Origin of the sequence: Amycolatopsis sp. NPDC024027, from assembly GCF_040638975.1 — a bacterium.
Taxonomy (GTDB): domain Bacteria; phylum Actinomycetota; class Actinomycetes; order Mycobacteriales; family Pseudonocardiaceae; genus Amycolatopsis.
Genome location: NZ_JBEZYY010000020.1, coordinates 112972 through 167601 on the forward strand (window position 1 = coordinate 112972; position 54630 = coordinate 167601).

Sequence of the window (54630 nt, forward strand, 5' to 3'; positions counted from 1 at the left end):
CTTCGGCACGGGCGGCCTTGAGGTCGGTGTTGTCCCGGTCCGCGCGGCGGCGCTGCCGGGCGGCCTCCATGAGTCGGCTTGCGGAAAGCGCAAGCCGACCTCACCCGCCTCGTGTCGTTTGGGGGTGCAACCCCCAAACGCTGCCCGGGGGCGAGCCTCCGGACCCCCGGCGTGGTCATTTGACGTCGACCAGCTCGGCTTCGGCTCGGGTTGAGCGTCGTACGCGCAACTTTCCGTGGGCGGCGAGAATCCCCAGTACGACGAGCAGCGCGCCGGCCGGCTGGTTCCAGCTCACCGGTTCCCCCAGCACGAGCACCCCGAGCAGGACGCCGACCACCGGCGTCAGGTACGTCACCGCCGAGGCGTTGGCCGCGCCCCAGGCGGCGATGATCCGGGTGTTCCAGACATACGCGAGGCCCGTGCCGAAGACGCCGAGCGCCACCACGCTCGCCACCACCGGCAGGCTCAGGTGCACCGGCGTCGCCGCGACCACCGGGGTCAGCAGGCCCAGGATCACCGTCGCCGACGCCGTCTGCCCGAACGCGACGACCACCGGGTCCGTCCCACGAGGTGAGAGGAACCGGCGCAGGTAGACGAAACACGCGCCGTAACACGCCGTCGCGCCGAGGCAGGCGAGCTGGGCCGTCAGCTCGTGCGACACGTCGATCCCGTGCCACACCCCGACGATGGTGAGCACCCCGGCGAATCCGAGCAGCAGGCCGAGCACCCGCGGCGGGGTGAACCGCTCCTCCGGCAGCGCCGCGGCCGCCAGCAGCATCGTGACCAGCGGCGTCGTCGCGTTGAAGATGCTGGCCAAACCGGAGGAAATGTACTGCTCCGCCCACGAGAAGAGCAGGAACGGCACCACGCACAGCAGCACCGACACGGCCACCAGGTGACCCCACAGCACGGGATCGCGGGGGAGTGGCCGCCGGCGCACCACCAGGACGGCCGCCAGCGCCAATGCCCCCAGCGCGACCCGGGCCAGCGCGACCTGGCCGGGGGAGAGGCCGCCGAGACCGACCTTGATGAACAGGAAACTCGCACCCCACACGAGGGCCAGCAGCGCGAACCGCACCGTGACCCCGAACTCCACCCGTCGCATGGCCGCAGTCAAACCGGCGAACCGGTCCCGAAGCCAGTGGTTTTCCGACGCCGTGTTGTGTATAACGACCTATACCATGGGGCAGGAATGGCAGGCAGCGGTCGAGTACGTCGCGGCCCGGGTCGCGGGACCGCCGCTGCCGGAGGGCTTGGACGTCACGATCCACTTCCACCCGGACCGGCTGGTGGGGACGGTGCCGCTGCTGCGGCACTGGCTGACCGACGGGGTCTACCGCTCGCAGTTCGAGACCGGCACGAGCAACGGCGGCCTGACCGCGCACCCCGGCGGGGACCGGTGGCACTGGGAGCACCGGATGTTCGGCGGCGTCTACGACGGGCTGCCGTCGTCGCTCCGGCCGAAGTACGGCTCGCTCGACCACCGCCGCCGCCGGGCCGGTGGCTCGGTGCGGTTCGGTTCGGCGCACTTCCGGCTCAAGCGGGAAGTGCTGGCGCGCACGACGTTCTGCTACCCGGACAGCTTCCGCGAACCGGCGCACTTCGGCACGCGCACGCACATGCCGCTGATCCCGCTCGTCGAGGCGGCCGCCCCCGACGAGCTCGACGACTACATCGAAGCCCACGTCCACGGCCCGCTGCGGCTGGCGGACGACGTCGCGGCCCTGGTGCTGGACCCGTCCTTCCGGGGCACCGACGTCGAAGCGGCGGCCGCGGGCTTCCGGTTCCCGACGTACTGGCACCACGGGTTCCGGCTCCCGGTGGCGGAGCTCGCCGAGCACGCGGACTACCGCGGCGAGGAGGCCGTGCGGGCCGGCGAAGACATCGCCGAGGACGGGTGGCTGGACGCCCGCGTCATCGGCGACGCCGTCCGCGCCGGCCGGCACGATCCCCAGGTGCTCAAGCGCGTGTGGCACTGCACCGCGCGGTTCGGCCTACGCGGGTAGCAGTGCCTCGGCCAGCCGCCGCCAGTGCGGCATGGCCGAGGTCCCCGGCTCGACCCCGATGACCTGGACGCCGACGTGGTCGGCACCCGCGTCGAGGTGCCCGCCCAGCTTCGCGGTGATCGTCTCGAGGTCGCCCCAGAACACGAGGTCGTCGACGAGGCGATCGCTGCCGCGGCCGTCGTCGATGTCCTCTTCGGTGTAGCCGAGCCGCCGGAACTTGGCGACGTTGTACTCCGAGGTGAGGTACAGGCGCAGGTGGGCGCGGGCGACCTCCCGTGCCTTGGCCGGGTCGGTTTCGAAGAGCACGGCGTGCTCGACGCCGAGGAACGCCTCGTCGCCGAGGATCTCCCGCGCCTGGGCCGTGTGTTCCGGGGTCACGTGGTAGGTGTGCGCGCCCGCCGACCGGTCGCGGGCCAGCTCCAGCATCTTCGGGCCGTACGCCGCGAGGATCCGGCGCATCGGGGCGCGCGGTGCGGGGTTGACGTCCTTGCCGGCGTCCAGCGCGTCGAGGTAGTCGTTCATCGCCCGAAGCGGCTTCACGCCGGGCTTTCCGGCGCCGAAGCCGAGGCCCAGCAGGTGGCGGTCCGGGTAGGCGTCCGCCAGCAGCAGGGCCGCGCCGCGGGTCCACTGCGGCTCGCGGGACCAGATCTGCGCGATGCCGTTGACGACGGTGAGGCGTTCGGTGGCCGACAGCAGGAACCCGGCGTGCGTCAGCGCTTCCCGGCCCTCGCTCTCCGGGATCCAGACCGCCGGCCAGCCGAGTTCTTCCAGTTCCCGCACCGAATCCCGGATCAGGCCGGCCGGCTGGTCTTCGAAGTCGAACGTCCAGATCCCGTAGCGGCCGAGCCGCATGTTCTCGATCATACCCATAAATCGAAGTATCGCAGATTTACGATATGAATGGCCGGTGGGGTGGTGAACCCGGTGGATGGTGAGATCAGAGGGAGCGGCCGAGGATGGCGACGAGCTCGGCGATCCGCGCCTCGTCCCGCTTGTAGTGCGTCCACTTGCCGACCCGCGTCGCCCGCACCAGCCCGGCACGCTGCAGTGAAGCCATGTACGCCGACACCGTCGACTGCGCGAGCCCCAGCTTCTCCTGGATGTGGCTCACGCACACCCCGACCTCGACCGGGTCGGCGATCGCCCGGTCCACCGGGAAATGCCGCTCAGGGTCCCGCAGCCACCGCAGCACCCGCAGCCGCACCGGGTTCGCGAGCGCCTTGAAGACGTCGAGCAACTGCTCGACCTCGGCCTCGGATCCGGTGCGCGTCGTCATGGTGTCGCTGCGAGTATATCGGCGTATAACGACCTATACTCGCCGGCGTGACCGAAGAACCCCGGCCCCACGCGCCCATCACCGAAGCCGCCGTCCTGGCCTGGCTGGAGACGACGGCCGCCGCCGTCGAGGCGGGAGAGGTGAGCGCCCAGGAACTCATCGACATGCTCGGCGAGCTGCGCCGCGCGTCCGCGGCCTGCGCCGACGCCTCGGACTGGCTGCTGCTCGCGGCCCGTGAAGGCGGCGCCAGCCTGCGGCAGATCGCCCCCGTCTTCGGCAAGGGCTACGTCCGGGCCCCGGCCGCGCGCCTGGAGAAGCTCCACCGCCAAGCCCAGACCTCGGGGCAGTGGCTGGCCATCCTGCGGCACAAGCAGACCGCGTGAGCGCGCGCGTGGACCGCGTCGCCCTCGGCCTGGCGGCGCTCGGCCGTCCCGCGTACATCAACCTGGGGCGGGACGGGGCGCTGCCGCCGGTGCGGGACGTCGCTTCGATGCGCGCGGCGACCTTCGCGGTGCTGGACGACGCCTACGCCGCGGGCGTCCGGCACGTCGACGTCGCCCGCTCCTACGGGCGCTCCGAGGAGTTCCTCGCCGGCTGGCTCGCCGAGCGCGGGCACACCGGGGTCGAGATCTCCAGCAAGTGGGGCTACGCCTACGTCGGGGAATGGCGGCTCGACGCCGGCGTGCACGAGGTGAAGGAGCACTCGGCGGCGCGGTTCGCCACGCAGTGGGCGGAAACCCTGGCGCTGCTGGGGGATCGGGTCGGGCTGTACCAGGTGCATTCGCTCACCGTGGACAGTCCGCTCTTCACCGACGAGCCGCTGCTCGAAGCACTCGCGGAGCTGTCCGCGAACGGTGTCGCCGTCGGCTTTTCGACCTCCGGGCCGGCCCAGGCGGACGCGATCGAGCGGGCGTTCGCGCTGGAGGTGGCCGGGCGTCCGGTGTTCTCCGCGGTGCAGTCGACGTGGAACGTCCTGGAACCGTCCGCGGGGCCGGCGCTGGCCGCGGCGCACGCGGCCGGGAACCGGGTGCTGATCAAGGAAACCCTGGCCAACGGCCGGCTGGCGGTCGAAGCCCCGGCCGCGGTCCGGGAGATCGCCGCCGCGCACGGGACCGGGCCGGACGCGGTCGCGGTGGCCGCGGTGCTGGCGAACGACTGGGCGGCCCGGGCGGTCATCGGCCCGGCGAGCCCGGCTCAGCTCGCGGCGAACCTGCGGGCGACGGCGCTGGACCTGACCGCCGCGGAACGGGAATCACTGACCGCGCTCGCCGAGGAGCCCGGGGCGTACTGGCGACACCGGTCCTCGTTGGAGTGGGACTGAGCGGCTGCATTACCCTTCGCAGGCACGCCACGGACAACAGGAGGCCGGAGCAGGTGCGTCATCGGCAGGCGATCGCGTTGGCCGCGGTCGCGTTGGTGGGTCTCACGGGCTGCGACGGGCCCGATCCGAACAACCTCGAGACGTACTACGACGATCCGGTCCCGACGTCCTCGGCGGCACCGAAGACGTCGGATGTCCCGGTGAGCCCGGCGAAGGCGACCCCGGCGCAGCCTGATCTCGGTGGCCTCGCGCAGCGGGCGCTGCTTTCCGATGCGGACGTCGCCGAAGAAGGCGTGCAGCCGGGCTCGGGTGAGGCTTCGGGCTGCCTGGCGGACGGGCCGTCGGCGGCCGCCCGGACCGCGACCTGGCGCTATCCCAGCGGGTCGGTGCTGAGCCACCGCGTCGTGGCGTTCCCGGACCGATCGGCCGCCCGGGCCGTCGCGGAAAACGAGTGCGCGGGCAAGACGGTGAGCGTCCCCGTCCAGGCCGGGGTCGAGCGGCAGCAGGCCTGGTGCGACGGCAAGACCTGCACGGTGCTGCTGGCCAAGGGAATGCTCGTGTCCGAGCTGACGGTCTCGGCGAGCACGGAGACCCGGGCGGTGGACGCGGCGAAGCGCCTGCTGCCCGCGATGACCGCGAAGCTCGCCGCTCAGCCGTAGCGGCGGAACCATTCCTGGACGCCTTCGCGGCCGTCGGGGATGAAGGGCAGCTCCGGGGCCGGGTCGTCGACCCAGGCCCGCAGTTCCGCCAGGGTGATCCAGCGGCCTTCGACGATCTCCTCGGCCTGGTGGCGGATCGGGCCGTCCCAGCGGACTTCGAAGGCGAAGTTGTGGCAGCGGTTGCGGCCGTCGTCGTAGACCTTGGTGAACAGGGGCACGGGTTCCACTCCCTGGACACCGAGTTCCTCGGCGAGTTCGCGGCGGGCGCACTCGGCCGGGGTTTCGCCGGCGGCCACCACGCCGCCGGCCCAGCAGTCCCAGGTGGAGGGGAAGACGTCCTTCCCCGGGGTGCGGAGGTGCACGTAGACCGCGTTTCCGTCACCCGAACGGACCAGGACCACGCCGGCGGCGTGCCACAGGCCCTCGCGGCGGAGGCGGGTGCGGACGGTGCTGCCGACCACCCTGCCGGCCTGGTCATAGAGGGCAACGAGTTCGTCACTGCCTGGCATGGGTGCATCGTTCCACTAGGACGACCCCGTAGGGTGGTGACATGCGGCGGATCATGGGAACCGAAGTCGAGTACGGCATCTCCGTGCCGGGCGACGCGACGGCGAACCCGGTACTCACCTCCACCCAGGTCGTGCTGGCCTACGCGGCCGCGGCCGACATCCCGCGCGCCCGGCGGGCGCGGTGGGACTACGAGGTGGAGAGCCCGCTGCGGGACGCGCGCGGGTTCGACCTGACCGGCCCGGGCGGCCCGGGGCACGACCCGGACGTCGAGGACCTGGGGGCGGCGAACGTCATCCTCACCAACGGGGCGCGGCTGTACGTCGACCACGCGCACCCGGAGTATTCGGCGCCCGAGGTGACGAACGCGCGCGACGCGGTCATCTGGGACAAGGCCGGCGAGCGGGTGATGGAAGAGGCGGCGATGAAGGCCGCCTCCGTGCCCGGTCAGCCGCAGCTGCAGCTGTACAAGAACAACGTCGACGGCAAGGGCGCGAGCTACGGCACGCACGAGAACTACCTGTGCGCGCGGTCGACGCCGTTCACCGCGATCATCGCCGGGCTGACCCCGTTCTTCGTGTCGCGGCAGGTGGTGACCGGCTCGGGCCGGCTCGGGATCGGCCAGCAGAGTGAAGAGGCCGGGTTCCAGCTCTCCCAGCGCGCGGACTACATCGAGGTCGAGGTCGGCCTGGAGACCACGCTCAAGCGCGGGATCATCAACACCCGCGACGAGCCGCACGCGGACGCGGACAAGTACCGGCGGCTGCACGTCATCATCGGCGACGCGAACATGTCGGAGTACTCGACGTACCTCAAGGTCGGGACGACGGCGCTGGTGCTGGACCTGATCGAGTCGGGCATCCGGTTCGACGACCTGAAGCTCGACGAGCCGGTCAAGGCGGTGCACCAGATCAGCCACGACCCGACGCTGAAGACGCAGGTCGCGCTGGCCAACGGCAAGAAGTACACCGGGCTGGACCTGCAGTTCGCCTACCACGAGATCGCCTCGCAGAACCTGGAGCGCACCGGCGCCGACCAGTCCTCGAAGGAGGTCCTGCGGGTCTGGGGCGAGATCCTGGACGCCCTGGCGCGCGACCCGCAGGAGTGCGCGGACCGGCTGGACTGGCCGGCGAAGCTGCGGCTGCTGGAGGGCTACCGCCAGCGGGACAACCTGGCCTGGGGCGCGCCGCGGCTGCGGCTGGTCGACCTGCAGTATTCGGACGTGCGGCTGGCGAAGGGCCTGTACAACCGGCTCGTCACCCGCGGCTCGATGAAGCGGCTGGTCTCGGAGGAGGAGGTGCTGGCCGCGGTGACCACGCCTCCGTCGGACACGCGGGCCTACTTCCGCGGCCGGGCGCTGGAGAAGTACGCGACGTCGATCGCGGCGGCTTCGTGGGATTCGGTCATCTTCGACGTGGGCAAGGAGTCGCTGGTGCGGATCCCCACCCTGGAGCCGCTGCGGGGGACGAAGGCGCACGTCGGCAAGTTGCTGGACAACGCGGCGACGGCGGAGGAGCTCGTGGAGGCGCTCACCGGTTCGGACTAGGCGGGACGCACCAGCGATCGCGGCGTGACCCCGAATGTCGGGGCCGCTGGGTAGGCTAGGAAACATCAGCCACACCGGGAGGCGAGATGGCCCAGGAAAAGATCGAAAAGCACGGCGGTGGTGACTCCGACGAGGAGTTCGACGACACCGGCGCGGCGGGTCAGGAGCGGCGCGAGAAGCTCGGCGAGGACGTGGACACCATCCTCGACGAGATCGACGACGTGCTCGAAGAGAACGCCGAGGACTTCGTCCGGGCCTACGTGCAGAAGGGCGGCGAATAGCCGCTCGGGCGCACTGCGCCCTTGCCGACCGTTCAGCCGGCCGGCCGGGGTTCCGCGTGGCCTCCTGCGCGCGCGGGGCTCCGGCCCGCACAGATGGGATTTTTGAGCACGTATGGACAACACCAGGGGCATCTCGGGTCCCGCGCTGCCTGCGGCGTACTTCTCCTCGGCGACGTCGTCGTTTTCGGACTTCCTGCGCGTGCAGGCGCCCGAGCTGCTGCCCGAGCGGCGCGTGGCGCCGGGCGTGGCCGAGCTGGGCATCCCGCACGGGACGACGATCGTCGCGTGCACGTTCGCGGGCGGTGTGCTGATCGCGGGTGACCGGCGGGCGACGTCGGGCAACCTGATCGCGAGCCGCGACATCGAAAAGGTGCACGTCACCGACGAGTATTCGGCGGTCGGCATCGCGGGCACGGCGGGGCTGGCCGTGGAGATGGTGCGGCTGTACGCGGTCGAGCTGGCGCACTACGAAAAGATCGAGGGCGTTTCGCTGTCGCTGGACGGCAAGACGAACAAGCTGGCCGGGATGGTCAAGGCGAACCTCGAGATGGCGATGGCCGGGCTGGCGGCGATCCCGCTGTTCGTGGGGTACGACCTGGAGGCCGAGGACGCCAAGCACGCCGGGCGGATCGTGTCGTACGACGCCGCGGGCGGGCGCTACGAGGAGAACGGCGGGTACGCCGGGATCGGCTCGGGTTCGCTGTTCGCGAAATCCGCGCTGAAGAAGCTGCACGACCCGGACGCCGACGTCGAAGGCGCGATCCGCGTCGCGGTGGAGGCCCTGTACGACGCGGCGGACGACGACACCGCATCGGGCGGCCCGGACCTGGTCCGGCGGATCTTCCCGAGCGTCGTGACGATCACCGCGGAGCGCGGCGCCGTGCAGCTGCCCGAGTCCGAGACCGCGGCGGTCGCGGAGGCCGTGGTGGCGGGGCGGATCGAGCGCCAGCAGCGCCGGCTCGCCTGACTCCGGAGCTGAACCAGTGAACGTTGGAACACCGAAAGACCTGGAGCGCACACCGTGACGATGCCGTTGTATGCCTCTCCCGAGCAGCTGATGCGGGAGCGTTCCGAGCTGGCGCGCAAGGGCATCGCGCGCGGCCGGAGCGTGGTGGTGCTGAAGTATTCGGGTGGCGTGCTGTTCGTGGCGGAGAACCCGTCGGCGACGCTGCACAAGGTCTCCGAGATCTACGACCGCATCGGGTTCGCCGCGGTCGGGCGCTACAGCGAGTTCGAGAACCTGCGCGTGGCGGGCATCCGGCACGCGGACCTGAAGGGCTACCAGTACGACCGCCGTGACGTGAGCGCGCGAGCGCTGGCGAACGCGTACGCGGCGACGCTGGGCAGCATCTTCACCGAGCAGCTCAAGCCGTTCGAGGTCGAGGTCTGCGTGGCGGAGGTCGCGGCGAGCGCGGCGGAGGACCAGCTGTACCGGCTGACCTACGACGGCTCGATCTTCGACGAGCCGCAGTACATCGTGATGGGCGGCCAGAACGAGAAGATCGCGGCCAAGCTGAAGGAGACGTTCGAGGACGGCCTGGACCTGCAGGCGGCCCTGGGCGTGGCGGTGGCGGCCCTGCGGACGCCGACCCAGCCGGCCCCATCGACGTCATCGGCGGGCTCGTCGGCTTCATCGGCAAACGCATCGGCGAACGGCAACGGCGAGGCGGACCCGATCAAGCTGGAGGTGGCGGTCCTGGACCGCGACCGCCCCCGCCGCTCGTTCCGCCGCCTGACGGGCGCGGCACTGGACACCCTCCTGCCGGTCCCGGACCCGAAGGGCGAGGAGCCGGAGGCCAAGCCCGAAGGCGAGTGAGTTCGAAACGCAGACGAAAGAAGCGGGGCGTGGCCAGGCGGCCACGCCCCGCTTCGTTTCGGCGGCGAGGGCCATGCCCCAGCCGAGGAACAGCGCGAAAAGCTCACGGCCAACACCGCCCTCGGCCACACCCCCCCTGCCGACCGATACGCAGCCGCCTCAGCGGCCGTTAGGCCGTGTCAAGGCACGCTTTCCCGCCTTGACACGGTCTGACGGCCGTTGAACAATTCGGCGTTCGGGTCGGCGGGAAGAATCCGGCAGGGCTAACTCCGGCAGGGCTGACCCCAGCAGGGCTAACCCCGGCAGAGCAACCCCCGGCAGAAGGCTCCCCGGCAACCGCCCTCAGGACGTAGCCGGAGAAGTCCGAAAATTCTGATCGGCAAACGCGAGCAGATAAGGCAACGTAGCCCGAGCGGTATGCCAGGTGTGGTTGAACCCCCGCTCAGCATGCACAACCGCGTCCTGCCCCCGACCATGCAGAGCATCAGCGATCCGCCGAGCCGTCGAGACGTCGGTCGGCGCACCGGTGCCGACCGCGAGCATCACCGAAATCGGCGCCGGGAACTTCATCGTCGGCAGGTACCGGCGGGGCGTGTTGGCCGCGATGGCCGCCCGGTTGCCGTCGAGGATGCCGACCGAGTCGTTGAGGTCGTCGTAGGGCAGGGCGATCACCAGGGTGGCGAACTCGTCGACGTGGTGGAGGCCGATGTTGAGCGCGCCGAAGCCGCCGCCGGACATGCCGCCCAGCGCCCGGTGGGTGCGGTCGGCGAGCGTGCGGTAGCGCTGGTCGACCGCCGGGACCACGGTGCCGGCCAGGTAGCTCTCCAGCTGCGGGCCGCCGGGCACGTTCAGGCACTCCCAGTCGGTGCTGGGGTTGCCGGCGGTCAGGTCGACGCTGACCACGATCATCGGCGCGATGACGTTGGCCTGCTGGAGGGCCAGGAGCGAGCCGGGGGCGTCGCCGGAGGTGAGCCAGTCGCGGGGGCCGCCGAAGGGGTAGCCGTGGATCAGGTAGACGACCGGGTAGCGGCGGGCGGGGTCGCTGTCGTACCCGGGCGGGAGGATGACGTAGTTGCTGCCCGACGGGATCCCGTGGGCGGGGTCGGGGAGGTTGACGACGTCGATCCGCTGCCCGGCGGCCGCCGCGCCCGCGCCGGGGTGCGGCGCGGGCGACGACGAATCCGACGAGGAATCCGGAGACGAGCCCGACGACGGCTCGGGGGCCTCCTTGCCGTCGTCGAGCAGGCGGCCGGCGAGGTTGACGACGCCGGGGCCGCGCTGGAGGAGCCGGGCCAGGTCGTCGGAGGTGCGGACGTACCCGACGTAGCTGTTGACGGCGGTGACCGACGCCAGCAGCAGGAGCACGCCGAAGGCGGTGAACCCCCAGCGCCGGACGCGGCGGCGGTACCACAGCGCGACCACGACGGCGAGGACGGCGACGGCGGCCGAGGCCAAGCCGAGCCAGATGAGCGGTGACTCGAGCGGGCCCAGGTCGCGGGCGCGGGCGGTGACGTCACCCGGCAGCACCGGGTCGCTCGCGGCCCGGTGCACGACGCTCGCCAGGCCCTGCCCGTCCATCGATTCCCCGCCCGTCCCCTGGCCGCGGGCAGGAGGGCCCGCAACTCGATCACGAAGCTAGCGGGGACTCCCTGTGGGTTCGTTGAGAGAAGGTAAAGCAACCTCACAGCCGGTAGAGCGTCAGCGCACTGGGCCGCGACCGGAAGCGGAACCGGTTGCCGAGCGGGCCGACCTCGCCGTCGGTGGCGACGCGGCGGTTGCCGTCGAGCAGTTCGACGTCCAGTTCGGGCAGGTCCAGCTCCTGGTAGACGTGGCTGGCGGCGAGGCTGCGGGTGATCATCGCGAGCAGGAACCGGGCCCGCGAGTAGGGCAGGTCGGCGCGCAGGTAGCGGATGTCCAGCAGGCCGGTGTCGAGCGCCGGGCGCCGGCTCGGGGCGAACCCTTTCGGCGCGTACGTGCCGTTGCCGACGAACAGCAGCCAGACCTGCGTCCGCTTGCCGTTGAGCCGGACGGTCAGCGGCTTGGCGTGCCGCAGCGTCCTGGCCAGCGCGATCGCCGCCGAAGGCCACTTCGGGTGCTTTTCCTGCAGCTTCTCCCGCAGCCGCACCATCTCCGGGTAGCCGCCGAGACTGGCGGTGTTGACGAACCAGCGGTGGTCCGGCTCGCCGGCGCCGTCGATCTCGACTTCGCCCAGGTCGACACGAACCGCGTTGCCGACCTCGGTCGCCGCGTCGGCGTCGGGCATGGAGCTGACGCCGACGTCGCGGGCGAAGTGGTTGAGCGTCCCCGCCGGGACCAGCGCGAGCGGCAGGTCGCGTTCGGCGGCGACCGAGGCCACCGCCGCGACGGTGCCGTCCCCGCCCGCGACGGCCAGCGCGCGGACCGTGCCGCGGGCGTCGATCTCGGCTTCGAGCTGGGCGCGCAGGCCCCGCTCGGGGTCCGGGTAGAGGAGCGTGGCCTTGGGCCAGGCGAACTTGACGTCCTCGGTCGGGTCCTGGCCCGCCACGCCGGAGTTCGGGTTGACGACGGCGAGCATGTCCTCGCCGTCGACCATCTCGGGCGCGTCGGCGTGGTGGGCCGTGCGGCCCGGGACGTCGTCGTGCAGCGGCCACCAGTGCCGGGTGGCCAGTCCCACGCCGACACCGATGCCCAGGCCGACACCGACGTCGGAAGGCCAGTGCACGCCGGTGTGGACCCGTGAGTAGGCCACGGCCAGCGCCAGCGGCGCCACCACGAGCCCGGCCCGCGGCGACTCCATCGCCACCGCCGTCGCGAACGCGGCCGCGGACGCGGAGTGGCCGGAGGGGAAGGAGGAGGACGTGGGCCGTTTCCGCAGGCGGCGGCGCATCGGCGTCTCTTCTTCGGCCGGGCGCCGGCGGGGGAAGAGCGGCTTGCCGATCAGGTTGGCCGCGGCGCTGGCCCCGGCGATCGCCACGACCCCGCGCAGCGCGCCCCGGCGGGTCGCCCCCTGGCGGGTGGCCAGCATTGCGGCGACCCCCCACCACAGGCGCGATTTGTTCGCCGATCTCGACAGCGTCATGAGCGCGTCGTCGACCTTCGAGGCGGGGAGCGCGGCACTGCGACGCATCAGGGCGCGGTCGGTCCGGCCGACCCGCCGGAAGGCCCGGATGAGCTGGTGTGACAAGGAGTCCGCCTTCCGCACGTCGTCAAGAGCTGTGCTCCAATCGTGCCTGATTCGGGGAGATTTCACCGTCTGTGGCGTACTGGGGGCGTGTCGACGCCCGAACGGCGCACCGTCGACGGGGGTGCAGCGCCTACTCTGGTGGAATGCAGCGGCGGATCTTTGGCATCGAGACCGAGTTCGGGGTCACGTGCACCTTCCACGGACAGCGCAGGCTCTCGCCCGACGAGGTGGCGCGCTACCTGTTCAGGCGGGTCGTGTCGTGGGGACGCTCCTCCAACGTGTTCCTGTCGAACGGCTCGCGGCTCTACCTCGACGTCGGCTCGCACCCCGAGTACGCGACGGCCGAATGTGACGATCTGGTCCAGCTCGTCACGCACGACAAGGCCGGGGAGCGGATCCTCGAGGACCTGCTGGTCGACGCCGAACGGCGGCTCGCCGACGAAGGCATCGGCGGCGACATCTTCCTGTTCAAGAACAACACCGACTCGGCGGGCAACTCCTACGGTTGTCACGAGAACTACCTGGTGACCCGGGCGGGGGAGTTCTCCCGGATCGCGGACGTGCTGCTCCCGTTCCTGGTGACCCGCCAGCTCATCTGCGGCGCCGGCAAGGTGCTGCAGACCCCGCGGGGCGCGGTCTACTGCCTGTCCCAGCGTGCGGAGCACATCTGGGAGGGCGTTTCCAGCGCCACGACCCGCTCGCGGCCGATCATCAACACCCGTGACGAGCCGCACGCCGACGCCGAGCGCTACCGGCGCCTGCACGTCATCGTGGGCGACTCGAACATGGCCGAGCCGACGACCATGCTCAAGGTCGGCTCGGCGAACCTGGTGCTCGAGATGATCGAGGCCGGCGTCCAGTTCCGCGACTTCACCCTGGACAACCCCATCCGGGCCATCCGCGAGATCAGCCACGACCTCACCGGCCGCCGCCAGGTGCGGCTGGCCGGCGGGCGCGAGGCCTCGGCGCTGGACATCCAGCGCGAGTACTACGCCCGCGCGGTCCAGCACATCAAGGACAACGGCACGACCGCGGCGAACGAGCGCGTCATCGAGCTGTGGGGCCGGGCGCTGGACGCGGTCGAGCAGCAGGACTTCGGCAAGATCGACACCGAGATCGACTGGGCGATCAAGCACCGGCTGGTCGAGCGCTACCGGCACAAGCACGACCTGGACCTGTCCAGCCCGCGCATCGCCCAGCTCGACCTCGCCTACCACGACATCCGCCGGGGCCGGGGCATCTTCGACCTGCTCCAGCGCAAGGGCCTGGTCCGCCGGGTCACCGACGACGGCGAGATCGAAGCCGCCAAGGACACCCCGCCCCAGACGACCCGCGCGAAGCTGCGCGGCGACTTCATCGCCGCCGCCCAGGCCGCGGGCCGCGACTTCACCGTCGACTGGGTGCACCTGAAGCTGAACGACCAGGCCCAGCGCACGGTCCTGTGCAAGGACCCGTTCCGTTCGGTCGACGAGCGGGTGGAACGCCTGATCAGCTCCCTCTAGCCGGTACCGCCGATGGGGACGTCCACGCCGGGCGTCCCCATCGGCGTTCCCGACTAAAGTCGCGTGACGGGTGCGGCAGGATCGCCGCATGCGTGTCGTGCTGATCGTGCTCGCCCTGCTGGTTTCGCTCGCGGTTCCGGCGTCGGCGGGGGAGCACCCGCCGAAGTGGGAGCCGACGCCGACCGGCGTCACCGCCCAGTTCCGCGGCCTGGCCGCGGTCAGCGCCCGGGTCGCCTGGGTCAGCGGTACGCAGGGCACCGTCCTGCGCACGGTCGACGGCGGCCGCACCTGGGCGTCGGCCGGGCCGCCCGGGACCGGGGCGCTCCAGTTCCGCGACATCGAGGCCTTCGACGCCGACCACGCCGTGGTCCTCTCCATCGGGCCGGGGACCGACTCCCGCGTCTACCGGACCGACGACGGCGGCGCGCACTGGCGCCAGACGTTCCAGAACACCGACGCGGCGGCGTTCTACGACTGCCTCGCCTTCTTCGACCCGTGGCGTGGCCTGGCGATGAGCGACCCCGTCGACGGCCGGTTCCGGGTGCAGGCCACCTTCGACGGCGGCCGCAGCTGGCGTCAGGTGCCCGACAGCGGCTTCCCGCCCGCCCTGCCCGGGGAGGCCGGGTTCGCGGCCAGCGGCCAGTGCGTCACGACGGCCGGGCCGTTCGACGCCTGGCTCGCCACCGGCGGCGGCGCGACCGCCCGCGTCCTGCACTCCGGTGACGGCGGCCGGCACTGGACGGCGTCGGACACGCCGTTGCCGAGCAGCTCGTCGGCGGGCGTGTTCGCCCTGGCCTTCCGCTCGCCGTCCCAGGGCCTCGCGATCGGTGGCGACTTCGCGAACCCGGGCGCGCCCGGCCCGGCCGTCGCGCTGACCCGGGACCGCGGCCGCACCTGGACGACCCCGCCCCAGTACCCCGCCGGCTACCGCTCGGGCCTGGCCTGGCGCGGCGGGACGGTGCTGGCGGTCGGTCCCGGCGGCAGCGACTACAGCCCCGACGGCGGCCGGCACTGGACGTCGTTCGACACGGGCAGCTTCGACAGCGTCGACTGCGCCGGGGCGGCCTGCTGGGCCAGCGGCGCCGGAGGCCGCGTCGCCCGGCTTCGCTAGAGCACCTGGCCGGTCGGCCGGACCATGATCTCGTTGACGTCGACCGTGGGCGGCTGCTGGAGGGCGTAGAGGACCGCGCGGGCGATGTCGTCCGCGGCCAGTTTCGGCTTCTTGCGCTGTTCGTCGGTGAGGATGTCGGTGTCGGTGATGCCCGGGTTGATCAGCGTGACCCGGACCCCGGTGCCGACGGCCTCCTCGCGGATGGCTCCGGCCATCCCGGTCACGGCCCACTTCGTGGCGGAGTAGAGGCTCGCGTTGCGGATGTAGCGGCCGGCGACCGAGCCGGTGATCAGCAGGTGGCCTGCGGTTTCCCGAAGTGCAGGCAGCGCGGCGCGGGCGGTGTAGGCAGCGCCGAGGACGTTGGTGCGGACCATCTCCTCCCACGCCCGCGGGTCGGGGTCGTCGGTGCCGAAGAACGACGTCCCGACGCCGATGCCGGCGTTGGCGAAGGCGGCGTCGAGCCGGCCGAACCGTTCGGCGGTTTCGGCGACGGCCCCGGAGATGCTCGGCCAGTCCGCCACGTCGGCGGCGAGGGCGATGGCCCGGTCGTCGCCGAGTTCGGCGGCCAGGGACGTGACGGACTCGGCCTTGCGGGCGACGAGGGCGACCTTGAAGCCCGAGGCAGCGGCCAGGCGCGCGGTCGCGGCGCCGAGGCCGCGCGAGGCGCCGGTGACGAGGAGAACGCGATCATCCATGTGCTCCAGGTTATGGGAGCCCGGCCGGGTTCTCACGGCACCAGGACGAGCCGGCCGCGCAGCCCGCCCGCGGCCAGCCGTTCGTGCGCGGCCGCGGCCTCGGTCAGCGGCAGGGTGCCGGCGACGCGCAGGGGGAGCGTGCCGTTCTCCGCCAGGCTGGCCAGCTCGGCGAGGCGTTCGCCGTCCGCGCGGATCCAGACGGTGCGGACGCGGATCCCGCGCAGGGGGATCGGGGCGGCGCCCGCGGCGAAGGCCACGAACTCGCCGCCGCCGCGGACCGCGTCGAGGGCGTCCAAGCCGAGCAGGGCCGTGTCGAGTGCGGCGTCCACCCCGCCCGGGACCACCGCGCGCACCCGGTCGCCCAGCGACGGCCCGCGCGGCACGAACTCGTCGGCGCCGAAGGCCCGCACCGGCGCTTCGTCGGCTTCGGCGGCCACGGCGACGACCCGCAGCTTCCGCGCGTGCGCCAGCGCGACGGCATACCCGCCGACAGCTCCGGCCGCCCCCGTGACCAGGACCGTGCCGGTGGTTTCGACCAGGTCCAGTGCCTGCGCCGCGGTCAGGGCGTTCAGCGGCAGGGTCGCGGCTTCGAGCGGCGAAACACCCACCGGAGCCGGCGCGACCGCCGACGCGTCCAGGACGATCCGCTCGGCGTAGGCGCCGAGCGGCGTGGCGATCCGGTCGCGCAGGCCGATCACCGCCTCGCCCACCCGGAACCCGGTGTCCCCGGCGTCGTCGATCGACCCGGCGACGTCCCACCCCAGCCCGAGCACCTCCCGCGCCGGAATCACCCCGGCCGCACTCAGCACCCCGCTCCTGGTCGCCAGGTCCACCGGGTTCACCGCGGCCGCCGCCACCTGGATCCGCACCTGCCCCGGACCCGGCTCGGGCACGGGTACCTCGGCGAACTCCAGCACCTCCGGCCCCCCGAACCGCCGGACCACCACCGCACGCATCGCCTGCTCCTCTCGATCGGGCACCTTCCCTCACGAACGTATGGGGAGCTACTCTCCGATGGGAAGTACGCACCCGCAGGTTCCCTGCTCACCAGGAGGTTCGCCCGGTGCCCACGCGCACGGCGGAACAGCGGCGGCAAGCCGAAAAAGCCGCCTACGACGCCTATCTGGCGGCGTGCCCCACCCGGAAGCTGCTCGACGAGATCGCCGGCAAGTGGGTCAGCCTGATCCTGGTCGCGCTCGGTGACGGCCCGCAGCGCTACAGCGACCTTTCGCGGCGCATCGCCGGGGTCAGCCAGAAGATGCTCACCCAGACCCTGCGGGTACTCGAACGGGACGGTCTCGTCCGCCGCGAAGTGACGCCGGCGGTGCCCGTCCGCGTCGACTATTCCCTTACGCCACTGGGGGAATCGTTGCGCGCGCTGATGGCCGGGTTCAAGGCGTGGGCCGAGGCCAACTTCGAAGCCGTCGACGCCGCCCGGACCGATTACGACGCGCGTACCCCGGACCTCACGATCGGGCCGGGCGGCGCGGGCTAGGCTCTACCGGGTGTCCACCGCCCGCGCCGAACGACTGGTCAACCTGGTACTGGCCCTGTTGTCCACCCGGCAGTACCTCACTGCCGAAAAGATCCGCGGCATCGTGCCCGGCTACGGCGACGCGGCCAGCGACGAGGCCTACTTCCGGACGTTCGAACGGGACAAGACCGAGCTGCGCGAGCTCGGCATCCCCCTGGAGACCGGCCGCAACTCCGCGTTCGACGCGATCGAGGGCTACCGCATCGCCCGCCGCGACTACGAACTCGGCGAAATCGACCTCGCGCCCGACGAAGCCGCCGCGGTCGCGCTGGCGTCCCGGCTGTGGGACTCCCCGGAGCTGACCGGCCAGGCGCAGGGTGCGCTCGTGAAGCTGCGCGCCGCCGGCCTGGAGGTCGACGACCAGGCGCCCACCGTGGTCGAGCCGCGCGTGCGCGCCGAACCGGCGTTCGGGCCGCTGCTGGCCGCGGTCCAGAACGGCCAGGCCGTCCGCTTCGAGTACCGCCGCAGCGGCTCCCCGGAGCGGATCATGCGCACCCTGGAACCGTGGGGCGTGGTGTCGTGGCGGGCCCGCTGGTACGTCGTCGGGCACGACCGCGACCGCGGCGCCACCCGCTGCTTCCGGCTCTCCCGCGTCACCGGGCAGGTCCGCCCGGTCGGCAAGCCCGGCGAGGTCCGGCGCCCCGAGGGCGTCAACCTGCTCAAGCTCGTCACGGCCACCGGCGACAGCGAACCGGCCCCGGTCACCACCGCCCGGCTCTGGGTCGCCGACGGTCGAGCGGCCGGCGTCCGCCGCCGCGGCACCGTGGTCGGCCGCGCCACCGTCGACGGCGAAGAGGGCGACCTCGTGGAGATCGGGCTGCTGTACCCGGAATCGGCCGCCGACTGGATCAGCGCGCAGGGCCCGGACGTCGTCGTGTACGAACCCGACGTGCTGGCCAAGAGCGTCCAGGACCGGCTGGAAGCCGTCGTCGCCCGGCAGGTGAGCGCCCGGTGAGCGGGTCCACCGACCGGATGCCGAGACTGCTCGCCCTCGTGCCGTACCTGCTGGCACGCCCGGGCATCCGCATCGACGAGGCCGCGCACGACTTCGACGTCTCGCCGAAGCAGCTGCGCAAGGACCTCGAGCTGCTGTGGATGTGCGGGCTGCCCGGCTACGGCCCCGGCGACCTGATCGACCTGTCCTTCGAGGGTGACACGATCATCGTCACCCACGACGCCGGGATGAGCCGCCCGCTGCGGCTCACCGGCGGCGAGGCGACCGCGCTGCTGGTGGCCCTGCGGGCGCTGGCCGAGACGCCGGGCGTGGTCGACGGCGACGCCGTCCGCCGCTCCATCGCCAAGATCGAGGCCGCCGCCGGGCAGGCCCAGCCGGCCGGCGTGATCGTCGGCGGGGGAGTCCGCGAAGGCAAGAAGACCGCCCGGACCCGCGAGGAGGTCGCCCGCGCGCTGCAGGGCGGGCGGGCGCTGCGGATCCGCTACTACACCGCCTCGAAGGACCAGATCACCGAGCGCACGGTCGACCCGATGCGGCTGCTGATCGTCCAGGCGGTGGGCTACCTCGAGGCCTGGTGTCGCCGCGCCGAGGACGTCCGGTTGTTCCGGCTCGACCGGATCGACGAGCTGGCGGTCCTCGACGAGCCGGCGCGCCCGCCCGCGCACGCCCACCCCACCGACATCTCCGAGGGTGTCTTTCGTGAGCGTCCCGACCAGCGGGAGGCCGTCCTGGTCCTCGACCCGGACGCACGCTGGGTAGCCGAGTACTACCCGTGCGAGGAGCTCGACGAGCTCGACGGTGGCCGGCTGCGGATCCGGATGCGCTACGCCGACCAGTCGTGGATGGTGCGCCTGGTGCTGGGTCTGGGCGGGGAAGCGCTGGTGGAGAGCCCGGCCGACCTCGCGTCCGACGTCGGCCGCCGGGCCGCCGACGCGGTGGCCCGAGCCCGTCACCTTCCGTCAACCTGCGACCACTAGGCTGATCGCGTGCCGTACCTGCCCGCCGCCGTGCTCATCCTGATCGGTCTCGCCGGCCTCGTGGTCCTGCTGGTGCGGACCGTCAAGGTCTTGCGTGCCTTCCGGCAAACCACAAGCATGGTGGTTACGAACACCCAGGACCGGGCCGGGCTCGTCCGGGCCCGGTCGGCGGGACTGCGCGTCGCGTTCGCGCGGCGCCGCCGCAAAGCGGAAAACCAGTAACATCCCTACCAGACGCAGATAGGAGGCCACCATGCTGAACGGATTGCAGCCGTGGCATTTGATCATCTTGGTGCTCGTCGTCGTGCTGTTGTTCGGGGCCAAGAGGCTTCCCGACGCGGCCCGGTCCATCGGCAAGTCCATGAAGATCTTCAAGGCCGAGACCAAGGACCTCACCGGCGACAAGGCCGCGGCGCACGAAGACGCCGAGCCCGTCGAGACGAAGCAGATCCCGGCCACGCCCGCCGCACCCGCTTCGACCGACCAGCAGGTCGCCGACCTGCAGCGGCAGCTCGACGAGCTGAAGAAGCAGCAGGCGGCCGAGCAGCCGCAGAAGAACGTCAGCTGAGCGGCTCCGGCCACACCCGGTCCCCGGTCCACGGAGCGCGCCGCACCCGGCGCGCTCCGGCGGACTCCGACGAGAACGGAACAACCCGTGGCGGAATCCGCCTCCGGAAACGGTGAAGGCCGCAGTTCCAAGCGGCGCAAGCGCAGCCGTCGCACCAACCCCGACGGCACGATGACGCTCATCGAGCACATCTACGAGTTCCGCCGCCGGCTCGGCTTCGCGCTGCTCGCCGTCGTCATCGGCGGCATCTTCGGGTTCATCTGGTTCGGGACCAACATCGGCCCGATCCCGTCGCTGGGCGACCTCGTCAAGGACCCGTACTGCGCCATCCCGCCGCAGCGCCGGCTCGACAGCGCCGAGGGATGCCGGCTGCTGCAGACCGTGCCGTTCGAGGCCTTCATGACGCAGCTGAAGGTCGGGATCGCCGCCGGCGCCGTGCTCCTCTCGCCGGCTTGGCTGTACCAGCTCTGGGCGTTCATCGCGCCCGGCCTGTACAGCAAGGAGCGCAAGTACGCCCTGACGTTCGTCGGGTTCGCGTCGGTGCTGTTCGCCACCGGTGCCGTGCTCGCCTACATCCTCTTCCCGCACGCCCTGCAGCTGCTCATGGGCTTCGGGCAGGACGCGTTCGTCACCGCGCTCACCGCGGACAAGTACATCTCGTTCCTGCTGTCGCTGCTGATCATCTTCGGAATCAGCTTCGAGCTGCCGCTGCTGGTGGTGATGCTCAACCGCGTCGGCATCGTCAAGTACGTGCAGCTGAAGAAGTGGCGCCGCGGCATCGTGTTCGCGTTGTTCGTCTTCGCGGCCTTCGCCACCCCCGGCTCGGACCCGTTCTCCATGCTCGGCCTCGCCGGCGCGCTCACCGTGCTGTTCGAGATCGCCGTCCAGATGGCGCGCTTCCACGACCGCAAGCTCGAAAAGACCCGTGGCGACGAAGGCTGGGACAAGCTCGCCGACGACGAAGCCGCGCCGTTCGACTACACGCCGAGCACCGTCGACGACGAGCCGTCCACCCCGACCGCGTCCGGCGGCCGCTCGAGCACCGACGACGTCACCTAGTGGGGATCCACGCCGCGCTCGCCGTGCACCCGGCGTCGGGGCACGGCGCGGCCGCCCGGCTCGCCGACACCGTCGCCGGGCGGCTGCGCACCGCCGTGGACCGCCTCGACGTCCTGGTCGCCAACTCGGTGGAAGAGTCCCGCGCGCTGATGCGGTCCTCCCACGCCGCCGGGCTGGACGTCCTGATCGTGCTCGGCGGGGACGGCGCCGCCCACCAGGGCGTCCAGTTCTGCGCGAACCACGACGTCGCGCTCGGCCTGGTCCCGGCGGGCACCGGCAACGACTTCGCCCGTGCCCTCGGCATCCCCGGCGAGCCGCTCCCGGCGGTCGACGCACTGGTCGCGGCCCTGCGCTCGGGCGCCCGGCGGCGGATCGACCTCGGCCGCGTGGGCGACACCTGGTTCGCGACGGTGCTGTGCGCGGGGTTCGACGCGAGCGTCAACGAACGCGCGAACCGGATGCGCTGGCCGTCCGGGCCGCGCCGCTACGACGTCGCGATCCTGGCCGAACTGGCGGCGTTCCGCTCCCGCCCGGTGGTCGTCGACACCGGCACCGGGCGGCTCGAACTCGACGCGACGCTCGTGGCGATCGGCAACACCCGCTTCTACGGCGGTGGCGTCCCGATCTGCCCGACGGCCGACCCCGAGGACGGCGTCTTCGACGTCACGATCATCGGCCACGCCACCCGCCGCGGCCTGATCCGCCTGCTCCCGGGCCTGCGCACGGGCAAACACCTGACCCACCCGGCCGTCCGCACGCTGCGCGCCCGCTCGGTGACCCTGGCGGGCAACACGTGGCCCGCCTACGCAGACGGCGAACCGCAGGGCACGGTCCCGGTGACGGCCAGCTGCGTGCCGGGCGCCCTCACGGTGCTGGCCTAACGGTCGTAGCCGCCCGCCCGCGCCACCAGGTGCCGGAAGTGGGCCGGGGTCAGCAGTCGTGCCGCCTCCGCGAAGTAGACGCCGCCGCAGCGGTGGCAGAACCAGCCCTGCTCCCACACCTGCTGGGCCGCCGGCACGCCTTTCCGCTGCTTCCGGTGCGCCCGGACGCGTCGGGAGTAGAGCCAGATCAGCACGCCCACGGCCAGGTACACCCCGAACGCCGGCAGCGAGAGCACCGCGTAACCCAGCGCTTTCGCGACCGTCCCGCCCGGCGGCGGGTCGTCGGAAGCCGAAAACGGAAGCAGCAGGAAGCAGCTCCCGGCCAGCGCAAGCACGATCATCGCCACCAGCAGGCCGCCGCTGCGGCGCGGCGGGGGAAAGGGGTCGAGCGAGCGGGCGACCGCGGTGACCGAGACCCCGCTGACCTGACTGCTCGTGTAAACGACGCCGTCACCGGCGGGCACGGCGACCGTCGGGCCCTGGCCGCGGTAGAAGGAGTGCCCGCCGTGGTAGACCGCCGGCACGTGCTGCACCCGGTCCAGCTGCCCGCAGCCCGGACACGGTTCGATCATCAGGACCTCCTTCCGCCGCTCCGACGCACCCGCCCGTGATCCGGTTCCCGTGCCCGATCCCGGTGTATAACGACCTGTACCGCGGGGCGGGCCACGCAATAGGTCACGTGGCGTGCGGACTGCCCGGGAGATGTGAAACGCTGACGACGTGGCCAGTAGCCCTTCTTCGTCCCCGGCCGAGGCCTATGCGGCCTCCGCGCGCCGCGGGAAGTACCCCCAGCTGACGCGCTTCGCCGCCGAGGCGTCCTTCGAGTTCGACCAGTTCCAGATCCGCGGGTGCGAGGCCCTGGAAGACGGCCACGGCGTGCTGGTCTGCGCGCCCACCGGGGCGGGCAAGACCGTGGTCGGCGAGTTCGCCGTGCACCTGGCGCTCGCCGAGGGCCGCAAGTGCTTCTACACGACGCCGATCAAGGCCTTGTCGAACCAGAAGTACGCCGACCTCGTGGCCCGCTACGGCGCCGACGCCGTCGGGCTGCTGACCGGGGACACCTCGATCAACGGCAACGCGCAGGTGGTCGTGATGACCACCGAGGTGCTGCGCAACATGCTCTACGCGGGGTCGTCCACGATCATCGACCTCGGGTACGTCGTGATGGACGAGGTCCACTACCTCGCCGACCGGTTCCGGGGCGCGGTGTGGGAAGAGGTGATCCTGCACCTGCCCGAGCACGTCCGCGTGGTGGGGCTGTCGGCGACGGTCAGCAACGCCGAGGAGTTCGGCGAGTGGCTGGTGGAGGTCCGGGGCGACACGACGGTCGTCGTGGACGAGCACCGGCCGGTGCCGCTCTGGCAGCACATGCTGGTGGGGAACCGGCTGCTGGACCTGTTCGCCGGGGACGACGTGCACGCGCCGGATGCCGAGCTGCGGATCAACCCGACCCTGCTGCGCCGGACGGAGGAGATCGGCCGCCAGTACGCGCCGGCGGGGTTCCGCGGGCCGCGGGGCCGGCGGGGTGCGCCGCCGCGGATGCCGCGGTTCCGGCCGCCGTCGCGGGTCGACGTCGTCGAGCAGCTGGACCGGGCCGGGTTGCTGCCGGCGATCGTGTTCATCTTCTCCCGCGCCGGTTGTGACGCCGCGGTGGCGCAGTGCGTCCGGTCGGGGCTGCGGCTGAACGGGCCGGGTGAGGTCGACGAGATCCGCCGGGTCATCGAGGAGCGCACGGCGGATCTGCCCGAAGGTGACCTGGGCGTGCTGGGTTACTGGGAGTGGCGGGAGGCGCTGGAGCGCGGGATCGCCGGGCACCACGCCGGGTTGCTGCCGGCGTTCAAGGAGACCGTCGAGGAGCTGTTCGTCCGCGGGCTGGTGAAGGTCGTCTTCGCCACGGAGACCCTGGCGCTGGGGATCAACATGCCCGCCCGGACGGTCGTGCTCGAGCGGCTGGTGAAGTACAACGGCGAGGCGCACGTCGATCTGACGCCGGGGGAGTACACCCAGCTCACCGGCCGGGCCGGGCGGCGGGGCATCGACGTGGAGGGGCACGCCGTCGTCGCGTGGCAGCCGGGGGTGGATCCGAAGCAGGTGGCCGGGCTGGCCTCGACGCGGACCTATCCGCTGCGGTCGTCGTTCCGGCCGGGGTACAACATGGCGGTCAACCTGGTGGCGCAGGTCGGGGCGGCCGAGGCGCGCGAGCTGCTGGAGCAGTCGTTCGCGCAGTTCCAGGCCGACCGGTCGGTGGTGGGCACCGCGCGCCGGATCGAGCGGAACAAGGAAGCGCTGAAGGGCTACACGGCCGCGGTGACCGGCGACTTCGACGAGGTCCTGGAGTACGTCGAGCTGCGGGCGAAGATTTCGGCGCGGGAGAAGGCGTTGTCGCGGCAGAACACGGCCGTGCGGCGGGCCGGGACCGCGGAGTCGCTGGAGAAGCTGCGCAAGGGTGACGTCATCGCCGTGCCGGCCGGGCGGCGGGCGGGGCTGGCGGTGGTGGTCGATCCGGGGCTGGACCCGATCCGGGAGCCACGTCCGGTGGTGGTGACCGAGGACCGGTGGTCGGGGCCGTTGTCGGTGGCGGACTTCCCGGCGCCGGTGGAGGTGCTGGGCCGGATCAAGCTGCCCAAGCACATCGAGCTGCGGTCGCCGCGGACGCGCCGGGACATCGCTTCGGCGCTGCGCAGCGCCGGAATTTCGCTGCCGGGCCGGCAGAAGCGGCGGTCGGGGGCGAACGAGGACGGCGAGCTGGCCGTGTTGCAGCGAGCGCTGCGGGCGCATCCGTGCCACGGGCTGGCCGAGCGCGAGGCGAACCTGCGCTGGGTCGAGCGGTATCAACGGCTGGCCGCGGAAACGCAGCAGCTGGAGCGGAAGGTCGCGGCGACGACGCACTCGCTGGCGCGGGCGTTCGACCGGATCCTGGCTTTGCTGGGTGAGCGCGGCTATCTGGCAGCGGCGCGGAGCACCTCCGTTGAGGGTGGTGGCGGGGGCATGGCTGGACTGGGGCCGGAATCGGCGGGTGACGGCGAGGATCGCGTCACCGAGCACGGCCGGCGGCTGACCCGGCTCTACAGCGAGTCGGACCTGCTGGCCGCGGAGTGCATCCGGCACGGCGTGTGGCGGAAGCTGAACCCGGCCGAACTGGCCGCGGTCGTGTCGACGCTCGTGTTCGAGGCGCGCCGGGACACCGCTGGTGAGCCGCGGCTGCCGGGTGGGGCGGTGCCGGAGGCGTGGCAGGAGACGGCGCGGCTGTGGGTGGAGCTGACCGAGGACGAGCGCCGGCACCGGCTCGACCGCACCCGGGAGCCCGACGCGGGGTTCGCGTGGCCGGTTTATCGGTGGGCCCGGGGTGAATCCCTGGAGAAGGTCCTCACCGCGGCCGAGGCCAACGGCCAGGAGCTGTCGGCCGGTGACTTCGTGCGCTGGTCGCGTCAGGTGATCGACCTGCTCGACCAGATCCGGGACGTGCTCGGCAAGGCGGACCCGGTGGGTGCGGCGGCGGCGGAGGCGGTGAAGGCCCTGCGCCGCGGAGTCGTGGCCGCGGGCGCGGCGTGAACTCGGTGTTAGCCCTGCTCGGTGGCCGCGCGGCGGTGAGCGTGGACACGTGTGCTCGGCTCCGACCTGTGGTTGGATCGCGTGCGACACCGTGTGTGCGGCTTGCCGGTGTTTCGGGGTGGACAGCGAGATGAGCGAAGCAGGCGGAGGCAGACGATGAGCACGCCGTATGGCGGCAACGACCCACAGCAGCCCCAGTACGGGCAGCAGCCGGGCGGCGCGTACCCGCCGAGCGGTTCGCAGGAGCAGCCGCAGTGGGGGCAGTCGCAGCAGCCTTCCTACGATCCGAACCAGCAGCAGCCATGGGGCCAGCCGCAGCAGCCCCAGCAACCGCAGCAGTGGGGGCAGCAGCCGGGCGGGTACACCCCGCCGCAGCAGCCGCAGTGGGGCCAGCAGCCGCCGCCCTACGGGCAGCAGCCCGGGGGCGGGTACCCGCAGAGCGGGCCGCAGGCCCAGCCGCAGTACGGCCAGCAGCCCGGCGGGGCGTACCCGCCGAGCGGGCCCCAGGCGCAGCCGCAGTACGGGCAGCAGCCGGGCGGCCAGTACGACTACGGCCAGCAGTTCCCCGGCGCCGCGGCCCCGGAGGGGGAGAAGCCGGCGAAGTCGAAGAAGGGCCTGCTGATCGGCGTGGTGGTGGCGATCGTGGCCGTCGCCGTGTTCCTGGTCCTGGGGTTCGTCGCGCCCGGGTTCCTGAAGACGCAGGTCTTCAACAACACCCAGATGCAGACCGACGTGCAGAAGCTGCTGACCGAGACGTACAAGATCGACGGCGTCACCGGCGTCACCTGTCCCGCCGAGCAGAAGGTGGAGGACGGGGCCAAGTTCTCGTGCACCGCCACGATCGCCGGGAAGCCGCAGCAGGTGCCGATCACGGTGAAGGGCACCGGCGGCAACTACGAGGTTTCCCCGCCCGTCGCCAAGTAGGAGCGACTCCGGGCGACTCCGAGGTCCGGCTGCCGGTGTTTCCGGTGGCCGGGCTTCGTCGTTTCCGGAGATGATCCGGGCATGAACGACTTCGAGATCCGGACGCTGGGCACGGGGGAGCACCGGGCGGCGAGCAACCTGTTCCGGGAGACCGTGCACAACCCGCCGTCCGACGACGCCGAATGGGTGTACGCGGCGCGGTACTACCAGCCCGGGGGTGCGCTCGGGGCGTTCGATCCGGAGCTCATCGGGACCGCCCGGTTCTTCGACGCGGAGCTGACGGTGCCGGGCGGGGCGCGGCTGCCGATGGCCGGGGTCACCTCCGTGGGGGTGCGCGCCGATCGCACTCGCCGCGGGGTGCTGCGGGCGCTGATGACGACGCAGCTGGCGGACTTCGCCGCCCGCGGGGTGGTGTTCGCGAACCTGCTCGCGTCCGAAGCCGGGATCTACAGCCGGTTCGGCTACGGCTTGGCCACCCGGTACCGCACCTACAGCGTCGACCGGCACCGGGCGCGGCTGCGGCCGGACGCCCCGGTGGGCGGGGAGCTGGAGCTGCTGGACCTCGACCGGGCGCTGGAAGCCTGCCCCGGTGTGTACGACGGTCTCGAGCGCCGGCCGGGGATGATGTCCCGGCCGGAGGTGCTGTGGCGGCTCTACGAGATGCAGCTGCGGCGGCACGCGTCGCCGGTGAAGGCGGTCGTGCACCACGGGCCCGGTGGGCCCGACGGGTTCGCGACCTACTCCGTCGGGGGCGCGCTCGCCCACCCGTGGACCAAGACCCTGGAGGTGGCGGACCTGTTCGCCGGTTCCGCGACCGCGTTCGCGGGGCTGTGGCGGTTCCTGCTCGGCGTCGACCTGGTCGACCGGGTCGTCGCGGATTCGCGGCCGCTGGACGATCCGATCGAGCTGCTGCTCGCCGACCACCGGAGCGGGAACGTCGACCGGATCGGCGACGAGCACTGGATCCGGCTCGTCGACGTCCCGGCCGCGTTGGCCGGCCGGGCCTACGGGCACGCCGCCCCCGTGGTCATCGAAGTGACCGATCCGCTGCTGCCCGGCAACAGCGGCACCTACCTCGTCGGCCCGGACGGTGCCGGGCGCACGGACCGCCCGGCCGGGCTCCGGTTGGACGTCACCACCCTGGCCATGGTCTATCTCGGTACCTGGCGGCCTTCGGCGCTGGCGGCGGCCGGCCGGATCGAGGTGCGTGACCCGGCCGCGCCCGAGGCGGCGGACCTGCTCTTCGGCACCCGCGTGGCGGCCTGGAGCGGCAGCCACTTCTGAGCGGCGCGGAAAACCGCGTGCCGGGCCGGATGCCCCGCGGCAAGATCGGGAGGATGACCGCCTTCGACGTCCGCCCGATCACCGAAGAAGAGCGCCGCGGCACCTTCGACCTGCTGCGCCGCGCGCTGCACCGCCGGCCCGTCACCGACGACGTCTGGGCCCGGGCCGGGGGTTCGTGGCCCGCCGCGCACAAGTTCGGCGCGTTCGACGGCCGCGCGCCGATCGGGATCGTGAGCTCCTACGACACCGAGATCGCCGTCCCGGGTGGGCGGACGCTGCCGGTCGCCGCGGTCGAGGGCGTCGGCGTCCGCGCCGACCGGACGCGCCGCGGCGTGCTCAGCGCGATGATGGCCGCCCAGCTGGCCGATTTCGCCGCGCGAGGGCTGCCGCTGGCGGTGCTGCACGCCAGCGAACCCACCATCTACGGGCGGTTCGGCTACGGCTCGGCGGCGCTCGGCAAGACGCTGCGGGTGACGCGGCCGGCGGCCCGGCTCCACGAGCGCGTGGCGGCCGGCGGCGACGTCCGGCTGCTCGCGCCCGAGGAGGCGGTGAAGGAGATTCCGGGGCTGTACCGGCGGATCGGGCTGCACCGGCCGGGCATGATCGGGCGGCCGGAGCTGTGGTGGCCGATCTCGCACGACCGGTACGTCGGCCCGGACGGCGGCAGGCTCGTCGCCGTCCACAGTGGACCGGACGGGGACGACGGCTTCGTCGTGTACGCCACGGCCGACCGCCGGTCGTTCGATTCACCCGATCACGGTGCCGCGCTCGAAGTCTTCGACCTGCACGGAGCGAGCCCGGCCGCCCGGGCCGGGCTGTGGCGGTTCCTGTTGTCGGTGGACCTGGTCTCGGAGGTGCACGCACGGCATCGGCCGGTCGACGAGCCGCTGGCCCTGATGCTGACCGACCACCGGCACGCGGCCACGGCCGCCGTCGAGGACGACCTGTGGCTGCGGCCGATCGACGTCACCGCCGCGCTCGCCGCCCGGACCTACCGCTCGGCCGGCCCGGTCGTGCTCGCGGTGACCGACCGGCTGCTGCCGGCCAACACCGGGCACTACGAGATCGGCCCGGACGGCGCCCGGCGCACCGACCTGGCCGCGGACCTGGCCCTCGACGTCGGCACGCTCGGCATGCTCTACCTCGGGCACTGGGCCGCGACGACGCTGGCGGACGCGGGCTGCATCGACGTCCGCGACGCGGCCGCGCTCGGGCGGGCCGACGAGCTGTTCACCACGACGGCCGCCCCGTGGTGCGGCACGCACTTCTAATTAGGCGCCGGGCAGGGCCTTGAGCAGCCGTTCGACCGAGTTGCCGAGGTTCCACCGTTCGGCCAGCTCGGCGACCCGTTCCGGGTCGGCCGGCGTCGCGGGCACGGTGTCGGGGCGCGACTGCTCCACCGGAGCGTCGACCGCCACCCGGACGACGGTCGGGGCGACGGCGAGGTAGTCCGCCGCGTCCTTCAGCCGCAGCCGCGTCTTGAGCGGAACCGCGGAATCCCCGGCGTCGGCCGCGGCCAGCAGGGCTTCGAGCGACCCGAACTGCGTGATCAGCTTCGCGGCGGTCTTCTCGCCGATGCCCGCGACGCCGGGCAGGCCGTCGGACGGGTCGCCGCGCATCACCGACATGTCCGCGTACGCCGGCCCGGCGCTCTCGCGGGGGAGGCTGTAGCGCTCGGCGATCTCGGCCGGCCCGAGGACTTCGGCCTTGGCCCAGCCCTTGCCGACGTAGATGACCGACGCGGGGGAGGGTTCGGTGCGCACGAGCTGGAAGAGGTCCCGGTCGCCGGTGATCACCTCGACCGGGTCGGTCTTTTCGCGGGTCGCCAGCGCGCCGATGACGTCGTCGGCTTCGTAGCCGGCGGCTTCGGCGGTGGCGAACCCGAACGCTTCGAGCAGCTCGAGGATGATCGGCACCTGCGGGGTGAGCGTGTCGGGCACCTCTTCGACGTCCGGGCCGCTGCCGGTCTCTTCGGCCACCCGGTGCGCCTTGTAGCTGGGCAGCAGGTCGGTGCGGAACTTCGGCCGCCAGTCGGCGTCGAGGCAGCAGACCAGCCGCGCGGGCCGCCGGTCGGTGAGGATCCGCGCGATCGTGTCGGCGAACCCGCGCACGGCGTTGACCTGCGTCCCGTCGGCGGCGCGCATCGAGTCGGGCAGGGCGAAGAAGGAGCGGAAGTACAGGCTCGCGGAGTCGAGCAGGGCAAGGGATCCGGTCACCCGCACAGCCTGCCATGCCCCGGCCCCGCGCGAGGGGCAAGCCACGCGACCCGGCACGGGGAGGAGGCGAGCGGTCGACACGACACGACACGTACGCGGCGGCGGTCCGGGCTCGCAACGAAGACCGCGGCTGACCGGTTCGGTCTTCCGGGGCCCGGAATTGTCGGTGGTGACCGGTAGCGTGGAAAACGGGGGGCGCCCCCGCGGGCCGGGGGTAGGGCGGCTCGCTTCCGTGGGCCAGGGCGGCTCAGGCCCGGGGGATTAGGGGCCGCTCGTTCCCGCAAGCCAGGGCGGCTCGGGTCCGGGGCTGGGGCGGCGGGTGCTGGGGCGGCCCACTCCCACTGGCCTGGTGCCACTCGCACCGGCCATCGGAGCGCAGCCGGCGGCGAGGCCGGGGAATTCGCACCGGCGTGCCACTCGCACTGGCCATCGGAGCGCAGCCGGCGGCGAGGCCGGGGAATTCGCACCGGCGTGCCACTCGCACTGGCCATCGGAGCGCAGCCGGCGGCTGCTGGGGCGGCCCCGCTCGCACCGGCGTGGTGCCACTCGCGCCGGCCATCGGAGCGCAGCCGGCGGCGGGTGTTGCGTCACCCGGCCCGGCATGTCGTGGGCCGGGCGCGTCCGCCGGCCGCGGCGCCCTACTAGGCTCGGCTTCATGTCGCGCCGATCCCTCCACACGCCCGCTCCCGACGCCGCCGCCCTGCGGGCGCGGCTGGACCGTGCCCGCGCTGCCGCGGCCGCCGCGGGCACCGATGCCCTGCTGATCGCGCCCGGCTCCGACCTGCGGTACCTGCTCGGGCAGGCCGGGGGCTCGTTCGAGCGGCTCACCACCCTCGTCGTCCCCGCCGACGGCACGCCCGCGCTGGTCGTGCCGAAGCTGGAGGCGCCCGGGTACGCCGACGTTCCCACCGATGACCTCGGCGTGGAGTTGCTGACCTGGGTCGACGGCGAGGACCCGTACAAGCTCGTCGCCGACCGGCTCGGCAAGCCCGGCCGGGTCGCCGTCAGCGACTTCACCCCGGCGCTGCACGTCCTCGCGCTGCGGGCCGCGCTCGGGGAGGCCGAGCAGACCCTGGCCGGTCCGGTCGTGCGGGAACTGCGGATGCGCAAGGACGCCGCCGAAATCGCCTCGCTGCGTGAGGCCGGCGCGGCGATCGACCGGGTGCACGCCCGCGTCCACGAGTGGCTGCGGCCGGGCCGCACCGAGGCCGAGGTCGGCGCCGACATCGCCGCGGCCATCGTCGAGGAGGGTCACGTCCGGGCGGACTTCGTGATCGTCGGCTCCGGCCCGAACGGCGCCAGCCCGCACCACGACGTCTCCGAGCGCGTCATCGAGCGGGGTGACGTCGTGGTCGTCGACATCGGCGGCCCGCTGCCGGCCGGCTACAACTCCGACTCCACCCGCACCTACGCCGTCGGCGAGCCGCGGGACGCCGACGTGGCCGGGACCTACGCCGTGCTGCAGCGGGCCCAGGCCGCCGCGGTCGCCGCGGTCAAGCCGGGCGTCACCGCCGAGGCCGTCGACGCCGCCGCGCGGGAGGTCATCGCCGAGGCGGGCTTCGGCGAGTACTTCATCCACCGCACCGGGCACGGCATCGGCCTGGACGTGCACGAGGAGCCGTACATCATCGCCGGGAACGCGCTGCCGCTGGAGCCGGGCATGGCCTTCAGCGTCGAGCCGGGCATCTACCAGCCGGGCCGGTGGGGCGCCCGGATCGAGGACATCGTCATCGTCACCGGAGACGGCGTCGAATCCGTCAACAACCAGCCGCACGAGCTCGTCGTGCTGGACGCATGACGACCGGCGGCCTGGAGCCGCTGGACCAGTCGATCGTCCAAGAGCTCGCGTCCGATGGCCGGCGTAGCTTCACCGACCTCGCCGAGCGGGTGGGGCTGTCGGTGTCGGCGGTGCACCAGCGGGTGCGCCGCCTCGAGCAGCGCGGGGTCATCCTGGGCTACACCGCCCGGCTCGACGGCGAGCAGATCGGCCTGCCGCTGACGGCGTTGATCTCGCTGACGCCGAACGACCCGGGCGCGCCGGACGACTACCCGCAGCGGATCCAGCACATCAAGGAGATCGAGTCGTGCTACTCGGTGGCCGGCGACGAGTCCTACATCCTGCTGGTGCGCGTCCAGTCGCCGCTGGCCCTGGAGGACCTGCTGCGCCGGATCCGGGAGGCCGCGAAGGTGTCGACCCGGACGACGGTGGTGCTCTCTACGCCGTTCGAGGGACGTTCGCCGACGTTCTGACACCGGCGCTCCGTCCCGCGGCCGGGGCGCTGGTACGGTAAAAGGTATGGCAACACGTAAGGTCACTCTTTCGCTGGACAGCGGCGCGCTGGAATTCGCCGAACGAGCCGCGAAAGCCCACGGAATCTCGGTCTCGTCCTGGCTGTCGAAGGCGGCCAGGCGCGAGGCGGTGCGCACGGGTTACACCCCGCAGAGGCCGGAACCGGCCGTCGCGGAATCGGACGAGGCCGAGCGCAGCGCGGCGGAAAAGGATCTGCGTGCGCAGGGGTGAAGTCTGGACGTACCACCCCCCGACCGATCCGGCCCGGCAGCGCACGGTGGTGCTGCTGTCCTCGGACGGGGTGAACGAGTCCGAGCGGCCCTGGCTGCTCGGCACCGAGCTCCTCGACCGCGACCCGATGGACATCCTCGGCGTGGCGGTCGACGCCCGCTACTGGGTCTCGACGCTCAACCTCACCCGGCTCTACCGCCCGTGGTTCGACGAGCGGATCGCCGAAATCGACCAGGACGTCCAGGAACGCATCGACATCGCGTTGCGGGCCGCCCTCGACCTCTGACCCGCGTACCGGGAAAGTCGGCCGTCCCGGTACGCGAACCGGCCCCCGGGGTCAGCGGGCCACGACCTCCGGGACCGCGTGGAGCTTGCCGTCCGCGCCGGCCAGGCAGGAGGCGTTGCCGTCCTTGGCCGCGATGAACTCCGTCAGGCAGTTGGCGATCGCGGTGTGGCCGGCGGCGTTGGGGTGGAACGACTCCTGCAGCGCGTGTCCGGCGCGCTCGGCCTGGGCGAGGTCGGCCAGCTGCAGCGTCAGCCGGGTGAACCACTCCGTCGCCGGGTTCGCGCCGCCGCTGCAGGCTTCGTGCTTGACGCCCGCCTTGGCCAGGTCCAGGAAGCGGGCCCCGGTCTGCCGGGCGGCCGCCTTCAGACCGGAGGACAGCACGCCGATGCCGGTCTGGGCGATCCAGCGCAGGTCTTCGGTGCGGAACGGGCAGCCGTCGAGGGTGCGCAGGTTCTCCGGCAGGTCCGGGCCGATCGGGGCCGCGTAGGACTGCAGGATCAGCTGGTAGTCCGCGGGGACGTAGCCGGCGGCGGCCAGCACCGCCTTCACGTCGGAAACCGCCTTCGCCACCTTCGGCACCATCGCGTCCACTTTGGACTGCCAGGTCTGCTTCAGCGCCGTGCTGCAGGGCGGGCCGCCGGCGTCGAACCAGGCCTTGAAGCAGTCGTTGACCTGGTTGGAGAACTTCGGCTCGTCGTTCGCGCCGACGGCGATCACCACCGCGGCCACCCGGTGGTCCTTCACGAGCGCGGCCAGCTGCTGCGCCTGCGAACCCTCGGTCCACTGCTTGACGTCGCCGAGCGCGACCTGCTCGGCGGGTGCGCCGGAGCAGCCGAGGTTGACGTGCGCGGTGATGCCGGGCGCGGCGATCTTCCCGGCGAAGGCGTTGGGGGAGCGGTGGCACCAGTTGCCGCCCTGGCCGTTGGTGGCGGCGGTGTACTGGCCGGCGCCTTCACCGGAGACGGTGCTGTCACCCATCGTGACTACGGTGAGCGGGCCGGTGCCCGGCGGGCCCTGCCGCGGCTGGGGCCGCCCGGGCTGGCTTTCGGTGCCGAAGAAGACGAAGAACCCGGCCAGCAAGGCCGCGCACGCGAGGACGAGGGCTCCCCAGTACCACCGAAGACGTCGCATCGCCGTCGATTCTACGGACCGGGTGATCGACTCCCGCTTCGGACACCGTGCGTCACGGCAGCCAGGTCCGCACCAGCCGGACGAGTGACCGCGCCAGGGTCACCGAGCTGATCTCCCGGTCCCGCCGCCAGTGCCGGACCTGCTCGGCGGAGAGGGCCGCGAGCAGGACGTCCGTGGCGATCTCGGCGCCGTCCGCGCCGCCGGCTTCGAGCAGGTGCCGGCAGTGCTGCCGCCACAGGGTGTGCGCGCCGGTCCGGAACCGGGCGCCGGTCGTGGCGGTCTCGGAGAGCAGGACCAGGTCCAGCTGCCGGTCCAGGAGTTCGAGGTAGGCCTCGATGAACGCGCCGAGGCGTTCGGCGGGTTCCGCGCCGGGGCCGAGTGGCGGTGGGCCGGTGAGGATCTGCGCCTGGAGCTCGCGTTCGCGCTGGTCGAGCAGGGCCATGGCGAGGCCGCCCTTGTCGCCGAAGCGGCGGTAGAGCGTGCCTTTGCCGACGCCGGCAGCACCCGCGACGTCGTCCATGGTGACCGCGTCGACGCCGCGTTCGGCGAAGAGTTTCTCGGCGGCTTCCAGGACGCGGATCCGGTTGCGGGCGGCGTCCGCCCGCTCGCGGACGGGCGCGCCGAGCACCGGCAGCTCGGGAGGCGTTGACGAAGCGGACTGCGGTCCGCTACGGTTCGGGGACATAAGCGGACTCTAGTCCGATTCTTCGCCCGGCGGAAGCCGGCACCCGCAAGGAGCCTCGTCATGCCCGATCTGCTGCACATTTCCGCCTCCCCACGAGCGGAAGACTCCCAGTCGCTGCGTCTGGCAGCTACTTTCCTGGACACCTACCGCAGCCTCTACCCGGGCGCCGACATCGACGAATGGGACCTCTGGGACGGCTCGCTGCCCGCGTTCGGCCCGGCCGCGGCCCGCGCCAAGATGACCGTCTTCGGCGGCGGCACCCCGCAGGGCGAGGAAGCCGAAGCGTGGGCGGCCGCGCAGGCGGCGTTCGCCCGGTTCGACGCCGCCGACCGGATCCTGTTCAGCGTGCCGATGTGGAACTCCGGCGTGCCGTACGTGCTCAAGCAGTTCGTCGACGTCGTGTCCCAGCCCGGCTGGATCTTCGGCGTCGACCCGGCCACCGGCTACCGGCACCTGCTCGAAGGCCGCGGCAAGCGCGCCGCGGTGATCTACACCAGCGCGGTGTGGGCCCCCGGGCTCGGCCCGGAGTTCGGCGCCGACTTCCAGGCACCGTTCTTCACCGGCTGGCTGAACTGGACCGGCATCGACGACGTGACCGAGATCCGGTTCCACCCCACCCTCACCGGCGACGCCGGGGAAGCCGCCCGCATCGCCGGCGAGGCCGCCCGCGACACCGCCAAGACCTTCTGAAGGAGCAACCGTGACCGAGACCATCGACCGCGACGCGGTCCGCGCCGGGCTCGCCGAGGGCAACCTCGTCCTCGTCGACGCGCTGCCCGAGTCCTACTACACGGCCCAGCACCTGCCGGGAGCGATCAACCTCGTCGTCGGCGACGTCGCGGCCGAGGCGCCCCGGCTGCTGCCGGACAAGGCCGCCGCGATCGTCACCTACTGCTCCAACCCCGCCTGCGCCAACAGCGGCCAGGTCGCCGCGCAGCTGGCCCGGCTGGGCTACACCGACGTCCGCAAGTACGCCGCGGGCATCGAGGACTGGGTGCGCGCCGGCCTGCCCACCGAAAGCGGTCAGCCCGCCTGAGTCAGGTCCGTGGCCGCCGCCAGCCCGGCCGCGACGTCGGCGATCGCCCGCACCGCCGGGTTGTCGTTGCCCGGCACCCACACCAGTTCCGTGCGGGCGACATCGCCGTCCAAGGGCACGAACGCCACGCCGGTGCGGCGCAGGCTGTGCGAGGAACGGGCCAGCCGGGTGACGCCGACCCCGGCCGCGACCAGCCCGAGCAAGCCCTGCACGGTGGCGGCCCGCTGCACCACCCGCGGGGTGAAACCGGCCGCGGCGAAGTCGTCGTCGTAGCCGCGGTGCCACGGCTCCCAGCTGCCGCGCGGGGTGAGCACCCACGGCTCGTCCGCCAGGTCGGCCAGTTTCAGCGAGGCACGCCCGGCCAGCGGGTGGCCGGTGGGCAGCACCGCGCACACCTCTTCGGTCAGCAGCGTCCGGGAGACCAGGTCGCCGACCAGCGGCGGCCGGGTGAACGCCAGGTCGAACCGGCCCTCGCGCAGTCCCTCGACGAGCTCGGCGATCGACGCCTCCGCCGTCGTCACCGCCAGCCCGGGAAGCCGCTCCCGCACCGCGCGGACCACCGGCGGCAGCAGGTAGTTCGCCGTCGTGGCGAGGAAGACGAGCCGGACGTCGCCGATCTCGCCGCGCACCGCCCGGCCGAGCGTCGCGACGGCTTCTTCGGCACGGGCCAGTACCGCGCGGGCCTCGGGCAGGAACAACCGGCCGACGGCGGTCAGCCGTGCCCCGCGCGCGTCGCGGTCGAACAGCCGCACGCCGAGGGTCCGCTCCAGCACGGTGATCTGCTGGGACAGCGACTGCTGCGCGAGGTGCAGGCCGGCGGCGGCGCGGGTGAAGCTGGTCGCCTCGGCGACGGCGACGAAGTAGCGGAGCTGCCGCAACTCGGGGGTCACAGGCTCCGACTGTAGCCGCGGCAGGACATCGGTGTTGGCGCCGCGGCCGTGATCATCCCCAGGATGGAAGGGAGGAAAGCACTGGGAGGAAACGAAGATGACGAACACCGACGGCCGCGTCTGGCTGATCACCGGCTGCTCCGCCGGCTTCGGCCGGGAGATCGCGCTGGCCGCACTCGCCGCGGGCGACCGCGTGCTGGCCACGGCCCGCCGCCCGGAAACCCTGGCGGACCTGCGGGAACGCGGGGGCGACCGGCTCCGGACCGCGGCCCTCGACGTCACCGACGCCGGGCAGATCGACACGGCGGTGCAGGCCGCGCTCGAGGCGTTCGGCCGGATCGACGTCGTGGTCAACAACGCCGGCAGTGGTTCGGTCGGCGCGGTCGAAGAACTCACCTTGGCCGAGCTGCGCGAGCTGATGGACGTGATGTTCTTCGGCGCGGTCGCGGTCACCAAGGCGGTGCTGCCGCACCTGCGTGCGCAGGGCAGCGGCACGGTCGTGCAGATCAGCTCGATGGGCGGGCAGCTGTCCCCGCCCGGCTACGGCGCCTACTGCGCGACGAAGTTCGCCCTCGAAGGCATCTCCGAGGCGCTGGCCGCGGAGGTGGCGCCGTTCGGGGTGCGGGTGCTGATCGTCGAGCCGGGCGCCTTCCGCACCGAGTTCGGCGGCGGCCGCATGCACCGCTCCCGCACGATCGACGCCTACGCGGTGTCGACCGGCGGAACGCGCGAAGCGGTCGACAACATGGACGGCACCCAGCCCGGCGACCCGGCCAAGGCGGCCGCGGCGATCGTCCGCGCGGTCGGCAGCGACGACGCGCCGCTGCGGCTCGCGCTGGGCGCGGACGCCGTCGAAGCGATCCGCGCCCACCACGAGGCCGTCGCGGCGGACCTGGCCGCCTGGGAGGAGGTCAGCCGGGCCACCGCGCTCGACTAACCCCGCGTGTCCTGCAGCAGGCCGAGGACGTTGCCGTCGGCGTCGGTGAAGGTCGCCACCAGGCGCCCGTTGCCGACGTCCTTCGGCTCGTCCTTGACCGTCCCGCCCGCCGCGGTCACCTCGGCGAGCTTCGCCTCGATGTCGCCGACGTGCCAGTAGGTCACCGGCCCGGTCATGCCCTGCTGCGCACCGTTCGGCACCAGCCCGATGTGCTGGCCTTCGGCGTCGTAGCCGACGTAGTAGGGCGCGTCGGCCTGCGGCTCGATGCCGAGCAACGCGGTGTACACGGCCTTGGCGGCGGCCAAGTCGGTGACGGGGTGCAGGACGGTCTTGATCCCCTGGGTGCTCATCTTCGGTGCTCCTGAAGTCGTGGTCTGCGGTACGTCGCTTGCGGTACTCCACCGACGCTATTCGCGGACCGCCGAACAGCGCTTCTCGATTCCTGATCGGTTGGTGCGGCCACCGCCGCTACACTCCGGACCGTCATCCGGACAGGCGATGGGGGGACCGCGATGAGCGGGAGCAGGGTTTTGGTGGCCGGAGCGAGCATCGCGGGGCCCGCGCTGGCGCACTGGCTGAGCCGGCGGGGCGCCGAGGTGACCGTGGTCGAGCGGGCCCCCGGGCTGCGTCCCGGCGGCCAGGCGGTCGATGCGCGCGGGGTGGCCAAGGAGGTCATCAAGCGGATGGGGCTGGACGCGGCGGTGCGCGCGGCCCGCACCGAGACCGCCGGCGCGCACACCGTGGACGTCGACGGGAACGTGCTGGAGACCTTCAACGCCGACGACAACGGCGGCGACGGGTTCATCGCGGACATCGAGATCCTGCGCGGGGACCTGTCCCAGGTGCTCCACGACGACACCCGCGACGAAGTCGAATACGTCTTCGGCGACCGGATCGCCGAGCTCACCCAGGACGCGGACGGGGTCGACGTCACCTTCGCGAGCGGCGCCCGGCGGCGCTTCGACCTGGTGGTCGGGGCCGACGGGCTGCACTCCGCGCTGCGCGCGATGGTCTTCGGGCCGCGCGAGCGGTTCGTCCGCCACCTCGGGCTCGTGCTGGCGTTTTACAGCGTTCCCAACGAATTCGGGCTGGATCGCTGGATGATCGACCACCAGGACCCGGCGTCCGGGCGCTCCGCCGGCCTGCGGCCCCTCAAGGACCCCACCCGGGCGATGGCCATGCTTTCGTTCCCCTCGGACGGCTTCGACGTCGACCACCGCGACATCGAAGCGCAGAAGAACCTGCTGCGGGAACGGATGGCCGGCCTGGGCTGGCAGACCCCGCGCATCCTCGCGCACCTGGACGACACCCCGGACTTCTACCTCGACCAGGTCGCCCAGGTGGTCATGGACCGCTGGTCGGCCGGCCGGGTGGGGCTGATCGGCGACGCGGCCTTCTGCTCGTCGCCGATGTCCGGTGGCGGCACCGGGCTGGCCCTGGTGGGCGCCTACCTGCTGGCCGGCGAACTGGCCGCCGCCGGGTGGGACCCCGAGGCCGGGTTCGCCGCCTACGAGACGCGGATGCGCTCGTACGTCGAGGCCAACCAGGAAATCGGCCGGCTGCACATCCGGAGCCGTGCGGCGGACGCCGCGGACGCCGAGCTCGACATGGAGGCGCTGATGCCGCTGATCGAGCGGGCGATCAACGGCGTCGACCTGCCCGGCTACGCGGGCGTGCCGGACGCACGGGCTTCGGTCAGTCCAGCAGGGCGGTGAGCACCCCGTCGAGGAGGCGGACGCGGCGGTCGGCGATGCGGTGCACCTCTTCGTCGTGCGTCGCGACGATCACGGCTGCTCCGCCGTCGGCGCACCGGCGCAGCAGCCGCAGCACCCGGGGCGTCGAGCCGGCGTCCAGGTGCGCGGTCGGCTCGTCGGTGAGCAGGACCCGCGGCCGGCCGGCGACCGCGCGGGCCAGCGCCACCCGCTGCTGCTGCCCGAAGGAGACCTCCAGGGGGTAGCGGTCGCCGAGCTCGCCGATGCCCAGCTCGTCCAGCAGGCCGGTGACCCGCTCGGCGATCGCCGACGGTGCCGGGCGCGGGACGTCCGAGCGCAGCCGCAGCGGCAGGGCGACGTTCTCGGCGATCGTCAGCTCGTTGGCCAGCCCGAGCGCCTGCGGCAGCACCGCGCAGGTGTGCCACGGCGGCGCGCCGCTGATCGGGACGCCGTCGAGCAGCACGCAGCCGGAGTCGGGGGAGTCGAACCCGCACAGCAGGGCCAGCAGCGCGCTCTTGCCCGAGCCCGACCGGCCCGACACCGTCACGAGCTCACCGGCGCCGACGCGCAGTTCCAGCCCGCGCAGCACCTCGATGTCGCCGCTGGGGTGGGCGAAACTGCGGTGCAGCCCGACCGCTTCCACGAGTGTCATGCCGGCAGCTCCCGTTCTTCGATGCCTTCGAGCGCGCCCTTGTGCAGCCGGGCCACCCGCGCGCCGAGGTCGATCAGGCGTTCGTCGTGCGAGGCGACCAGGACCGCGAAATCCTGGTCCACCAGGTACTGCAGGGTGTCCAGCACCAGGTCGGCCGACGCCTCGTCCAGCTGCGACGTCGGCTCGTCGGCGAGGATCACCGTCGAGCGCGCGGCGAGCACGCACCCGAACGCCAGCCGCTGCTGCTGCCCGCCCGACAGCGCCGAAATCTTCCAGCTGCCGGTGCCGTGCAGGCCCAGCTGGCCGAGGATGTCGTCCGCCGCGCACTCGGTCCCGGCGGCCTCGGCCGCGGCGTGCAGGTTCTCGGCCACGGTCAGGTAGCCCAGCAGGTTGTCGGCCGGGTTCTGGAACACCAGCCCCAGGTGGTGGCGCCGCAACGCCCGCCGCTCGCGGTGCTTGAGCTTGCGGACGTCGGCACCTTGGAACGTCAGCGTGCCGCGCGCGGGCTGCTCGAACAGCCCCAGCACCCGCAGCAGCGTCGACTTCCCCGACCCCGACGGGCCGGCGAGCACGGTCATCCCGCGCGCGGGCACGTCGAGGCTGACGTCGTCGACCCCGGTGACGAGCCCGGCGGGCGTCGGGTAGTCGACGCCGATGCCGCGCAGGGAAAAGATCGGTTTCTCAGGCACGGATCAGCTCCGCGGTCCGGGCGGTGCGCACCGAGCGCACCGCGATCCAGCCGGCCAGCGCGACCACCGCCACGCCGATCGCGACGACGGTCAACACGAACGGCAGCGGATCCGGGAGTTCCGAACGCGGCGCGAGGAAGGTCGCCGGGTCGAACCGCGGCACCGACAAGCCCGCCACCGAGACCCCGCACACGACGCCGACGACGATCGCCAGCCCGCTCAGCGCCCCCAGCTCCATCAGGTGGCTGGCCAGCAGGGTCCGCGGCCGCATGCCCATCCGCAGCACCAGCGCCCCGGCCAGGGCGTTCTGCCGCCGGCGGACTTCGACCGCCACGAGCAGCGCCAGGATCGCCACCACGCCGAGCACCGCGCCCAGCAGGGCCACGAACGAGAACGTCCACGACACCACGAAGAACGGCAGACCGTCCAAAGCGGACTCACGGCTGATCCGGTTCGGGAGGTACACCCCCGCCGCGCGCAGCGCGGTCGTCGCCTCCGCCATCGGCGCCGTCGTCAGCACGCTCCACTTCGGAATGCCGTCCAGCTGCGCGTGGCTGAGCACCGTGCGCGAGACGACGTAACCGGGGGAGGTGCCGATCATCGGGAACACCGGCAGGTCCCCGGCGACGACCGCGTCGGGCAGACCGTCGGGCAGCCGGGCGTCCTGTTTGGCCGTGTGCCCGACCCGGAGCACCGGTGTGCCGCGCGGGTCCGGCCGCGAGATCTTCTCGAGCAGCCCGGCCAGGTCGTCGCCGGGAACGCGGTCCACCGCGGCGCCGCGGATGAACGTCGCCGGGTCGACCACCAGCACCACGCTGCCGGTCCCGGTCAGCTCGCCGACCACCGTGCTGGTCCCCGCCAGCGAGGCGGGCATCGGGACCTGGCCCATGCCGATCGGGCTGTCGGTGTCGAGGCGGGCGTTGCTGCCGACGAAGATCGCCGACTTGGTGTCGAGGGCCTCCTCCTGGCCGTCGGCGATGCCGATCCCGGTGGCCAGCGTCCCGATCGCGAGGGTGCCGATGACGAGCACCCCGGTCACCGGGGCGCGGGCGCCGGCCAGCCGCCGGATCGCCAGCTGCAGCGCCGGACGCGACCAGAACCGGGCCCGGTGCGAGGCGTGCAGCGCCAGCCACGCCAGCCGCGCGGTCAGCAGCCCCACCGTCAGCACCACGAACACCGGGTAGGTCAGGGCGACCGGGTCCACCTGGGGCAGCGGATTGCCCAGCCGTGACGTCGTGCCGTAGTGCGCCAGGCGGGTCCAGCCCAGCCACGCCATGCCCGCGGTCGCCAGCTCCCAGGGGAAGTAGGCCAGCAGCCGGACTTGCTTGCCGCTGCCGCGGCGGATCCGGCCGAGCTCGAACTCCCGGTGCACCCGCACCGCGACGACCAGCGCCAGCAGTGCCAGCGACACCGCGAGCGTCACGGCCGCGACGCCGGCGGCGCGCAGCTCGGCCGCCGGATCCGGGGTGCCGGGCGGGCCGTACACGCCGAGCAGCAGCCGCGCCGCGACCGCGCCGGCCGCTCCGCCGAGCAGGATCGGCAGGCCCAGCTCGGCGACGGCGAGCCCGCCGAGCGCCGCCGGGCCGCTGCCGCGCGCGGAGAGCAGCCGCAGCTGCGGCTGCCGCCGCTGGTACCACTGCAGGGCGACCGTGCCGAGGCCCGCGCAGCCGACCAGGACGCTGATCAGCGCGAGCGGCAGGATCGAGACGAACACGTTGTCCTGCGCCTGGCGGGAAATCTGCACCGAACGCTGGAACGTCGGGACGTCGGCGGCGATCAGCGACCCGAGCCCCTGGGCGGTCAGGTCGGCGCGGACGTCGGCGACCAGATCCTGCGAGCGCTGCTGCAGGTCCTCCGCCGCGCTCAGCGTCGTCGGCGCCGGCTCGTAGAAGGAGACGTGGAAGTACTGCATCGTCGGCAGCCCGATCGCCTTGATCGCGTCGTCGAAGGTCTTGCGGTCGGTGGCGAAGACGATGGAGTCGATCGGGTCGTCGACCAGCCGGTCGATCACGGCCCCGGACTGCTGCGAGCACCACCACCGCGGCGGCGGGTCGAGCAGGTCGCCGTAGATGCCGGTGATCGGCGGCAGCGGAATGCCCTGGAGGCTCGGCTTGGTGCCGACGCCGATGTGCTCGGCGTCGGCCACCACGTTGCCCAGCCACAGCCCCGGGGTGCGGGCGCCCTGCCGCAGCGTCAGGTTGTCCAGGCCCACCTGGTCGCGGTAGCCGAGGCGGATCTTGTAGTGCGGGTCGCCGTTGAACTCGGTACCCCGCAGCACGTTCGTGAACTGGCCGACTACGGGCGCGCCGAACCCGTGGGCGGCCGCGTGCCGCTGGATGGCGCCGGTCACCGCGGGGATGTCCCGCACCGGCATGTTGCCCTTGCCGAACATCGGGCCGTAGCTGTCCGGGCAGGTGATGCCCGTCTGGTACCGCACCGCCGCGCCGCCGGCCGCCGACGCCTGCAGCACCGCGGCGCTGCCGAGGAAGCACGCCAGCAGTGCGGTCACGGCCGCCACGACCAGCGTCAGCGGGCTGGAGAGGGCGGCCTTCGGGGCCGCCCGCCACGGCTTGGTCACTGTGCGTCGTCCATTCTTCCCCCACATCACCCGCATGGACCAGGACGCTACCGGCCACCCCCGGGAGTTGGAACGTTTTTGTCACGATCGTTGCTCACCCCGTGTGTTCGCGCCGGGGATGCGCCGCCGAGCAATCACTGCCGCCATCCGGCCTGTTTAGTGGTCTAGACCTTGACGCACCGATTGGTCTGATCCAATCCTGAAGGGGTTCCCGCCGTGCTCCGCCGCCGCACGGCTCCCCGCCGGCTCTGGAGCGCAGATGCGTCGACGCAGATCTTTCTCCCGATTGTCCGTTTCCCTGGCCCTGGCGGCGTTCTCGGCCGGTTCGCTGGTCGCCGCGGCCGGCACCGCCCACGCCGCCACGCCGCTGCCCGCGCACGTCTTCGCGCCGTACTTCGAAGCCTGGACCGGCGAGAGCCCCGCCGCGCTGGCGCAGCAGTCCGGCGCCAAGCACCTCACGATGGCGTTCCTGCAGGCCGCCACCAAGGGCTCGTGCACGGTGTACTGGAACGGCGACACCGGGATGCCGGTCGCCACCGGCACCTTCGGTGCCGACATCGCCACCATCCGCTCCCGCGGCGGCGACGTCATCCCGTCCTTCGGCGGCTACACCGCCGACAACACCGGCACCGAGATCGCCGACAGCTGCACCAGCGTCGACTCGATCGCCGCCGCCTACGAGTCGGTGATCACCACCTACGACGTCCCCCGCCTGGACATGGACATCGAGGACAACTCGCTGACCAACTCCGCCGGGATCGACCGCCGCAACAAGGCCATCAAGAAGGTCCAGGACTGGGCCGCGGCCTCCGGCCGCACGCTGCAGATCTCCTACACCCTGCCCACGACCACCCGCGGCCTCGCCGACAGCGGCCTGAACGTGCTGCGCAACGCCGTCACCAACGGCACCCGCGTCGACGTCGTCAACATGATGACCTTCGACTACTACGACAACGCCGCCCACGAGATGGCCACCGACACCCAGACGGCCGCGAACGGCCTGGTTTCGCAGCTGGCCACGCTCTACCCCGGCAAACCGCAGGCGCAGCTGTGGGCGATGGTCGGGATCACCGAGATGATCGGCGTCGACGACTTCGGCCCGGCCGAGACCTTCACCACCGCCGACGCCGCCACCGTCTACGACTGGGCCGTCGCCAAAGGCATCAACACCCTCTCCTTCTGGGCGCTGCAACGCGACAACGGCAGCTGCCCCGGCGGCGCGGCGGCGGACAACTGCTCCGGCATCGCCCAGGACACCTGGTTCTTCAGCCACGCGTTCGAGCCCTTCACCGGCGGCACCTCCGTGCCCGGCAACGACTTCTCCCTCGCCGCAAGCCCGGCCTCGGCCGCGGTGGACCCCGGCGGCTCGGCGTCGGCGACGGTGACCACCGCCGTGACGTCCGGCTCCGCCCAGCAGGTCGCGCTGTCGGTCACCGGCGCGCCCGCCGGCGTCACCGCGTCGGTCAGCCCCGGTTCGGTGACCGCGGGCGGCAGCGCGACGCTCTCGGTCGGCACCACCGCGGCCGCCGTCCCCGGCAACTACCCGCTCACCGTGACGGGCACCGCCGCTTCCGGCCGCCACAGCGCCACCTTCACCCTCACCGTCAAGGGCACCCCGCCCGCGGGCGGGGTGGTCAACGGCGGCTTCGAAACCGGTGCGCTGAGCCCGTGGACCGGTCCCGGCGACGCGGTCGTCGCCTCGCCCGCGCACTCGGGCACCCACGCGCTGCAGGTGACGCCCTCGGCGTCGGCCACCGGCGAAGCGGCGCAGAACGTCACGCTCGCCGCGAACCACTCCTACGCGCTCACGGCGTGGGTCCAGGGCAGCTACGCCTACGTCGGCGTCCGCGGCGGGGCCACCGCGAGCGCGTGGACCTCGAGCAGCGGCTGGACGCGGCTGTCGGTGCCGTTCACGACCGGCGCGTCCGGGGCGGTGACGGTGTACGTCCACGGCTGGTACGGCCAAAGTGCCGTCTTCGCGGACGATTTCGCGATCGGCTGAGGCTTTTGGCGGCGGCCCGGTTGAGCAACACGGAGGTTGGCCGGGCCGCCGCGGTTCGCGAGACTGCGGGGGACGATCTTTCGCCCACCAGGAGGAATCGATGCCCCACATCGCGCTCGACCCGCAGCTGCCCGGCATCAGGTCGCTGATGGCGTTCCGGCCCGAGACCGCGGTCCCGCTCAACCACCTGGCGCAGACGCTGCTGCGCGGCCCGAGCAGCCTGACCGTCGGCGAGCGCGAACTGATCGCGGCGGTGGTGTCGAACGGCAACGAGTGCCGCTTCTGCCACGGCTCCCACGCCGCCGCGGCGGCGGAGACCCTCGACGGCGGCCGCGCGGTGGTCGACGCGGCCTGCGCCGGGGTCGACGACGCACCGGTGGGGGAGAAGGTGAAGGCGCTGCTGCGGATCGCCCTCGCCACCCGCGAAACGGGTCGTGCCGTGACGCCCGAACTGGTCGCGGCGGCCCGCGCGGAAGGCGCCACCGACGTCGAGCTGCACGACACGGTCCTGATCGCCGCCGCGTTCTGCATGTTCAACCGCTACGTCGACGGCCTCGCCACGGTCGCCCCGGACGACCCGGCGGCCTACGAGCAGATCGGGAAGGCGCTGGCCGCCGAGGGCTACGGCGGCTGAGACAGGTTCCGACGTCGGATAGGCTCCCGCCGGCAACGTTGAGGGGGGAACTTCGATGTCGAGATTCGTCAAGCCCGCACTGTGGACGGCCGGGGTGCTCGCCGCGGGCTTGTTCGCGTTCTGGCTGCTGCTGGCGCTGAACATCCCGTACAAGAGCACCGCCGCGCCCGAAACCACGCCGGTCACCACGTCGGCGGCGACCGCCACGGGATCGCCGCCGCCCGTGCCGGGGCCGCCCTTGGAGAGCGCCGCGTGGGTCGTCGACGTCCGGCCGGGCCCCGACGACCGCACCGCGGTGCTGCACGTCAACCTGCCCACCTGTGCTGTCGCACCGCACGTCGAGGTCACCGAGGCCGGCAACGGCATCCGGGCCGAGGTCCGGTTCCGGATGCCGGACGGCGCGAACTGCGAGCAGGCCCCGGCCGACCTCCCGGTCAAGGTGGCCGCACCGATCGGGAAGCGGCTGGTGGTCGTCAACTCCGCGGAGCCCTGGGGTCTGCGCTCCGGCGGCTGGAAGAAGTGCGACCGGGTGGTCGCGTGCGACCCGCCGGCCGACCACTGCGACCCGGCGTGGGTCGGCGAAATCGAGTACAGCACCGAGGCGGAGTTCCCCGGCACCACCCGGGCGTGCGACCAGAACTGGCTGATCCACGACCTGCAGCGGCACCGCGGCCAGCCCCCGAACCGGGTCGCCTTCCGATGGGCGGGCAACGGCTGGTCGAGCTTCGCCTCGGCGACGGGCGGGGGCTGCGGTGAGATCCTGGCCGCCGAACCGAAGTTCCCGGCTGCCCTCTGCCAGAACCTCACCCCTGCGGGGTGAGGCTGCCGGAGGCCCGCGACGGCTTTCCGGAATTCGGAAGCGGTTCGGAAGCCGGAACCGGCACAATGCGGGGGAACGCGAAGGAGCCTGACGATGAAACGTGCTGTAGCTGCCGCTTTGCTCACCGCGGCCGCGCTCGCCGTGCTCGCCCCCGCGGCGTCCGCGACGAGCGGCCCCCCGAACGACCCGTCGCCGGTCGGCGGGGTGGGAAGCGGTCCCTACATCGGCGATGTGCCGAAACCCGGTCCTGGGGGCAAGTGACCGAAGTGATCACGGACCCCGGTGCCACCGGGAGCTTGCTCCGGGCGTCCTAAAGCACCAGCACGACGCGGCCCGGGCTGTTCCACGCCCGGGCCGCGTCCTGCAGCGGGACCCGCTCGTAGCCGACCGTCAGCGCGCCCGTCATCGTCTGCGTCACCACGGTCAGCAGCGCTTCGCGGCGCTCGTCGGCGGTGAGCTCGTTGTTCGTGTAACCCAGGATGCGCAGCGACCGGCTGCGCAGGACGGCGGAGGGCACCGGGCACACTTCGCCGGCCGCGCTGCCGAGGTTGACCAGCCGGCCGCCCGGACGCAGGGTCCGCAGCGCCGCCGCGGCCGGGAGCCCGCACACCGGGTCGACCACCAGGTCGACCGGCCCGGCCACCGCATCGAGCCGCCGCGCCAGCCCCTCGGCGTCTTCGCCGTCCTCCAGCCGGACCGTGCCGTCGGCGCCCAGCCGCCGGGCCCGCTCCAGCGCGGCCTCCGACCGCGCGCACGCCACCACCCGGCCGGCCCCGGCCACCCGCGCCAGCTGGACGGCCGACTGCCCGACCACCCCGCCCGCGCCGAGCACCAGCACGGTCTCACCCGCGGCGAGTTCTCCCTTGCCCGTCAAGCACATCCACGCCGCGACCGCCGACAGCCCGAGCGCCGCGACGAGCGGGGGATCGGCCTCCTCCGGCAGGGTGACCACGTCGGCGTACTCGGCCACGGCGTACTCGGCCATGCTGCCGTCCCCGGGCCGCATGCCCGCCGCCGTGGCGAACCAGACCGGCTTTCCCGCCAGCACCCCCACGCCCTGCACCCCCGGCACGTAAGGCGTGGCGGGCACGCCGAAGTAGGACGTGCCGGACGCGCAGAGCAGGTCGAGCGGGGTGATCGGCGCCGCCGTCACGCACACGGCCACCTCACCGGGCCCGGGTGACGGCTCGGCTCGGCCGGCCACCACCGGGGGATGCCCGGGCGTCCGGATCTCGGCCGCGATCACACCGGCTGCAGGACGAAGTCGTACCGGGCCTCGAGCCACGGCTCCGCCGATTCGCCGCCGTCCGGCGTCGGCCCGGGCTCGCGCGGCTCGAACGCGACCACCAGCTCCTGCTTCGTGCCGAACACGACGTCGCTGTCCAGGTACTGCGCGCCCTCCTGGAACAGGTGCGTGATCAGCGGCTCGAACCCGGCGGCGTTGATCAGGAAGTGCACGTGGGCGGGCCGGAAGTGACTGATGTCGGTGTCCCGGACGAGCGCGCCGACCGGGCCGTCCATCGGGATCGAATACCCCTTCGGCGCGATGGTGCGCAGGCAGTAGGTCCCGTCGGCGCGGCTGGTGTACTTCGCGCGCAGCCGGGCCTCGTCGACGTCGGCGACCTGCGACTCGTACGCGCCTTCCTCGTCGGCCTGCCAGACGTCGAGGACCGCGCCGACGGCGGGGAAGCCGTCCAGGCCGCGGACCGTGCCGGTGACGTAGAGCGGCGTGCCGGGCAGGCCGTCGGACATGTCGCCGCCGAACTCCTTCTCCGGCGAACCCTCGATGTGGAAGGGGCCGAGCACGGTGGCCGGGGTCGCCTTCGCGTCGAAGGCGTGGTTCATCTGCACCACCAGCATGCTCAGGCCGAGCACGTCGGAGGCGAGGATGAACTCCTCCCGCTTCTCGTCGCTGATCCGCCCGGTCTCGGTCAGCCACCGCATCGCGGCCATCCACTCGGGCTCGCTCAGCCGCACCTCGCGGGCGAAGGCGTGCAGGTGACGCACGAGCGCCGACATCACCTCGGCCGTCCGCGGGTCGTGCGCGCTCGCCCAGCGCTGCGCGGCGAGCTCGGTGATGTTGTCCTCGGTGACCAGCTGCATCGGCGTTCCTCTCACGCGTGCGGATCCGGCGGGACCGACCGGTTGTTCAGGTCGACGGACAGGAAGATGTCGTTCGCGACGGGGTGCCGCAGCTCCTCGGCGAGCTGGCCGATCAGCCCGGCGGTGCGGGCCAGCAGCGCGAACCCGCGCAGCAGCTCCAGGGGCAGCCCGAGGTCGGCGAGCGCGGCGCCGCAGACGCCGGCCCCGTTGAGCGGCAGCGTCTTGCCCAGCACCCGCGGGTGCACCCGGCCGATCGCGGCGAACAGCTCCAGGTGCGGACCGCGCAGGCCTTCGGCGTCGGCGATGGCGAACAGCCGCGGGGTGCGCGGGTCGCCGTCCTTGTGCACGTGGTGCCCGAGGCCGGGGACGAACTTCCGCTCCGCACGGCGCTTTTCGACCGTTTCGAGCGCGAGCGCGTCCCAGCCCGCCCGGCCGGTGGGCCGCTCGACGCCGGAAAGGACGTCGTGCAGGAACCGGCCGCAGTCCTCGGTGACGCCGAGGAACCGCGACCCGCCGCCCAGCAGGCCGGCGGCCAGGGCACCCTGGACCGAGTCCGGTGCGGACAGGTACGTCAGCCGCGTGACGATCGCGGTCGGGGTGAAGCCGTGGTCGGCCAGCGCGGCCAGCACCGCCTCGAAGACCCGGGTTTCCCCGGGGGACGGACGTCGCTGCGTCGCCAGCCAGAAGGCGAGCTCGCCGAACCCGACCGTGCCCATGACGTCCTCGGCCAGGTCGTGCCCGAGCAGGGTGATCTTGTCCGTTGTGGACGCCCCGAGGGCGGTTTCGTAGACCGGGTCAGCCATCGGCGGCCTCCGTCAGCCACGCCCGCAGTTCGGCGCCGTGTTCGTCGAGCTCCGGCGGCGGCAGCCGGTAGCCGGCCGGGGTCGCGGAGAACCGGATGGGGTGGCGGGTCGTCGGGACCGCGCGGTCGCCGGCGCCGACCTCGACGATCGGGTCGAGGCCGAAGCGTTCGGCCATCGCGAACCCGCCGTCGATCGTGTTGATCGGTCCACACGGGACACCGACCTTCGTCAGCGCGTCGAACCAGTCCACCGCACCGCGTTTCGCCAGCCGCTCGACCAGGAGCGGCCGGAGCTCTTCGCGGTTCTTCGTGCGGTCGGCGTTGCGGGCGAAGCGCGGGTCGTCCGGGACCTCGGGCAATTCGAGCACTTCGCACAGGCGGCGGAACTGCCCGTCGTTGGCCGCGGCGACGATCAGGTCGGCGTCGGCGGTCGGCAGCGGTTCGTAGGGGAACACGCTGGGGTGGGCGTTGCCCATCCGGTACGGCACCACGCCACCGGCGGCGAAGGCCGAGCTGTGGTTGACCAGCCCGGTCAGCGCCGAGGACAGCAGGTTGACCTCGACGTGCTGGCCCTCGCCGGTCGCGTCGCGGTGGCGCAGCGCGGCCAGGATGCCGATCACCGCGTGGTTGCCCGCCATGACGTCGAACACCGAGATCCCGGCCCGGTACGGCGGGCCGTCCGGATCGCCGGTCAGGCTCATCAGGCCCGAGATCGCCTGCACCATCAGGTCGTAGCCGGGCACGTGCGCGCCTTCGCCGGCCCCGAACCCGCTGATCGAGGCGTAGACGCTGCCGGGGTTGGTCCGGCGGACCGTCTCGTAGTCCAGGCCGTACTTGGCCAGGCCGCCGGGCTTGAAGTTCTCGATCAGGACGTCCGCGCGGGCCGCCAGCTCGCGGGCGACGACGGCGTCGGCCTCGTCGCGCAGGTCGAGCGCGATGGACCGCTTGCCGCGGTTGACGCCGAGGTAGTAGGTCGAGACGTCCCCGCGCACCGGCGGCATCCACGTGCGCGTCTCGTCGCCCTGCGGGCCCTCGACCTTGACGACGTCCGCGCCCAGGTCCGCGAGCAGCATCGTGGCGTACGGGCCGGCCAGCACCCGGGAGAAGTCCGCGACCAGCAGCCCGGACAGCGGGCCGGGGGGTGGTTCCACGCGACGCCTCCACTCGTGTCCGCCTGTCGGACTACTGTCCGCCAGTGTGCGACAGCGCCGGTCCGCGGTCAAGGCGCCGGTTCTGAGCCTGTCGCGGCCGTCGTGAGTGGTAAGGCGCGTTCTAACCCGCCTTACCGCTCGCGACCACGTGCGGGACGGCGTCCAGCCGCGCGAAGTCCGCGCTGATCTCGCCGGCCGTCTGCAGCAGCAGTGGCAGGTGGTGTTCGAGCAGCTTCTCGACCGGTGTCTCCGCGGCGTGGCAGTTGACGTTGACCCCGGCGATCACCCGCCCGGACCCGTCGCGCAGCGGCGCGGCCACCGACCGGATGCCCAGCGCGAGCTGCTCGTCGGTGAGCGCCCAGCCGCGGGCGCGGACCTCGCGCAGTTCGGCGTCGCGTTCGGCGCGGTCCGGCTGCCAGCGCGGCACCAGCCCCGACCGGGACGCCTGGGCCAGCACCGCCTCCAGCTCGTCGGTCGGCAGCGCCGCCAGCTGGACCTTGCCCAGCGACGTCGGCAGCGCCGGGAACCGGGTGCCGATCTGCACGCTCAGGCCGACGATCTTCGGCACCGCGACCCGGGCGACGTACACGATGTCCGAGCCGTCGAGCTGGGCGATCGAACACGACTCGTTCGTGCGGGCGACCAGGCGCTCCAGGTGCGGCCGGGCGACGTCCCACAGGCCCATCGAGCGCACGTAGGCGACGCCGAGGTCGAGCACGCGCGGAGTCAGGGCGTAGCCGCGCCCGTCGGTGCGGACGTAGCCGAGTTCTTCGAGGGTGAGCAGGATCCGGCGGGCGGTCGGGCGGGCCAGTCCGGTGGCGGTGGCCACCTCGGCGAGCGTCATCTCCGGCCGGTGCGGCCCGAACGCCGTGATCACCTCGAGCCCGCGCGCCAGCGCTTCGATGAAATCGGGACCGGTTCCCTCGCGTGGCATGGCGCCACCTCCCTCTCCGATGGTCCTGACCGCAGCGTAGCCGGGGGGATTGACACCGGCGCGGCGCTGGGCAAGGGTGACTGCGCCCACTGATTGTCCGTGGAGCGGACAAGTGTACGCAGTGCTCGTAATGGAGGCAGTCATGTCCGGATCGATCGTCCTGCGGGGTGGCACCGTGCTGACCCTCGACGACGCGCGCCGTGTCCTCACCGGCGAAGACGTCCTCGTCGAAGGCGACCGGATCACCGCGATCGGGCCCGCCCTGGAGGTCCCGGCCGGCACAACCGAGATCGATGCCTCCGGCGGCATCGTCATGCCCGGGATGATCGACACCCACCGCCACCTGTGGCAGACGGCCATGCGCGGCTACGGCGCCGACTGGACGCTGACCCAGTACTTCGTCTGGTACTACCTCGAATGGGGCAAGGTGTTCCGCCCCGAGGACATCTACGCGGGCAACCTGCTCGGCGCGTGGGAAGCCCTGGAAGCCGGCGTCACGACCACCGTCGACTGGTCCCACGGCCTGCAGACCACCCGGCACGCCGACGCGGCGGCCGACGCGCTCGAAGCCGTGCCCGGCCGGTTCGTCCTGGCCTACGGCAACATCCAGGACGCCCCGGCGAACTGGACGGGCACGGAGGAGTTCCGCGACTTCGTCTCCCGGCGCACGGGTGGTGACCTCGGCTTCCAGCTCGCCTTCGACGTCACCGGCGACCCGGCGTTCCCCGAGAAGCCGGCCTTCGAAGTGGCCCGTGACCTCGGCGTGCCGGTGACCACGCACGCCGGCGTGTGGGGCGCGACCGGCGACGACGGCATCCGGCTGATGTACGACCACGGGTTCATGACCCCCGAGACGATCTACGTCCACGGCGCCTCGCTGTCGGCCGACTCCTACCACCGCATCGCCGCCACCGGCGGCTCGGTGTCGGTCTCGACCGAGAGCGAGCAGAGCGCCGGCCAGGGCTACCCGCCCACCTGGGCGCTGCGCAAGTACGGCATCCCGGTGTCGCTGTCGATGGACACCTCGGTGTGGTGGAGCGGCGACCTGTTCTCGGCCATGCGCGCCACCCTGGGCGCCGACCGGTCCCGGGAGCACCTGGAGGCCCACGCCAAGGGCGAGACGGTGACGCACGCGGCGCTGCGCGCGGAACAGGTGGTGGAGTGGGCGACCCGCGGCGGCGCCGCGGCCCTGGGCCGCCCGGACCTGGGCAGCCTCGAGGTCGGCAAGAAAGCCGACGTCGTGCTGCTGAAGAACGACGATTCCCCGGTGTCGTTCCCGCTGCTGAACCCCTACGGCCACGTGGCGTTCCAGGCCCAGCGCGCCGACGTCCACACCGTGCTGGTCGGCGGCCGGGTGGTCAAGCGCGACGGCAAACTCGCCGGCGTCGACCTGCCCGCCGTCCGGCGGCACGTCGAGGGGACGGTGGAGCACCTGCGCGCCCAGCTGGGGGAGGAGGCGTGGCAGCAGGGGATGAACCCCGGCGTCCCGGAGGCGAAGATCCTCGACAACCCGTACACCTACACCGACTACCAGAGCGACACCACCCACGGCGGCTGAGCTACCGTTTCCCACCGTGGCCCAGGTCTTCGTCCAACCCGCCTACGGCACCGCGGACGCCCGCCGCTACGGCGCGGAAACCCTCGACCGGACCGTGGCCTTCCGCGAGCTCGCCGACCTGCTCGAGCCCGCGGACCTCGCCCGCCTCGACGCCCTGCACCCGGGCGGCCGGGCCCGGTTCTGGGGCGCGAAGGACAAGTACGACCGCCGGATGGACACCGTGACCACCGGCGACGTCGTGCTCTTCACCGGCCGCAAGCACGTCCAGGCCGCGGCGGAGGTGGGCCACGGGTTCCGCAATCCCGCCTTCGCGCGCCGCCTCTGGAACCCGGACCCGGGCAAGTGCCTGTTCAGCAACGTCTACAGCCTGCGCCGCTACCGGCGCGTCGAGCTGCCCTACGAGGCGGTCTGGGCACTGCCCGGCTTCAACCCCGGCGACAACTTCATGGGCCTGCGGTTCCTGGACGAAGCGAAGTCCGCCGCGGTGCTGGGGCTGCTCGCCGCGCACTGAGCCGCGCGGCAGCACTCAACAGCGCGGCATCACGTCGTCGAAGGTCGCGCAGTTGTCCTGGTACCAGGGCGTCGACTGCCACTGGTCGGCCGTCAGGATCCGGGACGTGTCGCCCGCGACGAACTGCCAGGGCCCGTAGTAGGAGTTGCTGAACCAGTAGTTGCCCTGGTCGCGGGTGATGGCGTCCTGGACGAGCGTGCCCTTGTACGGCGACCAGGACGGGTACGTCCCCCAGTTGGACAGCAGTGCCATCTTGCCGCAGTTCCCGTTCGTGCAGCCGACGCGGGCCGGGTCGAAGCGGAACGTGTTGTCGTGCACCTCGACCAGCTGGGTCTTCCAGCGGCAGTCGTCGTACAGCGGCGGGGACTCGATGCCCGGCGCCGAACACCGCGTCCGGTCGGCGACGAGCTTGGTGCAGGTGTTGATCGAGGTGTTCGCCGGGCTGTTGCAGAACCGGTCGGCGTTCTCCCACGCGGTGACGCCGGACCAGTTGTCCTCGAAGGTGTTGTCGTAGATGTCGATGAGGTGGGTCCGGGCCGACACCCGCGGCTCGCCGCCCGACTCGGACAGGTAGACGCTCGCCACCGGGAAGTTGTCGCCGCGGTCGCCGCGGCGCTTGCCCGCCACCAGGCTGTTGCGGCGCAGGACGTTGTCGCGGAACACGAGGTTGTAGCTGATCTCGTAGAACAGCGCCTCGGCGTCGTTGTCCTCGATGAGGTTGTTCTCGATCAGGAAGTCGTTGTTGTCGGTGTCGGCCCAGAGCCCGGCGCCGTGGTTGTGGTGGATCCAGTTCCCGCGGACGTCGGCCTTGTCGACCACCCAGAACTTGACCCCGCCGCTGCACCCGCAGCCGGGGTTGCGCGTTTCCCAGTCATCGGTGTTGTTGCCCGAGATTTCGTTGCCCTCGATGATCAGTGCAGTGATCGTGCTGTCCGACCGGTAGGCGTTCATGCCGTATTGCCCGTTGTTGCGCAGGCAGCTGTGCCGCACCTCCTGGCGGGCACCGGCCATGATTCCCGCGCCTTTGTTGTTCTGCACGGTGGTGTTTTCGATGATCCAATGTTCGCCGGAATCGTGGTTCACGACGCCCTGGTCCTGCGGGGCGACGAAGTTCTGGATGGTGAGCCCGCGGATGACGACGTCCTTCGCCTGCTGGGTGAAGGCC

The 54630-nt window shown here is 72.5% G+C and carries 58 protein-coding genes (1 of these 58 only partly in view); 35 read left to right on the forward strand and 23 right to left on the reverse strand.

The features are described from left to right. Window positions 1-175 precede the first annotated feature (175 nt). Window positions 176-1105 carry a DMT family transporter gene (locus tag AB0F52_RS37865; RefSeq protein WP_360181424.1) on the reverse strand — a complete coding sequence of 310 codons (930 nt, stop codon included), beginning with the start codon at window positions 1103-1105 and terminating at the stop codon, window positions 176-178. Between the two features lie 76 nt (window positions 1106-1181). Here AB0F52_RS37865 and AB0F52_RS37870 point away from each other — a divergent pair, with 76 nt between their 5' ends. Continuing rightward, entirely contained in the window at window positions 1182-2006 is an 825-nt protein-coding gene (locus AB0F52_RS37870; protein WP_360181427.1) for a DUF3626 domain-containing protein, read from the forward strand. On the opposite strand, the gene AB0F52_RS37875 is transcribed toward AB0F52_RS37870, so the two are convergent. Both AB0F52_RS37875 and AB0F52_RS37880 read right to left on the reverse strand, forming a co-directional pair. Further along, window positions 1995-2858: a TIGR03620 family F420-dependent LLM class oxidoreductase gene (locus AB0F52_RS37875; RefSeq protein ID WP_360181707.1), complete on the reverse strand. Its 864-nt coding sequence runs from the start codon at window positions 2856-2858 to the stop codon at window positions 1995-1997. The genes AB0F52_RS37870 and AB0F52_RS37875 overlap by 12 nt on opposite strands. An 85-nt stretch (window positions 2859-2943) precedes the next feature. After that, complete coding sequence (locus AB0F52_RS37880) at window positions 2944-3282, reverse strand: metalloregulator ArsR/SmtB family transcription factor (RefSeq protein ID WP_360181430.1); 339 nt, start codon at window positions 3280-3282, stop codon at window positions 2944-2946. Window positions 3283-3329: 47 nt separating this feature from the next. Here AB0F52_RS37880 and AB0F52_RS37885 point away from each other — a divergent pair, with 47 nt between their 5' ends. From AB0F52_RS37885 to AB0F52_RS37895, 3 genes are read left to right on the forward strand one after another with little or no spacing between them, the layout of a single operon-like run. Beyond that, entirely contained in the window at window positions 3330-3665 is a 336-nt protein-coding gene (locus AB0F52_RS37885; protein ID WP_103342682.1) for a hypothetical protein, read from the forward strand. Then, the gene (locus AB0F52_RS37890; RefSeq protein ID WP_360181433.1) at window positions 3662-4603 is read left to right on the forward strand and encodes an aldo/keto reductase; all 942 of its coding nucleotides are present in this window, start codon (window positions 3662-3664) and stop codon (window positions 4601-4603) included. The genes AB0F52_RS37885 and AB0F52_RS37890 overlap by 4 nt, the downstream gene beginning before the upstream one ends. A 53-nt stretch (window positions 4604-4656) precedes the next feature. Then, the gene (locus AB0F52_RS37895; RefSeq protein WP_360181436.1) at window positions 4657-5262 is read left to right on the forward strand and encodes a hypothetical protein; all 606 of its coding nucleotides are present in this window, start codon (window positions 4657-4659) and stop codon (window positions 5260-5262) included. On the opposite strand, the gene AB0F52_RS37900 is transcribed toward AB0F52_RS37895, so the two are convergent. Next, entirely contained in the window at window positions 5253-5771 is a 519-nt protein-coding gene (locus AB0F52_RS37900; protein WP_360181439.1) for an NUDIX domain-containing protein, read from the reverse strand. The two genes, AB0F52_RS37895 and AB0F52_RS37900, sit on opposite strands and share 10 nt — an antisense overlap. A 41-nt stretch (window positions 5772-5812) precedes the next feature. Between AB0F52_RS37900 and dop the strand changes: the two genes are divergently transcribed. The 4 genes from dop (at window position 5813) to prcA (ending at window position 9412) form a co-directional block, all read left to right on the forward strand. Further along, a complete protein-coding gene (dop, locus tag AB0F52_RS37905; RefSeq protein ID WP_360181441.1) occupies window positions 5813-7315 on the forward strand; it encodes a depupylase/deamidase Dop in 1503 nt (500 codons plus the stop codon). Between the two features lie 86 nt (window positions 7316-7401). Beyond that, complete coding sequence (locus tag AB0F52_RS37910; RefSeq protein WP_013226725.1) at window positions 7402-7596, forward strand: ubiquitin-like protein Pup; 195 nt, start codon at window positions 7402-7404, stop codon at window positions 7594-7596. 112 nt (window positions 7597-7708) lie between these two features. Continuing rightward, entirely contained in the window at window positions 7709-8563 is an 855-nt protein-coding gene (gene prcB, locus AB0F52_RS37915) for a proteasome subunit beta (protein WP_103342686.1), read from the forward strand. Between the two features lie 54 nt (window positions 8564-8617). After that, window positions 8618-9412 carry a proteasome subunit alpha gene (gene prcA, locus AB0F52_RS37920; RefSeq protein WP_360181446.1) on the forward strand — a complete coding sequence of 265 codons (795 nt, stop codon included), beginning with the start codon at window positions 8618-8620 and terminating at the stop codon, window positions 9410-9412. A 342-nt stretch (window positions 9413-9754) separates the two neighbouring features. Here the strand turns inward: prcA and AB0F52_RS37925 are convergent, their stop codons facing one another. Further along, window positions 9755-10990 (reverse strand): alpha/beta hydrolase-fold protein, encoded by a 1236-nt coding sequence (locus tag AB0F52_RS37925; RefSeq protein WP_360181449.1) that lies wholly within the window; start codon window positions 10988-10990, stop codon window positions 9755-9757. A 103-nt stretch (window positions 10991-11093) separates the two neighbouring features. Then, window positions 11094-12575, reverse strand: a complete 1482-nt coding sequence (locus tag AB0F52_RS37930; protein ID WP_360181452.1) for a phosphatase PAP2 family protein — start codon at window positions 12573-12575, stop codon at window positions 11094-11096. 143 nt (window positions 12576-12718) lie between these two features. On the opposite strand from AB0F52_RS37930, the gene pafA reads away from it, so the two are divergent. After that, window positions 12719-14077 carry a Pup--protein ligase gene (gene pafA, locus AB0F52_RS37935; RefSeq protein WP_103342689.1) on the forward strand — a complete coding sequence of 453 codons (1359 nt, stop codon included), beginning with the start codon at window positions 12719-12721 and terminating at the stop codon, window positions 14075-14077. An 88-nt stretch (window positions 14078-14165) separates the two neighbouring features. Then, window positions 14166-15188, forward strand: a complete 1023-nt coding sequence (locus tag AB0F52_RS37940; protein ID WP_360181455.1) for an oxidoreductase — start codon at window positions 14166-14168, stop codon at window positions 15186-15188. On the opposite strand, the gene AB0F52_RS37945 is transcribed toward AB0F52_RS37940, so the two are convergent. Together AB0F52_RS37945 and AB0F52_RS37950 are read right to left on the reverse strand one after the other, a co-directional pair. Next, entirely contained in the window at window positions 15185-15883 is a 699-nt protein-coding gene (locus AB0F52_RS37945) for an SDR family oxidoreductase (protein WP_360181458.1), read from the reverse strand. The genes AB0F52_RS37940 and AB0F52_RS37945 overlap by 4 nt on opposite strands. Window positions 15884-15915: 32 nt before the next feature. Next, window positions 15916-16839, reverse strand: coding sequence for an NADP-dependent oxidoreductase (locus AB0F52_RS37950; RefSeq protein ID WP_360181461.1), 924 nt, complete (start codon window positions 16837-16839; stop codon window positions 15916-15918). Between the two features lie 107 nt (window positions 16840-16946). On the opposite strand from AB0F52_RS37950, the gene AB0F52_RS37955 reads away from it, so the two are divergent. The 7 genes from AB0F52_RS37955 (at window position 16947) to AB0F52_RS37985 (ending at window position 21857) form a co-directional block, all read left to right on the forward strand. After that, a complete protein-coding gene (locus AB0F52_RS37955; protein WP_003065074.1) occupies window positions 16947-17378 on the forward strand; it encodes a helix-turn-helix domain-containing protein in 432 nt (143 codons plus the stop codon). Window positions 17379-17388: 10 nt separating this feature from the next. After that, on the forward strand, window positions 17389-18372 hold the full coding sequence (locus tag AB0F52_RS37960; protein WP_360181464.1) for a WYL domain-containing protein: 984 nt from the start codon (window positions 17389-17391) through the stop codon (window positions 18370-18372). Then, on the forward strand, window positions 18369-19349 hold the full coding sequence (locus tag AB0F52_RS37965; RefSeq protein WP_360181467.1) for a WYL domain-containing protein: 981 nt from the start codon (window positions 18369-18371) through the stop codon (window positions 19347-19349). The genes AB0F52_RS37960 and AB0F52_RS37965 overlap by 4 nt, the downstream gene beginning before the upstream one ends. 9 nt (window positions 19350-19358) lie before the next feature. Then, window positions 19359-19571 carry a bacteriophage holin gene (locus tag AB0F52_RS37970; RefSeq protein ID WP_360181470.1) on the forward strand — a complete coding sequence of 71 codons (213 nt, stop codon included), beginning with the start codon at window positions 19359-19361 and terminating at the stop codon, window positions 19569-19571. Window positions 19572-19602: 31 nt separating this feature from the next. Then, window positions 19603-19917, forward strand: a complete 315-nt coding sequence (gene tatA / locus AB0F52_RS37975; protein ID WP_103342696.1) for a Sec-independent protein translocase subunit TatA — start codon at window positions 19603-19605, stop codon at window positions 19915-19917. Between the two features lie 87 nt (window positions 19918-20004). Continuing rightward, window positions 20005-20976, forward strand: coding sequence for a twin-arginine translocase subunit TatC (gene tatC, locus AB0F52_RS37980; protein WP_360181473.1), 972 nt, complete (start codon window positions 20005-20007; stop codon window positions 20974-20976). Beyond that, window positions 20976-21857, forward strand: coding sequence for a YegS/Rv2252/BmrU family lipid kinase (locus AB0F52_RS37985; RefSeq protein WP_360181476.1), 882 nt, complete (start codon window positions 20976-20978; stop codon window positions 21855-21857). The genes tatC and AB0F52_RS37985 overlap by 1 nt, the downstream gene beginning before the upstream one ends. Here the strand turns inward: AB0F52_RS37985 and AB0F52_RS37990 are convergent. Next, entirely contained in the window at window positions 21854-22429 is a 576-nt protein-coding gene (locus AB0F52_RS37990; RefSeq protein WP_360181479.1) for a hypothetical protein, read from the reverse strand. The two genes, AB0F52_RS37985 and AB0F52_RS37990, sit on opposite strands and share 4 nt — an antisense overlap. 148 nt (window positions 22430-22577) lie before the next feature. Here AB0F52_RS37990 and AB0F52_RS37995 point away from each other — a divergent pair, with 148 nt between their 5' ends. The 4 genes from AB0F52_RS37995 (at window position 22578) to AB0F52_RS38010 (ending at window position 28888) form a co-directional block, all read left to right on the forward strand. Then, window positions 22578-25409 (forward strand): DEAD/DEAH box helicase, encoded by a 2832-nt coding sequence (locus AB0F52_RS37995; RefSeq protein WP_360181482.1) that lies wholly within the window; start codon window positions 22578-22580, stop codon window positions 25407-25409. A gap of 156 nt (window positions 25410-25565) precedes the next feature. Then, the gene (locus AB0F52_RS38000) at window positions 25566-26333 is read left to right on the forward strand and encodes a DUF4333 domain-containing protein (protein WP_360181485.1); all 768 of its coding nucleotides are present in this window, start codon (window positions 25566-25568) and stop codon (window positions 26331-26333) included. 81 nt (window positions 26334-26414) lie between these two features. Continuing rightward, the gene (locus tag AB0F52_RS38005) at window positions 26415-27617 is read left to right on the forward strand and encodes a GNAT family N-acetyltransferase (RefSeq protein ID WP_360181488.1); all 1203 of its coding nucleotides are present in this window, start codon (window positions 26415-26417) and stop codon (window positions 27615-27617) included. 53 nt (window positions 27618-27670) lie between these two features. After that, on the forward strand, window positions 27671-28888 hold the full coding sequence (locus AB0F52_RS38010) for a GNAT family N-acetyltransferase (protein WP_360181491.1): 1218 nt from the start codon (window positions 27671-27673) through the stop codon (window positions 28886-28888). On the opposite strand, the gene AB0F52_RS38015 is transcribed toward AB0F52_RS38010, so the two are convergent. Further along, on the reverse strand, window positions 28889-29833 hold the full coding sequence (locus AB0F52_RS38015; RefSeq protein WP_360181494.1) for a 5'-3' exonuclease H3TH domain-containing protein: 945 nt from the start codon (window positions 29831-29833) through the stop codon (window positions 28889-28891). 655 nt (window positions 29834-30488) lie between these two features. Here AB0F52_RS38015 and AB0F52_RS38020 point away from each other — a divergent pair. The 4 genes from AB0F52_RS38020 to AB0F52_RS38035 are packed head-to-tail and all read left to right on the forward strand — an operon-like array spanning window position 30489 to window position 32640. Continuing rightward, the gene (locus AB0F52_RS38020) at window positions 30489-31631 is read left to right on the forward strand and encodes a Xaa-Pro peptidase family protein (protein ID WP_360181497.1); all 1143 of its coding nucleotides are present in this window, start codon (window positions 30489-30491) and stop codon (window positions 31629-31631) included. Beyond that, window positions 31628-32083 carry an Lrp/AsnC family transcriptional regulator gene (locus AB0F52_RS38025; RefSeq protein WP_103342705.1) on the forward strand — a complete coding sequence of 152 codons (456 nt, stop codon included), beginning with the start codon at window positions 31628-31630 and terminating at the stop codon, window positions 32081-32083. The genes AB0F52_RS38020 and AB0F52_RS38025 overlap by 4 nt, the downstream gene beginning before the upstream one ends. 46 nt (window positions 32084-32129) lie before the next feature. Further along, the gene (locus AB0F52_RS38030) at window positions 32130-32354 is read left to right on the forward strand and encodes a hypothetical protein (protein ID WP_086852548.1); all 225 of its coding nucleotides are present in this window, start codon (window positions 32130-32132) and stop codon (window positions 32352-32354) included. Beyond that, window positions 32341-32640: a hypothetical protein gene (locus tag AB0F52_RS38035; protein ID WP_013226701.1), complete on the forward strand. Its 300-nt coding sequence runs from the start codon at window positions 32341-32343 to the stop codon at window positions 32638-32640. The genes AB0F52_RS38030 and AB0F52_RS38035 overlap by 14 nt, the downstream gene beginning before the upstream one ends. A gap of 51 nt (window positions 32641-32691) precedes the next feature. Here the strand turns inward: AB0F52_RS38035 and AB0F52_RS38040 are convergent, their stop codons facing one another. Together AB0F52_RS38040 and AB0F52_RS38045 are read right to left on the reverse strand one after the other, a co-directional pair. After that, window positions 32692-33771 (reverse strand): GDSL-type esterase/lipase family protein, encoded by a 1080-nt coding sequence (locus AB0F52_RS38040; protein ID WP_360181502.1) that lies wholly within the window; start codon window positions 33769-33771, stop codon window positions 32692-32694. Between the two features lie 52 nt (window positions 33772-33823). Continuing rightward, window positions 33824-34456 carry a helix-turn-helix domain-containing protein gene (locus AB0F52_RS38045; RefSeq protein WP_360181505.1) on the reverse strand — a complete coding sequence of 211 codons (633 nt, stop codon included), beginning with the start codon at window positions 34454-34456 and terminating at the stop codon, window positions 33824-33826. A gap of 60 nt (window positions 34457-34516) precedes the next feature. On the opposite strand from AB0F52_RS38045, the gene AB0F52_RS38050 reads away from it, so the two are divergent. Together AB0F52_RS38050 and AB0F52_RS38055 are read left to right on the forward strand one after the other, a co-directional pair. Next, a complete protein-coding gene (locus AB0F52_RS38050) occupies window positions 34517-35146 on the forward strand; it encodes an NAD(P)H-dependent oxidoreductase (protein ID WP_360181508.1) in 630 nt (209 codons plus the stop codon). 10 nt (window positions 35147-35156) lie between these two features. Then, entirely contained in the window at window positions 35157-35492 is a 336-nt protein-coding gene (locus tag AB0F52_RS38055) for a rhodanese-like domain-containing protein (protein WP_360181511.1), read from the forward strand. Here the strand turns inward: AB0F52_RS38055 and AB0F52_RS38060 are convergent. Further along, window positions 35480-36382 (reverse strand): LysR family transcriptional regulator, encoded by a 903-nt coding sequence (locus AB0F52_RS38060; RefSeq protein ID WP_360181514.1) that lies wholly within the window; start codon window positions 36380-36382, stop codon window positions 35480-35482. The genes AB0F52_RS38055 and AB0F52_RS38060 overlap by 13 nt on opposite strands. Window positions 36383-36479: 97 nt before the next feature. On the opposite strand from AB0F52_RS38060, the gene AB0F52_RS38065 reads away from it, so the two are divergent. Then, window positions 36480-37319, forward strand: coding sequence for an oxidoreductase (locus AB0F52_RS38065; protein WP_360181517.1), 840 nt, complete (start codon window positions 36480-36482; stop codon window positions 37317-37319). On the opposite strand, the gene AB0F52_RS38070 is transcribed toward AB0F52_RS38065, so the two are convergent. After that, window positions 37316-37669 carry a VOC family protein gene (locus AB0F52_RS38070; RefSeq protein WP_360181520.1) on the reverse strand — a complete coding sequence of 118 codons (354 nt, stop codon included), beginning with the start codon at window positions 37667-37669 and terminating at the stop codon, window positions 37316-37318. The two genes, AB0F52_RS38065 and AB0F52_RS38070, sit on opposite strands and share 4 nt — an antisense overlap. A gap of 162 nt (window positions 37670-37831) precedes the next feature. On the opposite strand from AB0F52_RS38070, the gene AB0F52_RS38075 reads away from it, so the two are divergent. Then, window positions 37832-39034, forward strand: coding sequence for an FAD-dependent monooxygenase (locus tag AB0F52_RS38075; RefSeq protein ID WP_360181523.1), 1203 nt, complete (start codon window positions 37832-37834; stop codon window positions 39032-39034). Here the strand turns inward: AB0F52_RS38075 and AB0F52_RS38080 are convergent. Genes AB0F52_RS38080 through AB0F52_RS38090 form a run of 3 tightly spaced genes read right to left on the reverse strand, consistent with a single transcriptional unit; the run spans window position 39015 to window position 42950 of the window. Beyond that, complete coding sequence (locus tag AB0F52_RS38080) at window positions 39015-39683, reverse strand: ATP-binding cassette domain-containing protein (RefSeq protein WP_360181526.1); 669 nt, start codon at window positions 39681-39683, stop codon at window positions 39015-39017. The genes AB0F52_RS38075 and AB0F52_RS38080 overlap by 20 nt on opposite strands. Further along, the gene (locus AB0F52_RS38085) at window positions 39680-40372 is read right to left on the reverse strand and encodes an ATP-binding cassette domain-containing protein (RefSeq protein WP_360181529.1); all 693 of its coding nucleotides are present in this window, start codon (window positions 40370-40372) and stop codon (window positions 39680-39682) included. The genes AB0F52_RS38080 and AB0F52_RS38085 overlap by 4 nt, the downstream gene beginning before the upstream one ends. Further along, window positions 40365-42950 carry an ABC transporter permease gene (locus AB0F52_RS38090; protein WP_360181532.1) on the reverse strand — a complete coding sequence of 862 codons (2586 nt, stop codon included), beginning with the start codon at window positions 42948-42950 and terminating at the stop codon, window positions 40365-40367. Before AB0F52_RS38090 ends, AB0F52_RS38085 begins: the two co-directional genes overlap by 8 nt. A gap of 286 nt (window positions 42951-43236) precedes the next feature. On the opposite strand from AB0F52_RS38090, the gene AB0F52_RS38095 reads away from it, so the two are divergent. The 4 genes from AB0F52_RS38095 (at window position 43237) to AB0F52_RS38110 (ending at window position 46667) form a co-directional block, all read left to right on the forward strand. After that, the gene (locus AB0F52_RS38095) at window positions 43237-44952 is read left to right on the forward strand and encodes a glycosyl hydrolase family 18 protein (RefSeq protein WP_360181535.1); all 1716 of its coding nucleotides are present in this window, start codon (window positions 43237-43239) and stop codon (window positions 44950-44952) included. A gap of 100 nt (window positions 44953-45052) precedes the next feature. Then, window positions 45053-45586 (forward strand): carboxymuconolactone decarboxylase family protein, encoded by a 534-nt coding sequence (locus AB0F52_RS38100; protein WP_360181538.1) that lies wholly within the window; start codon window positions 45053-45055, stop codon window positions 45584-45586. A 55-nt stretch (window positions 45587-45641) separates the two neighbouring features. Beyond that, a complete protein-coding gene (locus AB0F52_RS38105; protein ID WP_360181541.1) occupies window positions 45642-46406 on the forward strand; it encodes a hypothetical protein in 765 nt (254 codons plus the stop codon). A 93-nt stretch (window positions 46407-46499) separates the two neighbouring features. Further along, window positions 46500-46667 carry a hypothetical protein gene (locus AB0F52_RS38110; RefSeq protein WP_360181544.1) on the forward strand — a complete coding sequence of 56 codons (168 nt, stop codon included), beginning with the start codon at window positions 46500-46502 and terminating at the stop codon, window positions 46665-46667. A 49-nt stretch (window positions 46668-46716) separates the two neighbouring features. Here the strand turns inward: AB0F52_RS38110 and AB0F52_RS38115 are convergent, their stop codons facing one another. From AB0F52_RS38115 to AB0F52_RS38135, 5 genes are all read right to left on the reverse strand, one after another. Then, window positions 46717-47559, reverse strand: coding sequence for a zinc-binding dehydrogenase (locus tag AB0F52_RS38115; protein ID WP_360181547.1), 843 nt, complete (start codon window positions 47557-47559; stop codon window positions 46717-46719). An 89-nt stretch (window positions 47560-47648) separates the two neighbouring features. Next, window positions 47649-48509 carry a dioxygenase gene (locus AB0F52_RS38120; RefSeq protein WP_360181550.1) on the reverse strand — a complete coding sequence of 287 codons (861 nt, stop codon included), beginning with the start codon at window positions 48507-48509 and terminating at the stop codon, window positions 47649-47651. Between the two features lie 11 nt (window positions 48510-48520). Next, a complete protein-coding gene (locus tag AB0F52_RS38125) occupies window positions 48521-49312 on the reverse strand; it encodes a citryl-CoA lyase (protein ID WP_360181553.1) in 792 nt (263 codons plus the stop codon). Continuing rightward, a complete protein-coding gene (locus AB0F52_RS38130; protein WP_360181556.1) occupies window positions 49305-50462 on the reverse strand; it encodes a CaiB/BaiF CoA-transferase family protein in 1158 nt (385 codons plus the stop codon). Before AB0F52_RS38130 ends, AB0F52_RS38125 begins: the two co-directional genes overlap by 8 nt. A gap of 121 nt (window positions 50463-50583) precedes the next feature. Next, window positions 50584-51396, reverse strand: a complete 813-nt coding sequence (locus AB0F52_RS38135) for an IclR family transcriptional regulator C-terminal domain-containing protein (protein WP_360181559.1) — start codon at window positions 51394-51396, stop codon at window positions 50584-50586. Window positions 51397-51538: 142 nt separating this feature from the next. Here AB0F52_RS38135 and AB0F52_RS38140 point away from each other — a divergent pair, with 142 nt between their 5' ends. Both AB0F52_RS38140 and AB0F52_RS38145 read left to right on the forward strand, forming a co-directional pair. After that, entirely contained in the window at window positions 51539-52954 is a 1416-nt protein-coding gene (locus AB0F52_RS38140) for an amidohydrolase family protein (RefSeq protein WP_360181562.1), read from the forward strand. A 16-nt stretch (window positions 52955-52970) separates the two neighbouring features. Next, window positions 52971-53465, forward strand: a complete 495-nt coding sequence (locus tag AB0F52_RS38145) for a hypothetical protein (RefSeq protein WP_360181565.1) — start codon at window positions 52971-52973, stop codon at window positions 53463-53465. Window positions 53466-53480: 15 nt separating this feature from the next. On the opposite strand, the gene AB0F52_RS38150 is transcribed toward AB0F52_RS38145, so the two are convergent. After that, a protein-coding gene (locus tag AB0F52_RS38150) for a right-handed parallel beta-helix repeat-containing protein (RefSeq protein ID WP_360181567.1) crosses the window boundary here: on the reverse strand, window positions 53481-54630 show its 3' portion. 338 nt of this gene lie beyond the right edge of the window; only the last 1150 of its 1488 coding nucleotides appear in the window; its start codon lies off the right edge, out of view; it ends in the stop codon at window positions 53481-53483.

Excerpts from the sequence above, each read along its gene's own strand:
- AB0F52_RS37865 (WP_360181424.1), bottom strand. The coding sequence starts at position 1,105 with ATGCGACGGGTGGAGTTCGGGGTCACGGTGCGGTTCGCGCTGCTGGCC.
- AB0F52_RS37870 (WP_360181427.1), top strand. The coding sequence starts at position 1,182 with ATGGGGCAGGAATGGCAGGCAGCGGTCGAGTACGTCGCGGCCCGGGTC.
- AB0F52_RS37875 (WP_360181707.1), bottom strand. The coding sequence starts at position 2,858 with ATGCGGCTCGGCCGCTACGGGATCTGGACGTTCGACTTCGAAGACCAG.
- AB0F52_RS37880 (WP_360181430.1), bottom strand. The coding sequence starts at position 3,282 with ATGACGACGCGCACCGGATCCGAGGCCGAGGTCGAGCAGTTGCTCGAC.
- AB0F52_RS37900 (WP_360181439.1), bottom strand. The coding sequence starts at position 5,771 with ATGCCAGGCAGTGACGAACTCGTTGCCCTCTATGACCAGGCCGGCAGG.
- dop (WP_360181441.1), top strand. The coding sequence starts at position 5,813 with ATGCGGCGGATCATGGGAACCGAAGTCGAGTACGGCATCTCCGTGCCG.
- AB0F52_RS37910 (WP_013226725.1), top strand. The coding sequence starts at position 7,402 with ATGGCCCAGGAAAAGATCGAAAAGCACGGCGGTGGTGACTCCGACGAG.
- prcB (WP_103342686.1), top strand. The coding sequence starts at position 7,709 with ATGGACAACACCAGGGGCATCTCGGGTCCCGCGCTGCCTGCGGCGTAC.
- AB0F52_RS37925 (WP_360181449.1), bottom strand. The coding sequence starts at position 10,990 with ATGGACGGGCAGGGCCTGGCGAGCGTCGTGCACCGGGCCGCGAGCGAC.
- pafA (WP_103342689.1), top strand. The coding sequence starts at position 12,719 with ATGCAGCGGCGGATCTTTGGCATCGAGACCGAGTTCGGGGTCACGTGC.
- AB0F52_RS37940 (WP_360181455.1), top strand. The coding sequence starts at position 14,166 with ATGCGTGTCGTGCTGATCGTGCTCGCCCTGCTGGTTTCGCTCGCGGTT.
- AB0F52_RS37945 (WP_360181458.1), bottom strand. The coding sequence starts at position 15,883 with ATGGATGATCGCGTTCTCCTCGTCACCGGCGCCTCGCGCGGCCTCGGC.
- AB0F52_RS37950 (WP_360181461.1), bottom strand. The coding sequence starts at position 16,839 with ATGCGTGCGGTGGTGGTCCGGCGGTTCGGGGGGCCGGAGGTGCTGGAG.
- tatA (WP_103342696.1), top strand. The coding sequence starts at position 19,603 with ATGCTGAACGGATTGCAGCCGTGGCATTTGATCATCTTGGTGCTCGTC.
- AB0F52_RS37990 (WP_360181479.1), bottom strand. The coding sequence starts at position 22,429 with ATGATCGAACCGTGTCCGGGCTGCGGGCAGCTGGACCGGGTGCAGCAC.
- AB0F52_RS38000 (WP_360181485.1), top strand. The coding sequence starts at position 25,566 with ATGAGCACGCCGTATGGCGGCAACGACCCACAGCAGCCCCAGTACGGG.
- AB0F52_RS38005 (WP_360181488.1), top strand. The coding sequence starts at position 26,415 with ATGAACGACTTCGAGATCCGGACGCTGGGCACGGGGGAGCACCGGGCG.
- AB0F52_RS38010 (WP_360181491.1), top strand. The coding sequence starts at position 27,671 with ATGACCGCCTTCGACGTCCGCCCGATCACCGAAGAAGAGCGCCGCGGC.
- AB0F52_RS38020 (WP_360181497.1), top strand. The coding sequence starts at position 30,489 with ATGTCGCGCCGATCCCTCCACACGCCCGCTCCCGACGCCGCCGCCCTG.
- AB0F52_RS38025 (WP_103342705.1), top strand. The coding sequence starts at position 31,628 with ATGACGACCGGCGGCCTGGAGCCGCTGGACCAGTCGATCGTCCAAGAG.
- AB0F52_RS38030 (WP_086852548.1), top strand. The coding sequence starts at position 32,130 with ATGGCAACACGTAAGGTCACTCTTTCGCTGGACAGCGGCGCGCTGGAA.
- AB0F52_RS38040 (WP_360181502.1), bottom strand. The coding sequence starts at position 33,771 with ATGCGACGTCTTCGGTGGTACTGGGGAGCCCTCGTCCTCGCGTGCGCG.
- AB0F52_RS38045 (WP_360181505.1), bottom strand. The coding sequence starts at position 34,456 with ATGTCCCCGAACCGTAGCGGACCGCAGTCCGCTTCGTCAACGCCTCCC.
- AB0F52_RS38050 (WP_360181508.1), top strand. The coding sequence starts at position 34,517 with ATGCCCGATCTGCTGCACATTTCCGCCTCCCCACGAGCGGAAGACTCC.
- AB0F52_RS38065 (WP_360181517.1), top strand. The coding sequence starts at position 36,480 with ATGACGAACACCGACGGCCGCGTCTGGCTGATCACCGGCTGCTCCGCC.
- AB0F52_RS38070 (WP_360181520.1), bottom strand. The coding sequence starts at position 37,669 with ATGAGCACCCAGGGGATCAAGACCGTCCTGCACCCCGTCACCGACTTG.
- AB0F52_RS38075 (WP_360181523.1), top strand. The coding sequence starts at position 37,832 with ATGAGCGGGAGCAGGGTTTTGGTGGCCGGAGCGAGCATCGCGGGGCCC.
- AB0F52_RS38080 (WP_360181526.1), bottom strand. The coding sequence starts at position 39,683 with ATGACACTCGTGGAAGCGGTCGGGCTGCACCGCAGTTTCGCCCACCCC.
- AB0F52_RS38100 (WP_360181538.1), top strand. The coding sequence starts at position 45,053 with ATGCCCCACATCGCGCTCGACCCGCAGCTGCCCGGCATCAGGTCGCTG.
- AB0F52_RS38105 (WP_360181541.1), top strand. The coding sequence starts at position 45,642 with ATGTCGAGATTCGTCAAGCCCGCACTGTGGACGGCCGGGGTGCTCGCC.
- AB0F52_RS38110 (WP_360181544.1), top strand. The coding sequence starts at position 46,500 with ATGAAACGTGCTGTAGCTGCCGCTTTGCTCACCGCGGCCGCGCTCGCC.
- AB0F52_RS38120 (WP_360181550.1), bottom strand. The coding sequence starts at position 48,509 with ATGCAGCTGGTCACCGAGGACAACATCACCGAGCTCGCCGCGCAGCGC.
- AB0F52_RS38125 (WP_360181553.1), bottom strand. The coding sequence starts at position 49,312 with ATGGCTGACCCGGTCTACGAAACCGCCCTCGGGGCGTCCACAACGGAC.
- AB0F52_RS38135 (WP_360181559.1), bottom strand. The coding sequence starts at position 51,396 with ATGCCACGCGAGGGAACCGGTCCCGATTTCATCGAAGCGCTGGCGCGC.
- AB0F52_RS38140 (WP_360181562.1), top strand. The coding sequence starts at position 51,539 with ATGTCCGGATCGATCGTCCTGCGGGGTGGCACCGTGCTGACCCTCGAC.